This window comes from Flavobacterium sp. ov086, from assembly GCF_900187965.1.
In the GTDB taxonomy this organism is placed as follows: domain Bacteria; phylum Bacteroidota; class Bacteroidia; order Flavobacteriales; family Flavobacteriaceae; genus Flavobacterium.
On the sequence record NZ_FZNL01000027.1, the window covers coordinates 1 to 57,671 of the forward strand.

General features: G+C 31.1%; 62 protein-coding genes (1 of these 62 running past the window's edge). 13 read left to right on the plus strand and 49 right to left on the minus strand.

Annotated features, from left to right (window positions below):
• Positions 1-297, plus strand: a 297-nt coding sequence (locus CHB81_RS22590; RefSeq protein ID WP_141130446.1) for an integrase core domain-containing protein, incomplete at its 5' end; no start/stop codon positions are given.
• 332 nt (positions 298-629) lie between these two features.
• Here the strand turns inward: CHB81_RS22590 and CHB81_RS22595 are convergent.
• The 28 genes from CHB81_RS22595 to CHB81_RS22740 all read right to left on the minus strand — a co-directional run bounded on the left by CHB81_RS22595 (position 630) and on the right by CHB81_RS22740 (position 26,329).
• Positions 630-1,430: a DUF475 domain-containing protein gene (locus CHB81_RS22595; RefSeq protein ID WP_089354102.1), complete on the minus strand. Its 801-nt coding sequence runs from the start codon at positions 1,428-1,430 to the stop codon at positions 630-632.
• Positions 1,431-1,460: 30 nt separating this feature from the next.
• Positions 1,461-2,972 (minus strand): helix-hairpin-helix domain-containing protein, encoded by a 1,512-nt coding sequence (locus tag CHB81_RS22600; protein ID WP_089354103.1) that lies wholly within the window; start codon positions 2,970-2,972, stop codon positions 1,461-1,463.
• A gap of 2 nt (positions 2,973-2,974) precedes the next feature.
• Complete coding sequence (locus CHB81_RS22605; RefSeq protein ID WP_089354104.1) at positions 2,975-4,381, minus strand: PP2C family serine/threonine-protein phosphatase; 1,407 nt, start codon at positions 4,379-4,381, stop codon at positions 2,975-2,977.
• 4 nt (positions 4,382-4,385) lie between these two features.
• Complete coding sequence (locus tag CHB81_RS22610) at positions 4,386-5,438, minus strand: TerY-C metal binding domain-containing protein (RefSeq protein ID WP_089354105.1); 1,053 nt, start codon at positions 5,436-5,438, stop codon at positions 4,386-4,388.
• Between the two features lie 252 nt (positions 5,439-5,690).
• A complete protein-coding gene (locus tag CHB81_RS22620; protein ID WP_089354107.1) occupies positions 5,691-6,179 on the minus strand; it encodes a hypothetical protein in 489 nt (162 codons plus the stop codon).
• 2 nt (positions 6,180-6,181) lie between these two features.
• Positions 6,182-6,817: a VWA domain-containing protein gene (locus tag CHB81_RS22625; RefSeq protein WP_089354108.1), complete on the minus strand. Its 636-nt coding sequence runs from the start codon at positions 6,815-6,817 to the stop codon at positions 6,182-6,184.
• Positions 6,818-6,979: 162 nt separating this feature from the next.
• Positions 6,980-7,618 carry a VWA domain-containing protein gene (locus tag CHB81_RS22630; RefSeq protein WP_089354109.1) on the minus strand — a complete coding sequence of 213 codons (639 nt, stop codon included), beginning with the start codon at positions 7,616-7,618 and terminating at the stop codon, positions 6,980-6,982.
• 13 nt (positions 7,619-7,631) lie between these two features.
• A complete protein-coding gene (locus CHB81_RS22635) occupies positions 7,632-8,045 on the minus strand; it encodes a hypothetical protein (RefSeq protein WP_089354110.1) in 414 nt (137 codons plus the stop codon).
• Positions 8,045-8,704, minus strand: coding sequence for a TerD family protein (locus CHB81_RS22640; protein ID WP_089354111.1), 660 nt, complete (start codon positions 8,702-8,704; stop codon positions 8,045-8,047). The genes CHB81_RS22635 and CHB81_RS22640 overlap by 1 nt, the downstream gene beginning before the upstream one ends.
• 20 nt (positions 8,705-8,724) lie before the next feature.
• The gene (locus CHB81_RS22645; RefSeq protein WP_089354112.1) at positions 8,725-9,276 is read right to left on the minus strand and encodes a TerD family protein; all 552 of its coding nucleotides are present in this window, start codon (positions 9,274-9,276) and stop codon (positions 8,725-8,727) included.
• Between the two features lie 12 nt (positions 9,277-9,288).
• Complete coding sequence (locus tag CHB81_RS22650) at positions 9,289-10,257, minus strand: hypothetical protein (RefSeq protein ID WP_089354113.1); 969 nt, start codon at positions 10,255-10,257, stop codon at positions 9,289-9,291.
• A gap of 21 nt (positions 10,258-10,278) precedes the next feature.
• Positions 10,279-11,367 carry a toxic anion resistance protein gene (locus tag CHB81_RS22655; protein ID WP_089354114.1) on the minus strand — a complete coding sequence of 363 codons (1,089 nt, stop codon included), beginning with the start codon at positions 11,365-11,367 and terminating at the stop codon, positions 10,279-10,281.
• Between the two features lie 6 nt (positions 11,368-11,373).
• A complete protein-coding gene (locus CHB81_RS22660) occupies positions 11,374-11,982 on the minus strand; it encodes a TerD family protein (RefSeq protein ID WP_089354115.1) in 609 nt (202 codons plus the stop codon).
• Between the two features lie 4 nt (positions 11,983-11,986).
• Positions 11,987-12,541 (minus strand): TerD family protein, encoded by a 555-nt coding sequence (locus CHB81_RS22665; RefSeq protein WP_089354116.1) that lies wholly within the window; start codon positions 12,539-12,541, stop codon positions 11,987-11,989.
• A 4-nt stretch (positions 12,542-12,545) separates the two neighbouring features.
• The gene (locus CHB81_RS22670; protein WP_089354117.1) at positions 12,546-13,352 is read right to left on the minus strand and encodes a phosphoribosyltransferase family protein; all 807 of its coding nucleotides are present in this window, start codon (positions 13,350-13,352) and stop codon (positions 12,546-12,548) included.
• Positions 13,353-13,354: 2 nt separating this feature from the next.
• Positions 13,355-14,020 (minus strand): HAD family hydrolase, encoded by a 666-nt coding sequence (locus CHB81_RS22675; protein WP_089354118.1) that lies wholly within the window; start codon positions 14,018-14,020, stop codon positions 13,355-13,357.
• Positions 14,021-14,089: 69 nt separating this feature from the next.
• On the minus strand, positions 14,090-14,665 hold the full coding sequence (locus tag CHB81_RS22680; protein ID WP_089354119.1) for a TerD family protein: 576 nt from the start codon (positions 14,663-14,665) through the stop codon (positions 14,090-14,092).
• Positions 14,666-15,145: 480 nt separating this feature from the next.
• Positions 15,146-16,006, minus strand: a complete 861-nt coding sequence (atpG, locus tag CHB81_RS22685; RefSeq protein ID WP_089354120.1) for an ATP synthase F1 subunit gamma — start codon at positions 16,004-16,006, stop codon at positions 15,146-15,148.
• A gap of 91 nt (positions 16,007-16,097) precedes the next feature.
• The gene (gene atpA, locus CHB81_RS22690) at positions 16,098-17,675 is read right to left on the minus strand and encodes a F0F1 ATP synthase subunit alpha (protein ID WP_089354121.1); all 1,578 of its coding nucleotides are present in this window, start codon (positions 17,673-17,675) and stop codon (positions 16,098-16,100) included.
• 39 nt (positions 17,676-17,714) lie between these two features.
• Positions 17,715-18,245, minus strand: coding sequence for an ATP synthase F1 subunit delta (atpH, locus tag CHB81_RS22695; protein WP_089354122.1), 531 nt, complete (start codon positions 18,243-18,245; stop codon positions 17,715-17,717).
• A gap of 4 nt (positions 18,246-18,249) precedes the next feature.
• On the minus strand, positions 18,250-18,741 hold the full coding sequence (locus CHB81_RS22700; RefSeq protein ID WP_089354123.1) for a F0F1 ATP synthase subunit B: 492 nt from the start codon (positions 18,739-18,741) through the stop codon (positions 18,250-18,252).
• A gap of 84 nt (positions 18,742-18,825) precedes the next feature.
• Positions 18,826-19,029, minus strand: a complete 204-nt coding sequence (gene atpE, locus CHB81_RS22705) for an ATP synthase F0 subunit C (RefSeq protein ID WP_039113322.1) — start codon at positions 19,027-19,029, stop codon at positions 18,826-18,828.
• Positions 19,030-19,069: 40 nt separating this feature from the next.
• Positions 19,070-20,245 carry a F0F1 ATP synthase subunit A gene (gene atpB / locus CHB81_RS22710; RefSeq protein ID WP_089354177.1) on the minus strand — a complete coding sequence of 392 codons (1,176 nt, stop codon included), beginning with the start codon at positions 20,243-20,245 and terminating at the stop codon, positions 19,070-19,072.
• 517 nt (positions 20,246-20,762) lie between these two features.
• Positions 20,763-20,984: an AtpZ/AtpI family protein gene (locus tag CHB81_RS22720; RefSeq protein ID WP_089354125.1), complete on the minus strand. Its 222-nt coding sequence runs from the start codon at positions 20,982-20,984 to the stop codon at positions 20,763-20,765.
• Positions 20,950-21,363, minus strand: a complete 414-nt coding sequence (locus CHB81_RS22725; protein ID WP_089354126.1) for a polymer-forming cytoskeletal protein — start codon at positions 21,361-21,363, stop codon at positions 20,950-20,952. The genes CHB81_RS22720 and CHB81_RS22725 overlap by 35 nt, the downstream gene beginning before the upstream one ends.
• Before the next feature lie 2 nt (positions 21,364-21,365).
• Positions 21,366-23,972 (minus strand): tetratricopeptide repeat protein, encoded by a 2,607-nt coding sequence (locus tag CHB81_RS22730; RefSeq protein WP_089354127.1) that lies wholly within the window; start codon positions 23,970-23,972, stop codon positions 21,366-21,368.
• Between the two features lie 89 nt (positions 23,973-24,061).
• Entirely contained in the window at positions 24,062-24,757 is a 696-nt protein-coding gene (locus CHB81_RS22735) for an ABC transporter ATP-binding protein (protein ID WP_089354128.1), read from the minus strand.
• 111 nt (positions 24,758-24,868) lie between these two features.
• Positions 24,869-26,329 carry a DUF5687 family protein gene (locus CHB81_RS22740; protein WP_089354129.1) on the minus strand — a complete coding sequence of 487 codons (1,461 nt, stop codon included), beginning with the start codon at positions 26,327-26,329 and terminating at the stop codon, positions 24,869-24,871.
• 128 nt (positions 26,330-26,457) lie between these two features.
• Here CHB81_RS22740 and CHB81_RS27255 point away from each other — a divergent pair, with 128 nt between their 5' ends.
• From CHB81_RS27255 to CHB81_RS27225, 3 genes are all read left to right on the plus strand, one after another.
• Positions 26,458-27,510 carry a ferredoxin--NADP reductase gene (locus tag CHB81_RS27255; protein WP_089354130.1) on the plus strand — a complete coding sequence of 351 codons (1,053 nt, stop codon included), beginning with the start codon at positions 26,458-26,460 and terminating at the stop codon, positions 27,508-27,510.
• 159 nt (positions 27,511-27,669) lie between these two features.
• The gene (locus tag CHB81_RS22750; protein WP_089354131.1) at positions 27,670-27,981 is read left to right on the plus strand and encodes a hypothetical protein; all 312 of its coding nucleotides are present in this window, start codon (positions 27,670-27,672) and stop codon (positions 27,979-27,981) included.
• A gap of 407 nt (positions 27,982-28,388) precedes the next feature.
• Positions 28,389-28,634, plus strand: coding sequence for a hypothetical protein (locus CHB81_RS27225; protein ID WP_254921251.1), 246 nt, complete (start codon positions 28,389-28,391; stop codon positions 28,632-28,634).
• An 89-nt stretch (positions 28,635-28,723) separates the two neighbouring features.
• On the opposite strand, the gene CHB81_RS22760 is transcribed toward CHB81_RS27225, so the two are convergent.
• Together CHB81_RS22760 and CHB81_RS22765 are read right to left on the minus strand one after the other, a co-directional pair.
• Positions 28,724-29,746: a glycosyltransferase family 9 protein gene (locus CHB81_RS22760; protein ID WP_089354133.1), complete on the minus strand. Its 1,023-nt coding sequence runs from the start codon at positions 29,744-29,746 to the stop codon at positions 28,724-28,726.
• Between the two features lie 39 nt (positions 29,747-29,785).
• Positions 29,786-30,391 (minus strand): DUF4254 domain-containing protein, encoded by a 606-nt coding sequence (locus tag CHB81_RS22765; protein WP_089354134.1) that lies wholly within the window; start codon positions 30,389-30,391, stop codon positions 29,786-29,788.
• Positions 30,392-30,501: 110 nt separating this feature from the next.
• On the opposite strand from CHB81_RS22765, the gene upp reads away from it, so the two are divergent.
• Entirely contained in the window at positions 30,502-31,155 is a 654-nt protein-coding gene (gene upp / locus CHB81_RS22770; RefSeq protein ID WP_089354135.1) for a uracil phosphoribosyltransferase, read from the plus strand.
• Here upp and CHB81_RS22775 read toward each other — a convergent pair.
• A complete protein-coding gene (locus tag CHB81_RS22775; RefSeq protein ID WP_089354136.1) occupies positions 31,150-32,079 on the minus strand; it encodes a DUF6427 family protein in 930 nt (309 codons plus the stop codon). The two genes, upp and CHB81_RS22775, sit on opposite strands and share 6 nt — an antisense overlap.
• 140 nt (positions 32,080-32,219) lie before the next feature.
• Here CHB81_RS22775 and CHB81_RS27230 point away from each other — a divergent pair, with 140 nt between their 5' ends.
• Complete coding sequence (locus CHB81_RS27230) at positions 32,220-32,450, plus strand: uracil phosphoribosyltransferase (RefSeq protein WP_089354137.1); 231 nt, start codon at positions 32,220-32,222, stop codon at positions 32,448-32,450.
• On the opposite strand, the gene purD is transcribed toward CHB81_RS27230, so the two are convergent.
• The gene (gene purD / locus CHB81_RS22785; protein ID WP_089354138.1) at positions 32,442-33,716 is read right to left on the minus strand and encodes a phosphoribosylamine--glycine ligase; all 1,275 of its coding nucleotides are present in this window, start codon (positions 33,714-33,716) and stop codon (positions 32,442-32,444) included. The two genes, CHB81_RS27230 and purD, sit on opposite strands and share 9 nt — an antisense overlap.
• A 96-nt stretch (positions 33,717-33,812) precedes the next feature.
• On the opposite strand from purD, the gene CHB81_RS22790 reads away from it, so the two are divergent.
• From CHB81_RS22790 to CHB81_RS22805, 4 genes are read left to right on the plus strand one after another with little or no spacing between them, the layout of a single operon-like run.
• Complete coding sequence (locus CHB81_RS22790) at positions 33,813-34,094, plus strand: type II toxin-antitoxin system RelE/ParE family toxin (protein ID WP_089354139.1); 282 nt, start codon at positions 33,813-33,815, stop codon at positions 34,092-34,094.
• Between the two features lie 9 nt (positions 34,095-34,103).
• Entirely contained in the window at positions 34,104-34,406 is a 303-nt protein-coding gene (locus tag CHB81_RS22795; RefSeq protein WP_089354140.1) for a HigA family addiction module antitoxin, read from the plus strand.
• Positions 34,407-35,717, plus strand: coding sequence for a phenylacetate--CoA ligase family protein (locus CHB81_RS22800; protein WP_089354141.1), 1,311 nt, complete (start codon positions 34,407-34,409; stop codon positions 35,715-35,717).
• A gap of 41 nt (positions 35,718-35,758) precedes the next feature.
• The gene (locus tag CHB81_RS22805; protein WP_089354142.1) at positions 35,759-36,280 is read left to right on the plus strand and encodes an ORF6N domain-containing protein; all 522 of its coding nucleotides are present in this window, start codon (positions 35,759-35,761) and stop codon (positions 36,278-36,280) included.
• A gap of 176 nt (positions 36,281-36,456) precedes the next feature.
• On the opposite strand, the gene CHB81_RS22810 is transcribed toward CHB81_RS22805, so the two are convergent.
• From CHB81_RS22810 to CHB81_RS22830, 5 genes are all read right to left on the minus strand, one after another.
• Complete coding sequence (locus CHB81_RS22810) at positions 36,457-37,224, minus strand: glycosyltransferase family 2 protein (protein WP_089354143.1); 768 nt, start codon at positions 37,222-37,224, stop codon at positions 36,457-36,459.
• A 33-nt stretch (positions 37,225-37,257) separates the two neighbouring features.
• Positions 37,258-38,241, minus strand: coding sequence for a UDP-glucuronic acid decarboxylase family protein (locus CHB81_RS22815; protein ID WP_089354144.1), 984 nt, complete (start codon positions 38,239-38,241; stop codon positions 37,258-37,260).
• Between the two features lie 108 nt (positions 38,242-38,349).
• Positions 38,350-41,274, minus strand: coding sequence for a zinc-dependent metalloprotease (locus tag CHB81_RS22820; RefSeq protein ID WP_089354145.1), 2,925 nt, complete (start codon positions 41,272-41,274; stop codon positions 38,350-38,352).
• A gap of 7 nt (positions 41,275-41,281) precedes the next feature.
• Positions 41,282-41,674, minus strand: a complete 393-nt coding sequence (locus tag CHB81_RS22825) for a hypothetical protein (protein WP_089354146.1) — start codon at positions 41,672-41,674, stop codon at positions 41,282-41,284.
• Positions 41,675-41,694: 20 nt separating this feature from the next.
• Complete coding sequence (locus tag CHB81_RS22830; protein ID WP_089354147.1) at positions 41,695-42,408, minus strand: hypothetical protein; 714 nt, start codon at positions 42,406-42,408, stop codon at positions 41,695-41,697.
• Between the two features lie 233 nt (positions 42,409-42,641).
• On the opposite strand from CHB81_RS22830, the gene CHB81_RS22835 reads away from it, so the two are divergent.
• Complete coding sequence (locus tag CHB81_RS22835; protein ID WP_176427573.1) at positions 42,642-43,073, plus strand: glycosyltransferase; 432 nt, start codon at positions 42,642-42,644, stop codon at positions 43,071-43,073.
• A 110-nt stretch (positions 43,074-43,183) separates the two neighbouring features.
• Here the strand turns inward: CHB81_RS22835 and CHB81_RS22840 are convergent, their stop codons facing one another.
• The 11 genes from CHB81_RS22840 to CHB81_RS22890 form a co-directional block, all read right to left on the minus strand.
• Positions 43,184-44,290 carry a glycosyltransferase gene (locus CHB81_RS22840; RefSeq protein WP_089354149.1) on the minus strand — a complete coding sequence of 369 codons (1,107 nt, stop codon included), beginning with the start codon at positions 44,288-44,290 and terminating at the stop codon, positions 43,184-43,186.
• A complete protein-coding gene (locus CHB81_RS22845; protein ID WP_089354150.1) occupies positions 44,271-45,533 on the minus strand; it encodes an O-antigen ligase in 1,263 nt (420 codons plus the stop codon). Before CHB81_RS22845 ends, CHB81_RS22840 begins: the two co-directional genes overlap by 20 nt.
• Positions 45,530-46,615, minus strand: a complete 1,086-nt coding sequence (locus CHB81_RS22850; RefSeq protein WP_089354151.1) for a glycosyltransferase family 1 protein — start codon at positions 46,613-46,615, stop codon at positions 45,530-45,532. The genes CHB81_RS22845 and CHB81_RS22850 overlap by 4 nt, the downstream gene beginning before the upstream one ends.
• On the minus strand, positions 46,599-47,642 hold the full coding sequence (locus CHB81_RS22855; RefSeq protein ID WP_176427574.1) for an O-antigen ligase: 1,044 nt from the start codon (positions 47,640-47,642) through the stop codon (positions 46,599-46,601). Before CHB81_RS22855 ends, CHB81_RS22850 begins: the two co-directional genes overlap by 17 nt.
• A gap of 234 nt (positions 47,643-47,876) precedes the next feature.
• Complete coding sequence (locus tag CHB81_RS22860; protein WP_089354153.1) at positions 47,877-48,410, minus strand: methyltransferase domain-containing protein; 534 nt, start codon at positions 48,408-48,410, stop codon at positions 47,877-47,879.
• Positions 48,400-49,686 (minus strand): oligosaccharide flippase family protein, encoded by a 1,287-nt coding sequence (locus CHB81_RS22865; RefSeq protein WP_089354154.1) that lies wholly within the window; start codon positions 49,684-49,686, stop codon positions 48,400-48,402. The genes CHB81_RS22860 and CHB81_RS22865 overlap by 11 nt, the downstream gene beginning before the upstream one ends.
• Positions 49,687-49,702: 16 nt before the next feature.
• The gene (locus tag CHB81_RS22870; protein WP_089354155.1) at positions 49,703-50,683 is read right to left on the minus strand and encodes a hypothetical protein; all 981 of its coding nucleotides are present in this window, start codon (positions 50,681-50,683) and stop codon (positions 49,703-49,705) included.
• Positions 50,684-50,693: 10 nt separating this feature from the next.
• A complete protein-coding gene (locus CHB81_RS22875; protein ID WP_089354156.1) occupies positions 50,694-52,373 on the minus strand; it encodes a hypothetical protein in 1,680 nt (559 codons plus the stop codon).
• A gap of 120 nt (positions 52,374-52,493) precedes the next feature.
• Complete coding sequence (locus tag CHB81_RS22880) at positions 52,494-52,880, minus strand: hypothetical protein (protein WP_089354157.1); 387 nt, start codon at positions 52,878-52,880, stop codon at positions 52,494-52,496.
• Positions 52,881-52,886: 6 nt separating this feature from the next.
• Entirely contained in the window at positions 52,887-54,371 is a 1,485-nt protein-coding gene (locus CHB81_RS22885; RefSeq protein WP_089354158.1) for a GH3 auxin-responsive promoter family protein, read from the minus strand.
• An 11-nt stretch (positions 54,372-54,382) separates the two neighbouring features.
• Positions 54,383-54,883 carry a peptidase gene (locus CHB81_RS22890; RefSeq protein WP_089354159.1) on the minus strand — a complete coding sequence of 167 codons (501 nt, stop codon included), beginning with the start codon at positions 54,881-54,883 and terminating at the stop codon, positions 54,383-54,385.
• A gap of 210 nt (positions 54,884-55,093) precedes the next feature.
• On the opposite strand from CHB81_RS22890, the gene CHB81_RS22895 reads away from it, so the two are divergent.
• The gene (locus CHB81_RS22895) at positions 55,094-55,273 is read left to right on the plus strand and encodes a twin-arginine translocase TatA/TatE family subunit (protein WP_089354160.1); all 180 of its coding nucleotides are present in this window, start codon (positions 55,094-55,096) and stop codon (positions 55,271-55,273) included.
• A 58-nt stretch (positions 55,274-55,331) separates the two neighbouring features.
• Here CHB81_RS22895 and CHB81_RS22900 read toward each other — a convergent pair whose 3' ends face one another.
• Positions 55,332-57,455 carry a Tex family protein gene (locus tag CHB81_RS22900; protein WP_089354161.1) on the minus strand — a complete coding sequence of 708 codons (2,124 nt, stop codon included), beginning with the start codon at positions 57,453-57,455 and terminating at the stop codon, positions 55,332-55,334.
• A 116-nt stretch (positions 57,456-57,571) separates the two neighbouring features.
• Here CHB81_RS22900 and CHB81_RS22905 point away from each other — a divergent pair, with 116 nt between their 5' ends.
• A protein-coding gene (locus tag CHB81_RS22905) for a DUF1294 domain-containing protein (protein ID WP_089354162.1) crosses the window boundary here: on the plus strand, positions 57,572-57,671 show its start. 203 nt of this gene lie beyond the right edge of the window; only the first 100 of its 303 coding nucleotides appear in the window; it begins with the start codon at positions 57,572-57,574; its stop codon lies off the right edge, out of view.

A 57,671-nucleotide genomic window follows, 5' to 3' on the forward strand; every position in this document is an offset into this window, starting at 1 on the left:
GAACTAATCAAAAATAAAGTCTTATGCAGTATGACCCAAAACTCAGACCCGTATGAAAATGCCGTAGCAGAAAGAATTAATGGAATTTTAAAACAAGAATTTATGATCGATAAATATCATCAAAAAATAAAAATTACAAAACAAATTATAAAAGAATCGATCAATATTTACAATGAACAAAGACCACATTATTCTAATCATATGCTAACACCAAATCAAATGCATTGTCAAAATCAAATCCAAATAAGAACCTATAAAAACAAAAACAGTTGCAAGAACGTTCTTGCAACTGTTTAATTAATTATTTTTATCTAATAATCAGTGTCGTTTTTTTAGGACGAGACATTAAAATTAAAAACTTATCTAAATTATCTAACCTTTTATTGTAATTTAAAAATTGAATCTACTCCTTACTGAATACAAAAATCAAAAGTTTCTTTTCTAAATCACACTTTGGATATCTGTTAATTTTGTTAGATTTTAAAATATTATGACTTAAGAAATAAAAAGGATAAGTACATTTTCATTCCATTTTTTAACTAAAAAGGTATCTTATAAATAATAATTTTAAACTTTTTAGTTTAAAAAACATATACAATATATAAGGTATATTTTAACAACACCACAAGTTAATCATTAGAAGAAACTAAATTCTTTTTTGGAAAATTAAAAAATGTTGAAGTTAAAATAGGTATAAAGAAAATTGCTACAGTCAAAACAGAAATACCAATATCAGCAGTATGACTACCTAAGAAAACACTAAATGCGCTTTCAGGATAAAAATGCTCCACTAGAGATAAAGTTAATTTAATACCTAAAATTGCAATTACTACGAAAGCCGCAGTTTCAAGAAAATTATATTTCTCCATTAGTTTTACAAACCATTGCGCAATAAAACGCATTGCCAAAATACCTATGAAAACACCGATACAAACTAAAATAATATTGGGTGTAAAAGCTACAGCTGCAAAAACATTATCAATAGAGAATGCCATATCCATTAATTCAACAAGACATACTGTTGCCCAAAAAGTACCTAACGATCCAACTGTGAGTTTATATAGCCAATTACTTTCTTTGTCTATTGTATCATCATCTTCATTTTCAGTTTGTTTACTTTTCCAGTAATCATACACTAAGTACAATAAATACAATCCTCCTAATGGTTTAAGCCACCAAATTTTTATTAGAAAAGCAGCAAAAATCATCGCCAATCCTCTAAAGAAATAAGCGCCCCAAATACCATACTTTAGTGCTTTATCCCTTTGATTTTGTGGCAAGTCCATTACCATTGTAGCCAAAACAGCCGCGTTATCAACTGAAAGTAAACTTTCAATAATTATTAGATTTCCAATAATCGCTAATGATGCTCCTGGATGGCTGATTATATCTTGCCATAGTGTGCTAATGTGAAGAATTAATTCGTTCATTTTTAAATATTAATTAGGTTAGATTTTAAATTATTTATTGGCCATTGTAACTACTATAACTCTTCCGCCTTCTTCTTTTGAAAGTAGTATTTTTTTACCATCTGTAAGCTCAAGCATTGTGCCGATAGGAATTTCTTTGTCTTCGGTAACGTCTTTTAATGATCTCAGTTTTTGATTGACAAATACCCATTTATCATTATAGAAAGTAAAGTAACCTACGGGCACTTTTTGTTCTGCCGTCAATTTTTCATTTCGGGCAATATTACGATTAACATGCCATTGACACAAATATTGATCGTTATAAACCATTACTCTATGATTCTCGGGCTTCCAGACGGTTTCCTGAAACTGATAATAGAGATCTAAAATCGGAAGCGTGCCTTTGTGAGCCGTCTTACAAAACGGACATCTTGGTGTATTTGTGTTGTCAAAAACATACCATTTTTGTTCACATAAAGCGTTATGGCATTTCTGCATTAAATCAGTTGTTTTCAATAATGCAATTTCCCATTCTTCGGCAGTTGGTCTTTGCATAGGGTTGTGTAATCCGTCTATAAAAACTTTATCGAATAAGGTTTTTAAATACGGACCTGTAATGGCATACGGCAATTTGGTTATATCGGCCCAAGGTAAATCCCATTTAGAAACCTGATTGAGTTTTGGTCTGTTTGTGGGATCAGTTGGATGTTCTATAAACATTGCTTTTGCGCCCATCGATAACAAATCGTCTTTTTCGGTATCTAGATCATGTACCTTTCCTCCTTTTAAGGGATGTCTGTGCAATAAAAACATATAAATCAAAACCGGCAGTGCGTGCAAATCGGTCAATCTGCTTGGTAATTTTCTATCTGGATCTGTTTTATTTAAATGTTTGGTCGAAAGAACTTCTGGAGCTATAAACTCAGCTGTTCCAATTACTTCGGCCGGAAATAAACCCGGAACTACAAGTCCATCCAAATCAATCATACAAGCCGATTTGTTGATTGGATCTATTAGAACATTATTATATGACAAATCAGAATGGGCCAATCCCATTGCATGCATTTTTTTTACACCGCGGGTTAAATTAACACAAACCTGGAAATAACTCAACCAATCGCCTAACTCTGCATTGGCTACTCTAAGCGGAAAATGCAGATTTCTAAATTTTGGACCTGCAAACCATTTTCCGTTTTTTTCTTTTCCTTGAATTAAATCGCTAGTTTCATATCCTTTTTTGAAGAAAAATTTAGAATCATAAATAGGTACAATGATCCCCGTTAATCCGTTATGTTCAATAACATCAGTTGGCCATCTGTACACTTCGTTTAGATAATAATCGCCTGCATCTCCGTTTTGAATTTGAACTAAATATTTATTTGTTATTCTTTGAAGTCTTTCTTTTTGATTAAAATCTAGTTTTTCTCTGAAAATTGCTACTACATATTTTCTATCGGGACTAAAATAAACATCCTTTACACCACCGCGCATAGGTTCGCCATTATCTACAAACTGATATGATTTTGCGTTGTCATTAATAGATTTTACTGTAATCGTACTCATACTTAATAAATTATAGCAAGGGTTCTGTCGTCATGATTTCCCGGACTCCAAAAATCCATCCAGGTCGAAAGCTGGTTTGCAATTTCAGGGTTTTCCGGATCAAAATCAACTTTAATTCCATCTTCATTTTTTCCTTTTAAGTCTTCCAGAAATTCGTTCCATTTTTCGACTTTTTCCAAATTGGCTTCAACTACAAATTTAGGATCGTAAATTCCGTCTGTCATTAGCATTAAATAAGAAAAATCATCAACCAATTTAAAACCAAATCGCGTCGAAAATTTATCATTTTGAAAAATTTCAGGCATGGTAATAAAACGCGTTCCGCCGCCAAAATCGCCAACATCAAGCCAGTTCATTAATTTTATTTCCGTTAGGTCTTTATTTAATAATCCAATTGGACAGTCACCAATTCCGAATGTTAGAACGGCATATCCAAAATCATATTTTTTAACCAAAGCAAAAATTAAAGTAGCGTGAAAATTCTTTAAATCAGTTTTGTTTTCTATCGCAAATTCTTCTATTTTTTGATGCGCAAAATGAGCTGCTTTTGAAAGGTTTTGATAAACAAAATGACTGATTTTTTTTGATGTTTCCTCACTTACCTTATTATGATGATCAACCAAAACCTGATCAAATTCTTTTAGATTTTCTGCTTTCAAATTTTCTTCAAAATATTGAATAACTGAATTACAGGCTAAATTCGATCCTTTTCTTGATAATTTTGCCGAACCTGCTCCATCAGAAACTGCTAGAACACTCCAACCTATTTCTTTAAAGTTTTTAAATGCAAAATCGTCTTCTCTAAATGAGCCGACATTTGCATGGCTTCTTCCTCGTTTTGATGCTATTACAATATTTTTATCTAAAAATTTAGCCGCAACGGCTTCATTATCCGGTTTCGAGAAAGGATCATTTTTATCGTTTTCAAGATTCTTCCACAATGATTTTGGATCTGGATTTACAATAAGTGTTATTATTTTTTCATTTAAAACTGAATCTTCTGCTTCGTCTTGAACTCTAAATAATAGTTTTATTTTTAAATCTCCACTTATTTCTGGAACTCCAATTAATTCATCATTCTTATTAAATTCAAGACCAGTATTTTCTAAACCTTTAATTTCAAAAGAAATAATATCATTCCAACCCAAAGTATTGAAATCAATCTTTGCCAAATATTTTTTGTTTACTGTGCCATTTGGTATCGAGACAGTCTGGGTCAAAATATCATCGATTCTGTTTTTCAATATCCAATTCTGCATAATCATTTTTTGGTTTTCCCGAATTATTTTTACTGCATTGACATTTTTTTCATTAGATGCAAAGTCCTCAAATAAGGCCACTTTATCTAAAGAAATATCAATTTTCTTTTGTGATAAAAAAGACTGAATATATCTTTTAGTCTCTTCCATGAAATTATCCTTGAGTTCTGTTTACATCAAATCCGCCTTCACCACAGCCGTAACTTCCCTGATTGTTGCACCAAGGACAAGTGCTTATATCTTCATCGCCAATACAATGTATACTGCCGCATACACAAACGGCAAAAGCAATTTGATTACCACAGCATGGACAGGTTGGTCCGCCAATAAGTTCATCTGTATTGACTTTATTGCTGAAATTTCCGGAATCGGCTAATTCAAAATAAGAATTATCAACTTGATAAGCACCCACTAATTTGTAATTTTTAGACGATAATTCGATACCTGCATAGATAGATTCTGCAATGGTTTTTCGGTATTTCATTAAATAAGGCCTTTTTGTATTTTGGCATTTTCCGTTTAAAACCACAAAATTATCATCAACATATTGTCGGTTTGGAGTTTCTTTGGTTAAATCTATTTTCGAAAGTGTTTCTCCATCCAATTTTGCCAATTCAAAACCACTTGAATTGTTTTCTACGCTTATACTGCTTGTTTTAATTGAATCTGTTACCCACTTAAAAAACTCTTTGTACGATTGTACATTGGTATTTTTAAAATGAAGTACATTTTCTGTAAGCTCGCCTAATAATTTTGTATCTGTTTCGCTACCAAAAGATATCGCAATTAAGTTGGCTGTTCGCTGCCAGTTTTGTTTCCATTCATTTATAGCTGCCTGACTGTCATCAGTAGGAACTCCATCTGTAAATAAGAAAACAATTGGTTTCCAGTCGCCTTTTACCTCATAAGTTGTTTTAACGATATTGGTTCTTAATTCATGCATTAAATGTCCCAGGCCTTTGCTTAATGATGTACCGCTTCCTATTGGAAATTTTGGCGGATAAAAGCTCACGATTTCTTGCAAGGGAACTAATGTTTTTGGCTGTCCAGCAAATACTATAATCGAAACAAAAACGGTTTCAAGTGCATGCGGATCTGTTTTTAAAGCCTGAATTATGGTAGCTAATCCTTCTTCAACCTGCTGGATTGGTTCTCCAACCATTGACTCCGAAATATCGATTAAAAAATATATAGGTAATCTTCTCATTTTAAAGGAAATTTAATAACATTAAAAAAATAACTAAGAGCAATATCTGGGTCATATCGACCGCTAAACCTACTCCAACCTGAAAAGGTTTTATCATTGTTTTTAGAGAATTGAATATGGGCGAAAAAATACTATTGAAAAAATCAAAAATACTTCTGTACTGTGGATTCAATTTGTCTTTGTAAGGCAATAGTTTGGAGTACAAAAACAACCCGACAATTAGTATTTGAATAAATATCTTTAAAAAATACATTATGAAACTGCGTTTATTAATTCGTTAGCGATTTCTTTAAAAACTAGTTCTTCATCGGTATTGATTTTTTTTGATCCATAAACAGCTACGCCATTGTTTACAGTCATAAAATTCATGGAAAAAGAAGCGCCGTAACATTTATTTCTACCATTATACGGAATTGCATGCATTACTTTTATATATATACAATTTTGACGTACAATAACATCATCTATATAAAAATCATTCTGCGCGTAACTATTAAGCAGAGTCCGTTTTGCGTTTTCAGTAGAAAAGCCACTTATCCCGGCAGTTTTATAACAAATATTTAAACTGTCAATATTCATGTTTTCTAATTTTTCCTGCGGTGTAAATTCATGAACAACTTCATAAGTTACATCTCTATAAGAACTTCTGCCATTATCGTTGCCATACGACGATTGATTTACTTTTTGAACTATATGCACAATTATACTAATAATCGTGATCAGGGTTCCTAGCAGTTCCATAACTAGATTACTACTGTTATTTCGCTCGGCGGTGGTGGCAATGTTACGCTTTCGCCAGTTCTCTGACTTTTATTTCCTTGTTCTATGGTTTCTGAAACCCATTTGAAAAATTGTTTCAGTGTAGAACTATCAGCTGATGCTAAATGCACTACATTATCTGTCAACTCTTTTAGAATATCATCGTTGGCCATGTGTCCGGCGGCACATCCTACAACAGCTCCAAAACTCATGTTTCGTATTTCGGCTGTTTTTTCTCTGTAAAACTGTATATCAGAAGGTTTTCCGTCAGTAAAAACAAAAAGCAATGGTTTCCAATCGCCCTTTTGATCTGCAGATCCTTTTATAACTTCTTTATTTACTTTTTGAATAACAAAATCAAGTCCGGCTCCTGTATTTGTAGGGCCACTTTGCGGACAAGTAATTTCCGGAAGCTGAAACTGAACCAGCTCTGTAAGCGGCACTATTTCTTTTACTTCTCTATCATAAGTTATTATACTGATCCAAAGAGAATCTAACGCCTGAGCATCAGAACGTAATGTATTTATCATTCCGCTTAAAGCATTATTTAAAGCTTGAATTGGCTCGCCATACATCGAACCTGATGTATCTAATAAAAAATAAACTGGTAGTCTTCTCATATACTTTAAAGAAAATGATTTAATAAACGAAATTACCTAATACTCAAAACTATTTGGCAGAAACTTATAAGCATAGTTAATGCGTATAACTTCTATCAAAAAGACGTAATATAAAAAAATTAATTAAAAAAGCGGTATTATAAAACTCCGCCTTTCTGAAATTTAAACTACGATGTTTAATTCAGACGGTGGCGGAGGTAATTCTTTAAAATTTGTAAATTCTTTACCAAAATCTTCAACTTTTGTTGAAGTTACTCCAATTGAAGCGGTTACCCATTGAAAAAACTTGCCAATACTAGCACTATCCGCAGTATCCAGGCTGACTACATTATCTGTAATTTGTTTTAAAATTGCAGTATCGGCACCTCCGCCTGCACCACAGGCAACTGTAAACGCTACTTTTGCTTTTTTAAACTCATTAAGTCCATTTTCCCAATTATCAGTAGGAATTCCATCAGTCATAATAAACACTAATGGTTTCCAATCTCCTTTTTGTTCTGTTGTTGTTTTAGCAACTTCAGTTTCTATTTTTTGTGCTGTTAATCTTAATGCTTCTCCAAGCGCGGTTACACCTGTCGCTTTAAGATCAACCATTTGAAAAGAGGCTAAATCTGTTAACGGAATAATTTGCTGCGCTGTAGTATCGAAGGTTATCACGCTTAAAAAAGCAGTTTCAATAGCTTGCGGATTTTGTCTTAACGAACTAATCATCATTTGAACGCCATTTTTAACAGCTTCAATAGGCTCGCCGGTCATTGATCCGGATGTGTCTAATACTAAATATACAGGCAGTCTTCTCATGGTAAAAATTTATTTATACAGGAATATTGTAGATTGGTGTTTCGTTACTATCGCCTGCCTGATTAGAGCTTTCGATACCATTGATATTATATGTATTGGTATTGGCTTCGGGATCATGGTGCGTTAAGTGACTCATAACTGCCTGGGTCAAATCTTTGCCTCCAACTGCATGATGATATGCTGAACCAATTGTGTAAATTGGTCCCCAAGGAATTCCCCACCATCCAATAATTAAATTTAGAAATACATATCCGTAAGAATACTTAAAAGTATTTTCGTCAGGTCTGATAAAATAAATATCAGAACTTCTTTTCAGAGTCATTAATATAAATGAAACCGTGTATGGAAATACTACAAATTTCCCACCTTGATGAACCAGATCTCTAACTTGCGAAACTCTTAGTCCTTCTATGTTTTTGATTTGCATTACAGGTAAGACTGAACAATTTTATGAATAGTCTGTCCTAAAAAAGTATCATCTGTTGGGTCTCCAATTGCGCTAAATTTCCATTCTCCATTACGTTTGTAAAGTTTACCCATAATGATTGAACGTTTGTTTACATATTGTGAATCGGCAGAAACATTATACGAAGCGAATTCTGAAATTACTCGCGTTGGAGTACCTTCGTACATTCTGATTTTTGCATAAGGAATTTGAGAGAAATCTTCTTTTCCTGCATTGTTTAAAAAGAAAAATATCTGATTAACTTTTGCATCAACTTTAGAAAGGTCAACTGTAATAATTTCATTATCTAAACCATCATCACCGCCTGTATCTCCTGCAAGATCATCACCGGTATGTTTTAAAGCTCCATCAACACTAAGCAATTTACCTTTTGGAAGTCCAAATTGCTGTAATACTTCTACTCTGTATAACGGAGAATATAAATGATCACAAAGTTTATTTTGATCGTCAATTAGCACACAGCTCAAATCTAAGTCGATTTCTACTACGTTTTTTGATAATCCTAAGAATCCTTTGGTTTCGATTGCTCCCCAGTTTACACCAACGCAGAAATTTGTCAATGTTTCGCCGCTTGTTTTTCTTAAATCAATTTTTTGTCCTTTGGTTAAGTTAATTGCCATAGTTTTTAATAGGGTTTAAATTAATTATATTTATTTAAATAATCTTGTAAGCCGCCTTTCATTCCAATACCAACTGCTTCAAATTTCCACTCATTATTTCTTTTATAAATTCTTCCAAACTCTACTGCGGTTTCTATAGAAAAATCTTCATCAAGCTCATATTTAACTAATTCTGTATTGGTTTGATCCAGAATTCTGATATATGAATTTCTAATCTGTCCAAAGTTTTGTCTTTTTGTCTCGGCGTGGTGAATTGTTACAACAAATGAAATTTCGTGAACATCCGGAGATATTGTAGATAAATCGATTTGTATTTTTTCATCATCTCCATCTCCCGCTCCTGTTAAGTTATCTCCAGTATGAGTTACGGCTCCATCAGGAGATTTTAGATTGTTGTAATAAACGAAATGGTTGTCATTTGGAATTTTGCCATTTGCACCAACCAAAAAAACTGAAGCATCTAAGTCAAAATCTGAACCTGTATTACTTGAGTTACTGTCCCAGCCAAGTCCTACAATAAATTTTGGTGCGTCAATACTTTGTCTTTGACCTTTTTCTAAGTTAATTGCCATTTTATTTATTCTTTAATTAATATTAATATTCAACATTGTTTTTAAAATATTCGTTTGCTCGTCGACGTTTTGTAAATCTTCTAAAAAGTCGACAGACGATATTTTATTTAAATAATCTTTTAAAACCTCTTGCACACTTTCCGGAAGAGTGGTTTTAATTGTACTTAATTCTAATTCCAGCAAAGTATTTTTATCTTTCAACTGCGCAATAATTTCTTCTTTGGCCGAATTATTTTTTGAAAGATTTACTACTTTTTCCATATCATTTTCGATGAGAGAAAAAGATTTTTCGTTTCCAACAAAAATAAATTTGTCGTTAGAATCTCTAAATTCATACACCTCAATAATCTCATTATTACAAACTAAGCCGCATAAAAATTTAATCTTAAAATTGAGTATATTAAGCCGGCCTAAGAGTTTCTTTTCAAACTTAACGTACTTGTTTTCATAATTTTTCTTATTGGCAGCAGTCAGTTTTTCATATTGGTCGATATTAATTTCTCTGTAATATTCTGATTTAATTCCATCAGAAAAAGACATTATATCATTCCAGTCAAAAAAACTATTACTATCTGTTGCAAAAATCTGATACAGCTGCTCAATTTTTTTAGACATTTTTTGGGCATGCTCTTTTGTTTGATCAGAGAATTTTTCTTCTCCTATTTCAAAATTCATTTTCGAAATTATATCTCCGTTGATATATATTTCATCTGAAATGAGAGTATACTGCTGTTCTTTAGATTTTTTTATCTTTTGAAACAAATCAATCAGACTATTTGTATACTGAATATGAAACAATTCCAGTTTATTAATGTCTAATGATTGGTTCTTTTGAAAAAGGGAATGGATTACTTTTGTCCTTACCAAAACGCCAACAAAATCCTTGTGGTTAAAAAAATTGGATAACAATTTTAAAACCACAAGCTTTCTGTTACTATCTTTTATTATCTGAACGTACCTTTCCTCTTCCTCTTGCTGCATTCCGTTAATACCTTATTCTTTTTAACTTATAACCCCTTTTTTCAATTCTAATTCAAGGCTTTGTAATCCTTCGTCAAGCTGTCTGCGGGTTGCTGTACCTTGTTCGTGAATTTGTTTTACTTCAGTTAAAGTATCTATTAATGATTTAGTCGTCATTTTTAATGTCTCTAATGAAACGACTGTATTTTCATTTTCTTTGGCTACTTCAATACTATTTTGTTTTAGCATTTCTGCATTTTTCTGTAAAATGGTATTAGTAGTTTCAGACACTCTTCGCTGTACTTCAATATTTTGTTTTTGTCTTTGAAGTGCTACAGCAAGAGTAAGTTGGTTTTTCCAAACTGGCATTGTTGTAGTCAGGATAGACTGTGCTTTTTCGGCAATTGATGTGTTGTTGTTTTGAACCACACGTATTTGCGCTAAAGATTGCAACATAATGAAACGAACAATTTTCATATCGGCCAAACGTTTGTCAAGACGATTGATAAAATTTCTTTTATCTGAAATTTGATAATCCTGATGTTGAGCTGGATTTCCTTCCATTACAGCAAGTTCTTCGTTTAATTCTTTAAAACGAATCTGACCTGCAATGATATGTTTTTCCATTTCTTTTATAAGGCCAACATTTCCGTCAAACATGGTTTGAAGTGCACTGTTGTCTTTTACAGAATTGATCATTCCGGCTTTTACCTTATTACTGATTTTGTCAATATTAACGGTAATCTTATCATATTGCTGGAATAATTTTTTTACATCTATTACTAATTTATTCAGTAACGGAATTTTAGAAAGAAATCTTTTAAACGGTCCCTGATCAAGCTGATCTACATCAACATAATTTAATTCTGTCAATAAATCATTGATCAAAGTTCCTACTTCCCCAGAGTTATATGTTCTAACATTTGTTAAGAAAGTATCACTTTGTTTAGCTATCGAATTTTGAATTTCGGCTCCATAGTTTAAAATCGAATTCGCATCATTTTCGTTTAACTGGTTCGAAATTGATTTGAAATTATTTACTTCAGCTTCTGAGATTGAAGTTAAATTCACATTACCATCTTTGTCAATCAAAGCGGTATTTTCCTGAGTAATTAATTGATTTTCTTCCATTTTAAATTATAGGTGATTTTGTTGAATTGTAACGATAGTCTGTTCTAACTTTTTATCACTGGTTGGAACTCCAACTGCACTAAATTTCCATTCTTCATTTCTTTTATAAAATACACCTAAAACCATAGAAACGTTTCCGGCAAAAGTCGCATCGTTTGCCACATCAAAACGTGCAAATTCCTGGCTTACTTTTGTAGGTGTTCCTTCGTAGATACGGATAGAAGCAAAAGGTATATCTTTAAAATCCTGCCCTCTAAAACTATTGATAAAAAATGCAACATGGTTTGCTGCTGGTGATAATTGCGAAAAATCTAAAGTAATTACTTCGTTATCTAAACCGTCGTCTCCATTTAAATCTCCAGTTAAATCATCTCCGCTGTGTTTAATAGCACGATCGTTTGAAATTAATTTTCTGAAATTTACAGAATCGATATGATTTTTTTTGTCGTCATAAACGGCACAACTTGCATCTAAATCTACCGCTTCTTTTTTAGTTCCAAAAAAACCTTTTTTCTCAATTGCGCCCCAATTTACACCAACACAAATGTTTTGTAATTTAGAACCATTACTTTTTTCAAGATTTATACGTTGTCCTTTTTCTAAGTTAATTGCCATGTTTTTAGTTATATTTATTTAAATAATCTTCTAATCCGCCTTTCATTCCAACACCCATTGCTTCAAATTTCCATTGCCCGTCTTTATTGTAAATTCTTCCAAATTCAACAGCAGTTTCTATAGAGAAGTCTTCTTCTAATTCATATTTTACTATTTCGGCATTATTGCTTTCGTCTACAATTCGAATAAACGAGTTTCTAACTTGTCCAAAATTTTGTTTTCTACTTACAGCATCATGAATCGTTACAACAATACAAATTTCTTTTACAGCCGGGTTTATTTTGGTAAGGTCGATTTTTACCTGTTCATCATCTCCGTCACCATCTCCAGTTAAATTATCCCCTGTATGAATAACCGCCTCATCCGGAGATTTAAGGTTATTGTAAAAAATAAAATGAGAATCAGATAAAATTTTTCTGTTATCACCTAATATAAAAACAGATGCATCAAGGTCAAAACTTGATCCTGTGGTGCTATTATTTGTATCCCATCCTAAACCAATTGTAAATTTTGGAGCGTTTATATTTTCGCGCTGTCCTTTTTGTAAGTTGATAGCCATAGTTTTACTCTATTTTTATTACATTAATGTTTGTTTTATATTCTAAAATCTGGTGGTAATTATTACTTATCGCCAAATGAAATAATTCATCACTTTTTTTGGAAGAAATGCTATTTATTAAAAACCCAAACTCATCTTCGTTTAAACTTAAAATGAATTTTACTATTCTGGTATTATATTGAAAATGTTCACTATTAATAACCGAAATGATATCTTCAACATTTTTAATATCAAAATAATTATAGTGATTTTCAATTTTTGGATGAATATCTTTATTTGCCAGTTCTGCGAAATAAATAAAAATGAAATCTCCGTTTACCTCATACTGGTTCAATATTTTGTTTACGGTATGTTCGTGACTTCCGGTTATTTTAATATCATCTACAAAAATGCAGAGCTTATTATTAATGAAATTTCGATCAATATAATAGGTGTCATTAGATATTAAATTTACCCTTTCGTTAAAGTCTAAATTTCCATAATCTGTAACGTAAGTTTGATTTCTATAAATTTTTGATTCTATACTAGCTTTCTTACCATTTCTAAATAAAAAGCTGTTTAATTCTTTTTTGAAGTAGTAACACAAAAAGTTTGAAGCTGTTGGTATTGACAAATATGGACTTGGCAAAATAACAATTTCCTCACCTGAAAGAAGTAATTCTCTAAACTGATCTACAAATCCGGCAAACAAATCTTTGGCAAATTTTTCTGCATAGAATTTGTCACCAAATTTAAATCGGCTGTATTCCTTTTCTTTAAATGGACAATTATCTTTATCGATAATTTTGTGTAGGCTGTAACTTTTATTCACTTTTAAATTTTTAATAAATGCGCTTCAAATCCAAAATTGATTGCGCCATTATAATCTGCAATACTATTATCTCCAATATGCAGTACTTCGCTTTTTTCTATTTTTTTTGATTCTTTTACCTGATCAAAAACCAACTGAAAAATTTCTTTGTTTGGTTTTGAAAATCCTACTTCATCGGAATAAATCTGAAAAGAAATAAAATCAGCCAATTCATAATACGAGATCAGCTTTCTTAAACTCTTTCCTTTTATGAATCCAGTATTACTCAATATGTTAATTGATTTTCCTTCGGCTACTATTTCTTCAAACTGAAGTTTAATATCCGGAAAAATCAATTCTGGTTTATTATTAAAAAACAAAGCTTCTGTTTCATCATAAAATGCTGCTAATCGTTCTAAACCATTTGAAGCTAAATCTACCTCGAGTGCACCTAAAATTAGATAATAAATCTCGTATGTACTTAAATTTAACCCTGTTTTTTCGTTAATATTATTGCATAAAACATCATAATATCTTACTACCTCAGATACTTTTTCGATAGATGCATTTATTTCAAAAAAGTCTTTAAATAATAAATTTCTCTTCCTTTTAAATTCAGGGTTAGATCTTATTAATGTTAACCATAAATCAAAAGAAAAATGGTCGTAATTTTTATAATTTAGTTTCAAAATATACTTTTAAATCATGAAATATAATAGCTTAAAATGTGTGCACTATATACTTCGTTGTTAACTGATCTATTTTATTATCTCTCCCGAATAATATTTTTCAAGGAAAAAGCCTAGATCTGCTTTATATCCAATTCCGGAAGCTTCAAATCTCCATTGATCGTTTCGTTTATACAGTCTTCCAAATTCAACTCCAGTCTCAACTGAAAAATCTTCATCTAATTCATATTTAGCAATTTCCTGCCCATTTGCATCATCCACAATTCTTATATAAGAGTTTCTTACCTGTCCAAAATTTTGTCTTCTTCTTTCAAAATCTTCAATGGTAACTACAAAAAGGATTTCTTGCACATTTGTGTCGATTTTACTTAAATCAACTTTAATAGCCTCATCATCATCACCATCACTATTACCACCTGTAGGATCATCTCCTGTATGCTCTAACGCCCCATCAGGAGAGGTTAGATTATTATAAAATATAAAGTATTTTTCGCCTAAAAGTTTACGATCAGAGTTAATCATTATAGCAGAAGCATCTAAATCAAATTCATGCCCTGTACCTTCATTAGGATCCCACCCTAATCCTACAGAAATTCTAGACAAACCAATATCAATCTTTTGTCCTTTTTGTAAATTTATTGCCATTATACTATTCTTATTTAAATTTTAAACATACAATGATACAAAAAGCAAATTGAGTAAAAATGTGGGTTCCCGTAAAAGCCCAAAAATTTATCAACAAATTCAATAAAATTCAATAAAATTCAATAAAATTTGATCAAAAATCATCAAAGCGATAAAAACTCAAATAGATCTTTTGAATAAATGATACAATAAAAAAGAAGAATATTTACTTACAATCTTCTTTTTGAGCACTGCTTATATCAATCTTTAAAATCTAACTATTTCTATTCATTAAAGAAAGAAGAAATACTCTTTACCATCGCAATAAATAATAAAAATAACTACTCTAATATTATTAAAAAGACGATCAAAACGAAATGGTCTTTTAACAGTAAATGGTCCAAAATTTCAAAATAAAAGGATGTAATTTGATAAATAACAGAAACAAAAAAGAGCTAACAAATTAATGTTAGCTCTTTTTAAGTTTTATAGAAAATTATCTTATCCTTTCAAAGCTTCTGCTCCACCAACGATCTCAAGGATTTCGTTTGTAATAGCTGCCTGACGGGCTTTATTATAAGTCAATTTCAATTGGTTTCTCAAGTCAGTTGCGTTGTCAGTTGCTTTGTGCATTGCTGTCATACGCGCTCCATGTTCTGAAGCAAATGAATCACGAATACCTTTGTATAATTGAGTTTTTAATGATTTTGGAATCAAAGTCAACACAATTTCTTCTTTTGACGGTTCGAAAATATAATCTCCAGCAGAAACTGGTGCATCAGATTTAATTGGTGCTAACGGTAAAAATTGCTCTGTTTGAACGATTTGTGTAGCAGCATTTTTAAACTGATTGTAGATCAATTCGATTCTGTCATATTCTCCTGATAAAAATTTCTCAGTCAAATTATCAGCAATTCCGGCAACATTATCAAAAGTCAAATGATCGAAAATTGCATTATGGTGACCGTGTACTGTAAAAGATTTACTTAGTACATCATTTCCTTTTTTACCAATAGGAAAAATATCAACTTGTTTTCCTGCATAAAAAGCAGCACGGTTTTTAGCTTCTTTAATAACATTTGAATTGAATGCTCCACATAAACCTCTGTTTGAAGTTATAGCAACAAGCAATACTTTTTTTACTTCACGTTGTGTTGTATAATCTCCTCCAACTTCACCATCAAGTGTAGCAGATAGATTTTGCAACAATTCCGTTAATTTCTCGGCATAAGGGCGCATCGCAGTGATTGCATCTTGTGCTTTCTTAAGCTTTGCTGCAGAAACCATTTTCATAGCCGATGTAATTTGCATCGTCGATGAAACGGAAGTAATTCTATTACGGATTTCCTTTAAATTTGCCATTTGTCGATTAAAAAATGTGACAATTTGAAAATTAGATAATTAGAAAGTCTCCTGAGATATTTTCTAATTATCTAATTAACGAATCATCTAATTAGATATATTTTGCTGAAATTTCTTTTGCTGCTTTTTCGATAACATCAGTAATGTTGTCATCTAACTTACCAGCTTTCAACGCATTAAGCGTATCTTTATGTTTACTGTTTAAGTAAGCTAAGAAATCAGCTTCAAATTCTTTTACTTTATTTACAGGAACACTTTTCAATAAGTTTTTAGAACCTGCATAAATAATAGCTACTTGATTTTCTACTGGATAAGGATCGTTTAAACCTTGTTTCAAAATCTCAACGTTTCTTTTTCCTTTTTCAATTACGTTTAAAGTAACTGAATCTAAGTCAGAACCAAATTTAGCGAAAGCTTCTAATTCACGGAATTGAGCTTGGTCTAATTTTAAAGTTCCAGAAACTTTTTTCATAGATTTAATCTGAGCATTACCTCCAACACGAGATACAGAAATACCTACGTTGATCGCAGGACGAACTCCAGAGTTGAATAAATCTCCATCAAGGAAAATCTGACCATCTGTAATCGAAATTACGTTTGTTGGGATGTATGCAGAAACGTCACCAGCCTGAGTCTCAATAATTGGTAAAGCAGTTAATGAACCACCACCTTTTACGATAGACTTAATAGAATCTGGTAAATCATTCATGTTTTTAGCAATTCCATTATCTGCAATTACTTTACAAGCACGCTCTAATAAACGAGAGTGTAAGTAGAAAACGTCTCCAGGATATGCCTCACGTCCCGGTGGTCTTCTTAATAAAAGAGAAACCTCACGGTAAGCAACAGCTTGTTTAGATAAATCATCATAAACAATTAAAGCCGGACGACCTGAATCTCTAAAATATTCTCCAATTGCAGCACCTGCGAAAGGAGCATAAACTTGCATTGGAGCTGGATCAGAAGCATTAGCTGCAACAATAACGGTATAAGCCATTGCACCTTTTTCTTCTAACATTTTAGCAATTCCTGCTACAGTTGAAGCTTTTTGCCCAATTGCAACATATATACAGAATACAGGTTTTCCTGCATCGTAAAATTCTTTTTGATTTAAGATTGTATCGATACAAACAGTTGATTTACCTGTTTGACGGTCACCAATAACAAGCTCACGTTGTCCACGACCAACTGGGATCATAGCATCAACAGCTTTAATACCTGTTTGTAATGGCTCAGTTACCGGCTGACGGAAAATAACTCCAGGAGCTTTTCTCTCTAAAGGCATCTCGTATAAATCTCCACCAATTGGTCCTTTTCCATCAATTGGAAAACCAAGAGTGTTAACTACACGTCCTACCATTTGCTCACCTACTTTAAGAGAAGCAATACGTTGTGTTCTTTTTGCTGTTGATCCTTCTTTGATTCCTGTTGATGGTCCTAAAAGTACCACACCAACATTGTCTTCTTCAAGGTTCAATACAATAGCTTCAAGTCCGTTGTCAAATTCAACTAACTCACCATATTGTACATTAGATAGCCCGTAAATACGAGCAATACCGTCTCCAACTTGAAGTACCGTTCCTACTTCCTCTAGCGTAGCACCAGATTCAAAACCTTCTACTTGCTTTCTTAATATTGCTGAAATTTCAGCAGGTTTGATTTCCGCCATCTTAAATTTATAATTTAGACACTTTTATGTGTAATAAAACTAATTACTTAACTCTCTTTTTAATACCTGCAATCTGTTTGCAACAGAAGCATTGTATTGTTGATCACCTATTCTTAAAATAAATCCTCCAATAATTGACGGATCTACTATATTTTCTATTGTTATTTTTTTATCTGACAATGTTGCAATTTTAGCCAAAACTTTAGCTTCTAAAGCAGCATCCATAGGAATTGCAGTTGTAACTTTCGCTACTTCAACACCATTACTTTGATCAAATAATTTATTGTATTCAAGAGCTATTGCCTCAAGAATTTCAAATCTTTTATTTTCGAACAATAAATGAAATAACCCTTTAGTTACACCATTTACATTTGCGAAAACTTCTAAAAGAGCACTCTCTTTAACTTCAACTTTAGTTGGGCTTTGGATAAAGGTACTCAATTCTATATTGGAACCAATTGTTGAAGCAATTGATTTCATATCGTTACTGACAGCTTCGGCAACACCTTTAGAGTTTGCTAAGTCCAGAATTGCTTGTGCATAACGAATTGCTGCTCTTGTACTTGCCATAATCTTAGTTTAACTTTACGTCACCTAACAATTTCTCTACTAATTTAGTTTGAGATTCTTTGTTAGATAATTCTTCTTTCAATAATTTTTCAGCAATGCTTAATGATAAAGTTGAAACTTGTGATTTCAATTCAGCCATAGCAGCATTTTTTTCATTTTCTATTGCCAATTTAGCTTGAGCAATCAATTTTTGACCTTGCTCTTGTGCTTCATTTTTAGAATCAGCTATCATTTGCTCTTTCATTTCACGAGCTTCTTTTAACATTGCATCGCGTTCTGCACGAGCTTCTTTCAAGATACGCTCATTGTCTGCAGTTAAATTCTGCATTTCTAAACGTGCTGCTTCTGCAGATGCTAAAGCATTGTTGATAGATTCCTCACGGCTTTTTACAGCTCCCAATATCGGTTTCCAAGCAAATTTTGCCAAAAGAATGAAGAAAACAATAAAGATAATTGTTGTCCAAAAAATTAAACTTTCTGGTGAAGTTAATTGCATAACAGTATATATTTAAAATTTGTTTGTCGTTTTTTTGAAAAAACTTCCTGAAGCCAACCGCTACAGGAAGTTTAATTTTTTTAATTATGCGTTTGTGATTAACGCAACAACTACTGCGAAAAGAGCAACACCTTCAATAAGTGCAGCAGCAATAATCATAGCAGTCTGAATTTTTCCAGCAGCTTCTGGTTGACGAGCGATAGCGTCCATTGCAGAACCACCAATTTTTCCAATACCAAGACCTGCACCAATTACAGCTAATCCAGCTCCGATTCCAGCTAATACCATAATAATAAATTTATATAGTTAATAATTAATAAAACTCTAATTAATGATGATCGTGCTCTTCAACAGCCTGACCAATAAATAATGCTGAAAGCAAAGTAAATACATACGCTTGCAAAGCAGCAACTAACATTTCTAAAACACTCATGAACAATACGAATGCTCCGGCAACTGGTCCTACAGCAATACTTTTGAAAATGAAGATTAAAGAAACTAAACTCAAAATGATAATGTGACCAGCAGTAATGTTTGCGAATAAACGAATCATTAATGCAAATGGTTTAGTAAGCATTCCGATAATTTCTACAGGAATCATGATTGGAGCCAACCACACAGGAACTCCTGGTGTGTTGAAAATATGTCCCCAGTAAGATTTATTTCCGCTTAAAGTTGTAACGATGAAAGTGATAAATGCCATTACAAATGTAAAGTAGATATTACCTGTTAAGTTAGAACTGAATGGGAAGAAAGGAATTAATCCAATAAGGTTGTTAATCCAAATGAAGAAAAAGATTGTCAAAAGGTATGGCATATATTTTCCAGCCTTTTTTGTACCAATATTTGGAACAGCAATTTCGTCTCTAACATAAGTAACCAACGGTTCTAAGAATCCAGCTAATCCTGTTGGTGCATTTGGGTTTTTCTTATAAGATCTTGCAACTGCAAAAAATAAGAAGAACAAAATAATTGCAGACATCAACATAGAAAAAACATTCTTTGTGATAGAAAAATCTAAAGGTCTTGCATCAAAAGCAAAAGCACCTGTATTTTTCTGATCAGCTGTCATTGTTTCGAATTTATCCGCATAAAAAATTATTTCTTTATAACGAACTAATTTCTCACCGTTAATATCAACTACATGCTCACCTGAATTATCGTGGTGAAATTTTGCAGATGAAAAAATCTCCAATCCGTTATTCGTCCATAAAATAACTGGAAGACTAAAAGAAATTGGATGCCCATCCCAATCAGCGATATGAAAATCATGAGAATCTCCAATGTGTGAATTGATTAATTCACTAGCATTAAATTCTTCTTCGATCTTGTGACCAACATTTTCCCCATGAGCGCTTGTTTCTCCATGATTTCCTTCTACTGTCTCAACTGTTTCATGTTTCACAGAAACACTATCAACAGGAGTTGAAGCAAAATTTGTCGACGAAGTAAGTGCTAATAAGGTAACTAATAAGTACTGGACTGGTTTATTTGAAATTATCATTATTAAATCTGTATCTAATTTTAGGTTCCAAAAATTTTTTGCAAAGGTACATTTAAAATTGAAAATTGAAAATTTATATATGTAATTTTTAATATTTAAGTTTTTAAGAGGCAATCTTATTGTTAATAAAGCAATTAACCTCTGTTTATTAAGCGAATTGTGAAATATGTTTCGAAAAGTAAAAATAAAAAATAAGGGATAAAAAATGTACTAATATCAACAATCGGATTTTTAACATGTGCTTTTATCAAAGGAATTAAAAAAACGATAGCAGCCATCATTCTAATAAAGCTCGCGCCAAGAAAAGCAAATCCTGTATAATTTGCGAAATTCTTATGTACAAAAATCAAAAAGAGATATACCAAAAAAGTTGCTACAATATTAAATAAATAGATACTCCATGCTGAGTACAGGAAGACGAATTTATCTGATAGGAATTGCATGGCAAAATATTGCGCAACAAATAATACAATAGAGAAAGGAAGGAAATACTTTAGAAAATCGGTAGTCTTGTTCATTATTTATTCAAATTTTTTACTTGTCTTAAAACATTATAAAGTGCTAAAAAGACCGAAAATAGTGAAAAAATAATTGTCCACAATGAACCACCGTTTGAATACTTCTCATCTAGCTTCACTCCCAGATAGGAAAATATAAAAATAATAATTCCCATTTGAATGGGAATATTAACAAAAACTAACCATTTATTGTTTGAGTTCTTCTTTGGTTCCTTTTCCATCTTTTAATGTAACTTCTTTAGTGTTATTTGTTAACATTGCGCAAGTTGCTGTAAACTCTGCTCCAGGTTCGATAGATAATTTTCCAACAATAACTTCTCCGTGAATACGGGCTGTTGCTTTTATATTAAGGACTTCTAAAACTTTAATTTTTCCTTGAAACTCTCCTTCAATATCAGCGTTATTACAAACAATTTCTCCTTTAATAATTCCCGATGCTCCGATAACTAATTTTCCTTGCGAAGTAAAATTTCCAATCAATTCTCCGTCCAATCTAAAATCAGCTTTTGAAACGATATCACCAATTATAGAAGTACCTTCTACTATTCTATTTGTTTTTCCTAAGAGTTCTGTTCCGTTTTTTTTGACTTTATCAAACATGATTATGGGGTTTTTGGGGCTAAATAAGTTTCGAGATTTTTTTTAATTTGAATCACTTTATAATTATCACTCGATATGATAATTGCAGGTTGTGTGATTTTATACTTATTATCATCTCTAAAAACTTCTGAAACATCTTTGGCATAAGCCTCCGATTTTAAACCATGTATAACTACAAAACTTTGTGTTCTATTGTATTTATCAAAAGAAGTTGTTAACCTTTCATAATTTTCAACTAACAAAAATACTCTGATTGCCTCTTCAATTTTTTTGAGTGCTTTAGTATCTTCTTTTGAAATCACATATATAATTTTCCAGTTTTTATTGTCAACGGTAGTAAAATCAAGCTTTTCTAAACTTGGAACTTGCTTCTCTAAAATTTCTCTGGCATTTTTACCTTCTTCACTATTCGGATAATTATCTGCAACTGATTCTAATCCTTTTTTATAAGCTGCCAAACCATTTACTTTTCCTAAAGTATTTGCTTTCAACAATTCATATTTAGAAACAATTTCGTCACCGGAATATTGATTAATCAGATTGTCTATGTTATCCAAAACAGTTTCAAATTGTTCTTCTTGAAACAGTTTGTACCATTTTTGATATTCCTTATCGGCTGATGCCAAATCATCTGGATTCGCATTATTTAAAATCTGCGCATATCTCGAATTTGGATAATTGGTAATAATATCAGACTTAACTCTTTCGGCTTTAGCAGGATTTGTAATCTGATAGATTTTATACAAATTATACATCGATGGCAAAATCAATTTTTCCTCCGGATTGTTTTTTAATAATTGTTCGAGTTTGTCGCTCGCCAAATTGTATTCTTTAAACTTTTCTTTATAAATAAGTCCTAATTGATAGTATGAAAAATTACGTTCTTTATTTATACTATCCATCGCAACTTGTGTTGTTGGAAGTTGTTTTTCGTAAAAGTCAGTAGTATATTTTTCGATCACAATAGTATCTTTCAGAGCATTTGCCGCATCTTTACTGTTTATTGTATCGTTCATTGCTGCATTATTCGCAGATCTTAATCCGGCTAATCTCCAGTTTCCTCCTAAAGTTCTATTCCCCCACATTTTCTTGAATTGCAGTTTTCCATAAGCAACCGTTGTTGGATTATAAAAATAGAACGTACTTGCGGTTTCGTTTCCACCGGGGAGCGTTGGTGTTCCAGGATCTGTTGGCATTCCTGTAGAGTTTGGATTAATAGCTGTTGGCGAATTACCAGTACTATTATTCCGATCGATATTTGCTAATTTTTCTTTCTCTTTTTCTTGTAAAATACGTTTTGCTTCATCTTTCTTTTTAAGCTCAGCAATATATCCTTCAAAATAAATTTTTCGATCCGGATCAGACAAACCTTTAACCTTTATAATACTATCATCGCGTTTTGCAATACCTTCATATTTAATTACGTTGTCAAGATTTTTTCTGTTTTTTTCAATAAAAGCATATTCTCTGGTTTTCTTATCCAATTTTGTTAATGTACTGTCATAATATTTGGCAGCCATTGTATAATCGGTATTTTTGAAATACATGTTTCCAATATTTCTGTAAGTCGAAGCCACTAAATAAGAATCTTTAGATCTTCTTGCCAATGATTTATTGTAAAATATTAGAGCTGTATCCTGTACCTTATACTTATCAAAAAAGACACCCATTTCATAAAAAAGGATATCATAATAAGGTCGGTTTTCACGATCGCTAACCAGTTTATTATACATCTCAATAAACAAATCCTGATTGCCGTTTTGATAATCGAACATTTCTGCTTTTTTAGCATAAGCATGCATCATGTATTTTCGATCTGCTTTTCGATTCATATCAATTACGCCATCATAAAAATAATTCGCACTATCTTTTTTTCCGGCTTCCTGATACATCTGTCCTAAAATAAAACGATATCTCGCTCTGTCTTCTTTTATCTTGGTAAATTTCTCGGCAACCTTAAGTTTCGTTATAGCACTATCTTTTTCTTCTAAGTTTAAAAATGCTTCTGCCAATAAAGCATTTGCATCCGAAAAAGTTTGTTTATCTAAATCTGTTTTCTTTAATAGAAGATTAATGTTTTTTATCACAATAGCGTCATTTCCTAAACGCATATTGGTTTTTTCTCGCCAAATTTTTGCTGTATAAATATTACTGCTATTTGGGTATTTGTATAAAATATAATTAAATGCTTCAAGTGCCGGAATAAATCGTTGATCGTAATATCTGGCTTTACCAAGCATTAAATAAGCTTCATCTATTTGATAGTTTTTTTCTCTTCCTCCAATATTCATTGAATGCTTCTGAATAGCTTTTGTTGCTTTTGTTTCGGCTTTTTCAAAATCAGCATTTTTAGACTTTTCCCCTTCAGAAAAATTCTCGTCAATTTGCATTTTTTCAATAGGCAATATCTGCCAGAAATTATCCTGATTATTAGCCTGAATAGATTTCAACCCTTTATCAAGACCAATCCCGCCATTATACAAAATATTATACTTTGTACTTAAAGCGTGCGAATTTCTAGATAGAAAAGTATTCTTTTTGGTAGAACAAGCTATCAAAAAGAGCAAAATCACGAGAACAAAACTATATTTTAGAGTATTCTTTTTCAATAGAAAAGAGTTTATCAAGTTAACTTCTAAAAAGGATTTTTAGTATAATAACTTGTAAAAATACACTTCTTTTTTCAAACTTTAGAAACTTATACCGCAAAAAACGATTCTAATTCTTGTAAGGTTTCTCTTGATGTTTGAATGTCTTTTACAATTTCTCCTTTATTAAGAGCAACAATTCGATCGCAAACCTCTACTGTATGCTGTAAATCATGGCTTGAAACCAAAACAGTAACGTTTGGATCTTCTGCTAATTCTTTAATAATTTTTTTTAATCGGCTAACCGTGGTTGGATCTAAATTTGCAAAAGGTTCATCTAAAATGACAACCTCAGGATTACCTATAAGTGTGGCAATTATCCCCACTTTCTTCTGATTTCCCTTAGATAAATCTCTCAAATATTTTTTATTATTGAGAATTTCTCCATTAAAAAACTCATCGTATTTCACCAATAAAGCATCAATATCAGCTTTGTTTTGATGGCGTAAATCTCCAATAAAATAAAAATATTCCTCAGGAGTTAAGTATCCAATCAGGAAACTTTCATCCAAGAATGATCCTGTAAAAGATTTCCATTTTTCGTTTGTATTTACCTGAATATCATTGTTTTTAATAAATCCCGTCGAAGGTTGGATCAAATCTAATAACAAACTGAAGAAAGTCGTTTTTCCTGCTCCGTTATTGCCAACCAATCCAAAGCTTTGCCCTTTTGGAATTTCAAGATTACTAATGTTTAAAACTGTTGTACCGTTATATTGTTTTGAAAGTTGATTTACTTGTATCATTTTTAACTGTTTAATTGTTGATTTGGTTAATCGTTAATTTGATGTTTTTTTAATTTTTGATTTAGCCAATTGAAGCTAATTATCTAATTGACACATTTTCAAATTGACTAATTAATTCTTTTGTTTATAAGCACTTATTGTACTGTATTTTTCAATTTTATATCTTTTTTCGATCAAAGAAAAAACCTTGTCTTTAAATATAAAACCTAAAACTCCCGCTCCGGCAACTAATGCCAATCCTACTGTTTTATCAGCAAAATGAAGCCCAAGCCAATAGAGTAATAATGGCAAAAATATCTTTGGTAACGAAAGCAGCATTGAATTCACATTAAATGCTTTTTTGTCTCCAAAAGCTCCGCCGGCATTACTTAAATCGATTGGTGTTTTTGTAAATGCACCGCCCAAAAGAACCATATGAGAGTTTACTCCGATGTTATAAATTGCGCCAACTACTATAATTAAATACGTTTCCCATCCATAAAAAAGATAAAAAGAAGCTAAAATTGTCGAAACAAAAGTTACAATAACAATCAGCCACCATTTTGAAGTAATATAACCGCGATACGGAATATTCTGTGTCATCATTAATTGATAATATGAACTGTCCCAACTTGGTACAAACTGACCAAAAACAAATAGAAATCCGCCCGAGACAAATATTCCCGCAAAAATTTTCATCACTTCTGGTTGATGAGAATTTCCGAAAAAGATAAGTCCGTAAAATAAAAAGATTACACTCATTACAATAGTCGTTTTTGACCTTTTGTTTCTCTTAATCAATTTGATATCATTTTTAAGAAAAGTTCCTAAAGTTCCAAATTGATTTAACCATGAAAGATCTTCAGTAGTAGCTATATCTTCTTTTTTAGAAAGACCGGCGTCTAAAAACAAATTATTTTTAAAGTACTTAAAAGTAAGTTGATACAATCCAATTAAAACTAAAACAGGAATCAAAAATAATCCCATTTGTGCATAGAAGCCTTGAAAAACAGGTGTTGTAAAAGTCGTTATATCAAATAATTTATAATATTGCGCTCCGGCTAAACAAACAACTACAGCAAGAAAAACAACAAACAATTTGTCGATATTGCTTAAAATAATGTTCAGAAAATTATTGATGTAAATTAAAGCGATAATAGCCAAATTCCAGAAAATGACTCCCATCAGACTGTAACCTTCTATGACTAACACAATCGAAAACGGAACGAAAAAAAGTGCATGAAGCCAATTAAAAAAAGACAAAGCTGTTTTTCCTAAAGAGAAATGTACAATTGTGTTTTTTTGAAACGGCAGCACCAATAATGGTTTGATATTAAGAACCGGAATCGCCTGCAATAACAATCGAATAATTAAATCGAATAAGAAGTAATAAATCAAAAATTTATTAATGGTTTCAAAAGGCTCCAGATTCATTTTTTTAAGTACGTAAAATATTCCTATTCCTCCGCCAATAAAAAGCAGCGAAAAATAAATCATAAAGAAACCTATTATTATTTTCATCGCTACACTTTTACCAAACGATGCCGATCTGGTGAAGGCTTTCCATTCGAGGTAAATAAACTTTTTAATCATGGTTAATTGGTTTTGAGTTTTGTAGTAAGAGACCAAATGTAAGAAAACGTTACAAAAAAAGTTAAAAAAAATAATTTCGTGCCCGTCATTTAATAGTCGTTTGCTACTTTTGCATAAAATATACAATCATGCCTTCATTTTTAAAACTCATAATTAAAGAGGTAAAACGCGAAACGACCGACGCAGTTTCTGTACTTTTTAATGTTCCGGAAGAACTAAAACCAGACTATAAATTCATAGCTGGACAATACATAAATCTTAAGTTAACACTTGATAATCAAGAAATTCGTCGTGCTTACTCGATTTGCTCTGCACCAGAAAGCGGCGAATTAAGAATTGCTGTAAAAGCAGTTAAAAATGGTTTGTTTTCACAATTTGCAAATACCAGATTAAAGGCTGGAGATGTTCTTGAAGTTGGTCATCCGGAAGGGAAATTTACTTTTGAACCTGATGCCGAAAGACAAAAAAACTACGCAGCTTTTGTTGCCGGAAGCGGAATTACTCCTGTTCTTTCTATTATTAAATCCGTTTTGAAAAGTGAGCCAAAAAGTTCATTTGTATTAGTTTACGGAAATAAAACTCCTGAAGGAACTATTTTTCATCAAGAATTACATGATTTACAATTGCAATATGTAGGTCGTTTTTTCGTGCATTATGTTTTTAGTCAGGCTAAAGCCGAAAATGCATTGTTTGGACGAATCGAGAAATCGGCAGTAAATTTTGTACTAAACAACAAACATAAAGAACTTCAGTTTGATAAATTTTTCTTGTGCGGTCCTGAAGAAATGATCAATACAGTTTCTGATGTTTTGAAAGAGAAAAATGTAAAAGAATCAGCTATTAAATTTGAGCTTTTTACATCTTCTACTCAAGAACATAAAATCAATACTTCATTAGAAGGTCATACAAAAATTACTGTTTTAGTCGATGATGACGAAGTTTCGTTCGAAATGTCTCAAAAGCAAACCATCTTAGATGCTGCTCTAAAACAAGGAATTGACGCTCCATATTCTTGCCAGGGCGGAATTTGCAGCAGCTGTTTAGCTCGTGTAACTTCTGGAACTGCAGAAATGACTAAAAACTCAATTTTGACAGATAAAGAAATCGCTTCTGGTTTAATTTTAACCTGTCAGGCGCATCCAACATCAGAATCTATTTATATAGATTATGATGATGTTTAGAGGTTAAAATTCCAAAAACAAGGAGAAATTCCAATAAAAAAATTCCAAATTCCAACTTTAAAATTGGGATTTGGAATTTTTTCTTTTAATGATTATTAGCAATCTTTGTCAAATTGGAATATTGGAATATTGGAATTTAAAAATTGAAATTTATTTTTTATGAGATCTGTACGAGAAATTTTTAAAAGCAAAGAATATCTTTTAGACGAACCTGAAGTAGAGAAACTTATTAAATATTGCGAAGAACTTCAAGACGAAATTGTTGAGTTTAAATTTCAGAAAACAAACAATAAAGAGCTGGCAATGTTGGATATGCTCAAAGAAGTTATAAAAGGCTGTAATGAAATCGAAAAAGAACTAATAGAACATGAAAGATTTGGTTATGAAGCACCAGATTATGAAGCTACTATTTCGAATCTTAAAAATTATATTTACAGCAGATGTCGTGATGAGAAGATATGGTTAGAATAGGAATAAATTCTAATAAAAAATCCAAATCCCAACTTTACAATTGAGATTTGGATTTTTTTATGAACTATTTTTTTGTCAGAATTTTACAATATTGTCTTTTTGATTTTGAAAGTATAGTGTTCGATTTGAAAACGTTTCTGTATAATAAACAAAAAAGCATGTGACATTTTAAATATTTTTTAAAAAACATGCTAAAAATTTATTATATTAGTATTATAATTTTCTGATTGTCAACTTTTAAAACATTAAATACTATGGCAATGCATCACTACCTTCGTTTATCTTTTATATTACTTTTTGTAGTAACCTCTTTTTTTTGCATCTATTTTATAATTATAAAAAGACGAAACAGAAAAGGCCCTAAACTAATTTCGAAAGAAAAGTATAACTCATCAATGATTCATGGAATGAGAGAAATATCAGTCACTAATGATAGTTTTTTTAATATTTGGCCTTATGTAAATGAATTAAAAGCAGCCAAAATTTTATCAAAAAAAGTTAAAGAATCTGAATTGATACATAAAGTTTATAGAAATTCAACAGAAGATTTTGAACATATTTTACTAGCTACTGAAAAAGAAAATCATTTTGTTAAAGTTGTAGTCGATAGAAACAAAAAGAAACCAATGGGATATCTTCTTTTTGATTTATAATAGTTTGAAAATTCCAATAAAAAAAATCCAAATTCCAATTGTCAAGTTGGAATTTGGATTTTTTTTATTGGAGCTTTTTATTGAATTTTCTACAATAACTGCGACTGAATAATGTGAACTACTTTCTCCGGAGAGATAGATCTCATTGCATCTTCATAACCTTCAACAATTTTATTTCCGTAAACAGAGGTTGGCAGTTTTGGATATTGATTTCTATCTGAAGTTAAAGCGTTTTCAAGGCTTTGATTAAAAGGCAAAAATCCTGCATAAGGATGTGTTGCACCCCAAAGCGTTATTACTTTTATGCCTAACATTGCGGCAATATGTGCGTTTCCAGAATCCATAGAAAGCATCACATCAAGATTACTTATCAATTGTAACTCCTGCTGAAATTTTATTTTTCCAGCCATATTTATTACATTTTCAAATGGTTTTGAAAGTGAATCCAAGATCTCGATTTCTTTCTTTCCTCCTCCAAAAAGTAAAATTTTATATGCTTTATTTTCAGCCAGTTTTTCAATAACTTCCTGCATTAAATCCTGTGGGTAGACCTTAGAATCATACTGCGCAAAAGGAGCAATTCCGATTAATTTTTGATTTTGATCTCCAATGATTTCCAGAATATCTACACTTAAATTTGCTTTTTCAGGGAAAGTTGTCCCGACGCTTCGAGATGATAAATCTAAAGGAAAACCAAGTTCTTCAAACACTTTTGAATGTCTTTCGAACATTGTTGGCAATTGCTTGAATATTTTATTTTCGGCACGGGTTAATTCCTTTTTTCCTTCTCTTCCCTTATCAACCGTGGCTCTTTTTTTTCCGCTTAAAGCGAAAAGTAAACTCACAATTTTAGATCTTAAAACATTATGAAGGTCTGCAAAAGCATCAATTTTCAGTTTTTTTACATCACTAAATAATTTCAAAAGTCCCGTAAAACCTTTGTGACGCTCTTTTTCATCAAAAGCAAAAAATTCCAAATTCGGAATTCCGTCAAAAAAAGGTTTAAAAAATGGGCGTGAAATTACGGTGATTTTTACCGTTGGATACTGTTTTACAAAAGCGCGTAAAACAGGAACCGTCATGGCGACATCTCCCATTGCGGATAGTCTCATGACGGCTATATGCTTAATTTTATTGGACAATTCTGCCAATTATTTTTTATTTTGGTATAAAACAGGATTCAATTCATCGTCATTGTACATTTTCATTTGTTTGTACACTTTCATGAATTTATCTCCATTTTCAATGTCTGTCAACAAATCATCAATTGCAGTAGACAAATCACTTCTTTGCTCTAAAAGCACGTTTAATTTTTCCTGACATTTATCTCTATGTTCTTGTGAAGCCTCAGCACGTGTAGCTTCTTCATGCATGTGATAAATTTTTAATGCCAAGATAGACAATCTGTCAAATGCCCAAGCTGGACTTTCAGAGTTAATCTTTGCTCCATCTTTTACTTTTACATCACTGTATTTTTGCAAAAAGTAACTATCAATATACTCAACCATATCGGTACGCTCTTGATTTGAAGCGTCGATTCTTCTTTTTAATGTCAAAGCTGCTACAGGATCAATTTGCGGATCACGAATAATATCTTCAAAATGCCATTGAACAGTATCAATCCAGTTTTTTAAGTATAATAAATGCTCAAATTTATCTTTTGGGAAAGGATTGTTTATTGGCTGATCAACATTATCAAATTGATGATAGTCTTTGATGCTTTGTTCGAAAACAGAATATGCTAATTTTGAAAACATGTCTTTATTTTTTAGAGACACAAAGATACTTTTTATACTTTTATAGTGCGAATAAAACCTTTAGTTTTTCGTTTACATCGCATAAACAATTGATAATATTAAAAATCATTATGAAAATTCATTATATATCTGAGAATAATAGCGTATTAAACCATTTTTTGGGGCAAATTAGAAATGTAAATGTTCAAAACGACAGCATGCGTTTTAGAAGAAACATAGAGCGAATTGGCGAAATTATGGCATATGAATTAAGCAAAGATTTGTCCTATAAAAATGTCGAAATTCAAACTCCGCTTGGTATTAAAAAAACAACCGAAATTGAAAGTGATTTGGTTTTATGTTCTATTTTAAGAGCTGGTTTACCATTACACAATGGCTTTTTAAACTACTTTGATCATGCTGAAAATAGCTTTGTTTCTGCTTGTAGACATCATCCAAATAATGATGATGAATTCGAAATTCTGGTTGAATATCAAGCACTTTCAAACATAAACAATAAAACAGTTTTGCTTCTTGATCCAATGTTGGCAACAGGACAATCGATAGTTGCTGTTCATGAAAAATTAGTTCAAAATGCAACTCCCAAAGAAATTCATATTGTTGTTGTCATTGCTGCTCCGGAGGGAATTGCTTTTCTGGAAAGAAGTCTTCCAGAAAACTGTCATCTATGGGTTGCTTCTCTGGATGAGAAACTAAATGAAAAAAATTACATTGTTCCCGGACTTGGTGACGCCGGAGATCTTGCTTACGGAAGTAAACTATAATTGAGAAAAATAAGTAAATAAACTGCAGCAAATCAACACATAAAAAACAATTTCGTTATTGAGTTTTTGCTGCATATACTCTACATGACTTGCCGCCATAATAGTTAATGGTGCAATGCTAAACAATAATAAATCATTACTTTTATTAGGCGAAATGATGTAAACAGCGATTGCAATAAAAAAACAGGCAACCACTTTTTTATAAGAAGTATGAACTATTTGAGGTCTATTTGATAATGTCATTAACATTGAAGCCACAAAAAACAACGCTACTGCAACATAAATTGAGAGTGCTCCGTTTTCGTAATTATTCTTAAAGTAATCAATGTTAAAATCAAGTATAGCTCTTTTCTCAAAAAATTCAACTATATCAATATGAAAGATTAAGGATATCATCAAAAAAACAATCGAAACGGCTAAAAGTGCTACAAAAGGTAAAACCCAGTTTCTATAATCTCTTGAAACGTGAAAAACAATTGATATAAATACTAAAATAATAAAAAGCACACACCAAAATTGAAATAAAGAAGCTACAAAAATCCAAAAAGAAGCATCAAATATTTTTTCTTTAGAAGCTTTTAAGGATTGTAAAGAAATCAATCGTCGCAGCGCCAATAAAAGAAAAAAGTTGGCATATATTACATTTGGATTATTAAATATTGTAGGGAAAAATAATATAAACAATAAGTAGAAAAGTATTGCGTAACCATTGTCTTTACTGAGTCCATTCTTTTTTACGATGAAATTAATCATAAAAAAAGAAGCCAATATAAAGCACAATAAACTCACTTTTTGAAATCCCAAAAAATAAGAATTAATCCAGGAAGGTTCTTGGATTTGAAACAGAAAAAAGAAAACCAGTATTAAAATTACGGCCAATGAATAATTTAATGGCGTAGATTTTTTAAAAACACTTGTTATCATAAGGATATTTTATACTTTTGTGATTGTAAATATAATACTTGTTTAAAAGGAAAAACCAACAAGTTGAAAAAAGATTCTATTAATTGAATTTTAACTTCAATGCGTTACAAAACAATAAATAACATATAATTTTATAAATTATGACAGCTTTTTTTGAAGGAATACAATACTTATTCGTTAACATTTTATTTGCTCCGCTTGACTTTTTACGTCATTTAGAACTAATTACTTGGTTTGGTGCAAACACAATTAACTGGATTTTTATGACCATCTGCGCATGCGCAATCGTTTATTGGATTAAACAATTACGCATATTTGATGATGCTGGAACAGAAAACCAAGATACTACAGCTCACTCTTTCTTAAAGTAAGTCGAAGCCGATATCTTTTCTAAAATACATCTTATCAAAATTTAGTTTATCTATATTTTGGTAAGATTTTTTTATAGCCTGTTGGAAATCGTCTCCATAAGAGGTTACAGTCAATACACGTCCTCCATTACTAACGACATTTTTGTCATCTAATTTTGTTCCGGCGTGAAAAACAATAGAATCTGTAATATTTTCTAATCCGGTAATTACTTTTCCTTTTTCAAAATCTTCAGGATATCCGCCAGAAACTACCATAATTGTAGTCGCACTTCTAGGATCAACTTCTAATGTAAATTCATCCAGTTTCTGATTTGCAACAGACAAGAACAATTCTACTAAATCAGATTTTAATCTTGGCACCACAACTTCAGTTTCCGGATCACCCATTCTTACATTGTATTCAATAACAATTGGCTCATTTTTTACATTAATCAAACCAATAAATACAAAACCTTTATATTCGATTCCGTCTTTTTGGAAACCTTCAATTGTTGGTTTTACGATACGAGTTTCAATTTTTTCCATCAAAACAGCGTCAACATAAGGAACTGGAGAAACTGCTCCCATTCCGCCTGTATTTAATCCTGTGTCACCTTCACCAATTCTTTTGTAATCTTTTGCTGTTGGAAGAATCTTATAGCTTTTTCCGTCAGTCAAAACAAAACAGCTCAATTCGATTCCGTCCAGAAATTCTTCGATAACAACTTTAGAACTTGCTGCACCAAATTTTTCATGAACCAACATGTTTCTTAACTCTGTTTTAGCTTCTTCAAGATCCTGAATAATCAAAACACCTTTTCCAGCTGCTAAACCATCTGCTTTTAAAACGTATGGAGGTTGTAAAGTTTCTAAAAAAGCACATCCGTTTTCAACAGTTTCAGCAGTAAAACTATCATAAGCCGCTGTTGGAATGTTATGTTTCATCAAGAATTCTTTTGCAAATTCTTTACTTCCTTCTAATTGAGCACCTAATTTAGATGGTCCAATAACCGGAATATGCTTTAAACTTTCGTCATTTTTAAAATAATCGTAAATTCCTTTTACCAAAGGATCTTCTGGTCCTACAACAACCATTTTTACGTTTTCCTGCAGTACAAATGTTTTAATAGCATCAAAATCGGTTGGAGACATTGCAACGTTTGTAGCAATTGCAGCCGTTCCTGCATTTCCTGGTGCAACAAAAAGTTTTTCGCAAAGCGGACTCTGAATCATTTTCCACGCAAAAGCATGCTCTCTTCCGCCTGATCCCAATAGTAAAATTGTCATGTTATAGTTGTATTTAGTTGTGGTGCAAAAATAGTGGGTTTTAACCTTAAATAATAATTTTTTTTACTTACTTTTGACGTTAGCAACGCGAAAGGTATGATAATTTCATTTGGATCTAAAGAAACTGAAAAAATTTGGAATGGAATCATTGTAAAAAAACCTTCTCAAGAAATACAACAAATTGCCCGCAGAAAACTTAGAATGTTACACAACTCCCAGAATTTAACAGATTTAAGAATTCCTCCATCTAATCGTCTGGAAAAACTTTCCGGCAATTTAAAAGAGTTTTACAGTATTCGAATTAATAATCAATGGCGCATTATTTTTTCTTGGGAAAATGGAAATGCTTCAAATGTTGAAATTGTAGATTATCATTAAAAAAGTAAAATGGAAAAATTAAAAAATATACATCCGGGAGAAATTTTAATGGAAGAATTTTTAATTCCTTTAAAAATAACTTCTTATCGTTTATCAAAAGATTTAAAAATTCCGCAAACAAGAATTTCTGAAATCATTAAAGGAAATCGCAGAATAACTGCTGATACTGCTTTGCGCTTAAGTCAATATTTTGGAAATTCGGCTAAATTTTGGCTGGGTCTTCAAGACGATTTTGATATTGAAGAAGAACAAACAAACAAAGGTCAGGAATTAAGGTCTATTAAACGTTACGATTTAAAAGAAGCTATTTAAATGATCTCACTTTTTGACATTTCGCTTCAATTAAATGGTTTTCCGATAAAGAAAGCTAAAGCCGAATTGAATGAAATCGTAAATTTATCTGAAAAAGATTATGCTATTTTTCTTCAGAATAAAAAGAAAGAAATTGTCGATTTTCATTTAAAAAACAATTCTTTTTATCAGGAATTAGTCGGTAATACAACGGATTGGAAATGGGAAGATTTACCGATTCTGAACAAACAAAATTTACAAAAACCGCTGGAAGAAAGACTTTCAAAAGGTTATACTTTAAAAAACGTTTACCTCAACAAAACATCAGGATCTAGCGGAACTCCATTTGTTTTTGCAAAGGACAAATATTCTCATGCTTTAACCTGGGCATCTAATATTATGCGTTTTGGCTGGTTTGATATTGATTTTAATCATTCGTATCAAGCCCGTTTTTATGGTATTCCAATGGATTTTATTGGATATCATAAAGAACGTTTTAAAGATTTTTTAAGCGGTCGTTTTCGATTTCCGGTTTTCGATTTATCTGATGAAGTTTTGGAAAAATTTCTACGAAAATTCAAAACGAAAAAATTCGATTATCTCAATGGTTACACGAGTTCGATTGTTTTATTTGCTAAGTATTTAGGAAAAAAAAATATCGTATTAAAAGAAATCTGTCCAACTTTAAAAGCTTGTTTTGTTACTTCGGAAATGCTTTTTGAATCGGATAAAAAGCTTTTAGAAAAGCAATTCGGTATTCCGATAATCAATGAATACGGAGCTTCAGAACTTGATTTAATTGCATTTGAGAACACAAAAGGCGAATGGCAAATTAATGCCGAAACATTGTTTGTAGAAATTCTTGATGACGATAATAATGTTCTCCCTTACGGGGAAGAAGGCAAGATTGTGATTACTTCTCTATTTAATAAAGCAAACCCATTTATAAGATATGATATTGGAGATATTGGAATTTTGGACGAAAAAAGTACGCTACAAAAACCAATCTTAAAGAAATTAATTGGCAGAACAAATGATGTTGCAATCTTACCAAGCGGGAAAAAATCACCTGGATTAACGTTTTACTATGTAACCAAAAGCATTATTGAAGATGATGGAAATGTCAAAGAATTTATCATCAAACAGACAAAATTAGATTCTTTTGAAATTGAATATGTTTCTGAAAATGAACTAGATTCATATCAAATTCAGAAAATAAAAGAAGCTATTGCATTGTATCTTGAACCCAATTTAAACTTTACTTTTACCCGAAAAACAGTTCTGGAAAGAACAAATCGCGGAAAATTAAAGCAATTTAAATCTTATTTATAATATAAATAAAATCCTACATTTGTTTTACTAATAAAAAACTTATGGACGATCATTCTCTGCTTTCTGAAGAAACTATTTCAAACAAAATATATTTTATCCGTAATCAAAAAGTGATGCTTGATTTTGATCTGGCTCATCTCTATGGAGTAGAAACAAGAAGACTTAATGAACAAGTAAAAAGAAATATATTACGATTTCCAACAGATTTTATGTTTCAACTTACGGAAATTGAATTAGAAAACTTGATGTCGCAAATTGCGACATCAAGTTGGGGAGGAATTAGAAAATTACCTTTTGCCTTCACAGAACATGGTGTCTTAATGTTATCAGGCGTTCTAAAAAGCGATAAAGCAATTCAAACCAATATCCAAATCATGCGTATTTTCACGAAAGTGAGACAAATGCTTCTAGATACAACGGAAATTAAGGTTGATATTCTTCAGATTCAAAAGAAATTAGAGAATCATGATAAAAATATTGAATTGGTTTTCTCCTATTTGGATGAATTGACGGATAAAAAAGACAACGAAAGTGAAAGAATAAAAATTGGATATAAAAAATAATTGGAGGTCACAAATTGTGATCTCCAATTCTGACCGAGATTTTCTAAGGTAGCAAATTGCGACCTTAGAAATGTAAACTGCAAACTTGAAGTCGCAATTTGCGACTTCAAGATTTAATAAGTGAAATAAACTAAACATGATTTCTTCAAGGTCACAAATTGTGACCTTGAAGAATGCTAAATCTTCTTAATATATCGAGGTTTTATAATCAATTGTGTGAATAAAAATCGGATCATTAATAAAACCGAAAACACAAAATTAAATCTGTGAAAATTTCTATAAACTCCAAAGTTGTGTTTTATCAATTTGAATTTAGAAGATGAAATTGAATCTTTTCTTATTCTATAAAATGCCAAAGGCTCTGGAACTGGTTTGGTAAATTGAATTTGTTTTAAAATAGTAAGCCACAATCGCCAATCTTGCCTTTTTTGAGTGGCTTCAATTACAATTTTTCCAAAATAATCAGCATCATAAATAGCGGTTAAATTGCCAACGTAATTGCAAAAAAACAATTGATAATAAGTTAATTCTAATGGTGCCTCAACTCGCCTGTTTAGATTATTTCCTTCTTCATCAATAGAATCATAAAAACTAAAGGTAAAAGGTAAATTGTTTGCTTTTAAAAACTGAATCTGTTTTTCTAATTTCGACGGATACCATAAATCATCAGCATCTAAATAAGCTATATATTTTCCGGTTGCTTTTTCTAAAGCTACATTTCGGGCGACTCCGTTTCCGGAATTTTTGGCTAATTGAAAGAGTTTTATCCGATTGTCTTTTCCAGCAAAACTGTTTATGATTTCTACAGTTTTATCCGTAGATGCATCATCAACCAAAATTATTTCCCAATTTTTATAACTTTGATTTTGAACTGATTGCAAAGTCAACCCAATGAACTTTTCAGTATTATATGTTGGGATTATAATAGATACTAATTCGCTCATTAGATTGGAATGTCTTCGGGATTTAAGCTTTTATTACTTGATGTAACTTGAAAAATCTTTGTGTTCTTCTTTTGAAAGTTCTTCTTTAGAAAGTGATTTAAAATAATCGTAGGTAATTTTCATTCCCTCGGCACGATTTACTTTTGCTTCCCAACCCAATAATTCTTTTGCCTTTGTAGTGTCTGGCTGACGCTGTAAAGGATCGTTTATTGGTAATGGATGGTAAACTACTTTCTGATTCGTTCCTGTTAGCTTGATGATTTCTTCAGCAAAATCTTTAATTGTGATTTCGTCCGGATTTCCAATATTTACCGGATATACATAATCAGAATGTAATAATCTAAAGATACCTTCAACCTGATCATCTACGTAACAAAAAGAACGGGTTTGCATTCCATCTCCAAAAATGGTTAAATCTTCTCCACGCAAAGCTTGCCCAATAAACGCCGGAATTACACGACCATCATTTAAGCGCATTCTTGGACCATAAGTATTAAAAATACGAACGATTCTAGTTTCTACGCCATGAAATGTATGGTATGCCATTGTAATTGATTCCTGAAAACGTTTGGCTTCGTCATAAACACCACGAGGTCCGATTGTGTTTACGTTTCCGTAGTATTCTTCAGTTTGAGGATGAACTAACGGATCCCCATAAACTTCAGAAGTTGAAGCGATCAAAATTCTGGCTTTTTTGACTCTCGCTAATCCTAATAAATTATGAGTTCCTAATGAACCAACTTTTAAAGTCTGTATCGGAATTTTTAAATAATCTATAGGGCTAGCTGGTGAGGCAAAATGCAGTATATAATCTAATTCACCAGGAACATGAACAAACTTTGTGATGTCATGATGGTAGAATTCGAAATTTTCTAATTTGAATAAATGTTCAATGTTTCTAAGATCTCCGGTAATCAGATTATCCATTCCAATAACAAAATAGCCTTCTTTAATGAATCGATCACACAAATGTGATCCTAAAAATCCTGCTGCACCGGTAATAAGTATTCTTTTCATAATTGGTTTATTATTCGTCACAAATGTAAGTGATTTGAAAATTATAGAAACTATTATAAAAAACAAAACTGCCTAAAATTAGGCAGTTTTAAAAATATCTCAATTCATTTATTGTTTTATGAATTTAATTGCTTCATTGTAATTATCTCCTTTGAGCTTTATTATATAATTACCTGTAGGTAGATTTGGCAAACTTATTTCAATAGTTGATTTATCTGTAATTGATTGATATAGTAGCTGACCCACATTATTATAAATATCACAACTAACTGGTTTATTATTTTCTTTACCTAAATATACTGTAAAAATACCTGTATTGGGATTTGGATAAAGTATCGTTTTTCCCTCTAATGTAAAGAAGCTTTCATCCTCTTTTTCGCTTAAAAAATCATTCATTATATCTGATTCAACATTACTTTTCTTAGAAGTTAAAAGTGAATTACAGAGATCGTAATTATCTGAGATCTTTAATTTAACTTTTGAACCTCTGGATATTCTTGATCCAGGTTTTAAAATAACTCTTGTACTAGCTACAAACTCTTTTTCTACATAATTAAATTCTACCGGAGTAGATTCACTTATTGTTATTTTTTGAGCTGAAGTAGTATAATTATCCGGTACCAGATTTATCTTTTTATTGTAAAAATCTGAATTATTAATAAATGTTTGATCGTAGCCTTCTCTTGTTAGAATATCTGACATGTTATAAATATGAATCATAGATTCTCCATAACCGTAAAACAATAAATTACCAAACACTTCAAAATCATCCGGGTCTCCTGCTGGATTTGAACATGTTATTTTTTTAGTTCCCTTTCTTTGCCAATTAGGTAAATTAGTTGAACCAAAATTTGCATTATAAAACAAAGCCAAAGGTTGAGATTTTATGTTATCAAGAAATAGAAATTGATCATTAAACACTTGTAATTTAGTATCTGAATATATTCTATCTGTATTACTTATTATTGTTTGTTTATTGTAAGAACTTTGAAAAGGAAAATTAGTACCTGATCTATCAGTAATTTTATACGAGTATAAATACAATACATCATCATTTGGCGCTCCTGTTGTGTTCGCACTTGTTAATATATGAATGTAATCCTTAGAGAGCTCAATATCGTATGTTCTTTCTGTAGTTGGCATTCCTACTGGCTGTATTGTGCCTGTATGAATCCACATATTATTACTATTTAATTCAAGTAAAACAAGACCAGTGCCATCAGATTTTGAAACTAAAATTTCTGGTGGGTCATAAGATCCTATAAAAGTACTGGAATTAAAGTTTACAACTGTTTTTCTAAAGTTGCCAGATTGTATGTATTTTCCATATCGAGGTAAATTAAATCCTGGTACTCCAATATTTTGATGAAAAACATACGTTCCATTATTATTTTTATAATATACTCTAAATATATTATTTGCTTTAGCATTGTTTTCTAAAATGAATAAAAATTTTCCGATTGTATAAGTACTACTTCCTACCGCACTTTCTGATGTAATATTTCTAATTTTCTGGACTAGATCCCATTTATCCTTAGATTCGTTTAAACGGCATACATTCACTTCATCATTTATAGCAGAACTAACTATTATTTCATTTCCATTTAATAATAAACCGAAATCTGTCATTTTTTGAGAATTATTAAATTCTATATCAATCATTTGATGCAAAGCATATTTACAACCTTCTCGTTTATAAATTACCAAAGAATTTTCGATAGGTGCGGTTGGTTTGGGAGTTCCTGTTACATACATTGCATTTGTATTGAATATTGTCACTAACCACTTATCATTCACTTCAAGTCTTTGACCAAATTTTACAGATGTTGCAGAAAATTGCGACAGATCTTGATAAACATATGGTTTCATTATTTTTTGTGCTGGTAATGTCGGATCCTCACTACATCCGCCACCGCCACCGCCACTCATAGTAATGGATTTACAAGAAATAAGATCCATTACCATTCCTTGATTATAAATTGATGGTCTATAATACGATAATATACTCTTCATTCTTTTTTTCTGCCCTAATGTAAATTTTGTTCTACAGTATGATCTTTCTGATCTTTGATAATCCATAAAGTTTTGAACTACATTTGTTGTTTGTCCATTACAGTTATATCCTAAGCAATTTCCTGGTGCAACATTATAATCCCCGGAACGTGGTACTAAGTCTGTATCACAAATCATGTCACCTTCAATATCGCACGGATAATAAATTCTCTCATTGCAGTTGTCTTCATATAGATCTGGGGGACTACCTGCAAAAACATGAAAAAGTCCCAACCAGTGACCTGCTTCATGTACTAGTGTACCTCCATTAGAGAATTTAGGATCCTTTGGATTTGAAGTAGCATTAACCCCTACTTTCAAATAATCGACCACAATGCCATCTAGTAAAACATCTAAATTATCAACTCCTGTAACAAATGGAAAGTTAGAATACCCATTCACATAATTATCATTCCCGCACATTAACAAATTTGTCGTCCAAATATTTAAATATAAATTACTTGGAAAACCTGGAGAAGTCATTCTTTTTAATTCCGCATCATCTGGAAAATTAGAAAGCTCACAATAAGGATATGCAACATCATAAGAGGCCTTCCCAAAAAAACGGTTAACCCCTGTTGATGCTTGTCCTACAATATTTTGTTTTGCCAAACAAAATCTAATTCTAGTATCGACTCCGCCATACTTTCCGCTATAGGCTTCATTCATTATAGTAATTTGTTCCTCAATCTTACTCATTGATATATTTTTGCCTGTTCCTAATGGTTCACCACTATGAACTATATTAAAAACCACAGGAACAACAACTATTTCTTCCCCAATTATTTCATTTGTCGCTGACAATTTTTTTGTCACATTTGTTTCATTATTTTTAAAACTGCTTATAACATTCTTAATTCTGTTCTCTAATTGAGGATCTTTTTTTTTGCTTTTTTGAAAATACTCGTCTGTTAAACACTGTTGTGGATAACATAAAGTGCTTATAAAAAGAAAAACGATCATACTTACCTGTTTTTTCATTTTTATTTTATTTTTTTAGGCTGATACTACCTGACACTGCTCTTGACCCCAGACAAATCTCCATTTTATATAAATACAATACGTCTTTAGTCTGCGTTATTCTATAAAAATTAGAATCGCTCCCAATAATTAATTTTGAGCAATCATCTTCTATTTTAAAAACCCTTATTTCATTGTCTATTAAAAGTGTTCCGTCTTCATTAAAAATCCATGTTTTAGGTTTATGCTCTTGTTCCTCATTTTCAGCACCGCGATATTTATTAAATTCTTCCCATTTTCCATAAATTTCTTTACAGTTTTGAACACTATACGTTTGACTTTGTCTTCGTGCTGAATATTGAAATTCGGCACAATTTGAAAGGCATATTAAAATCAGAAATAGCAATGCAAAATTTCTCATAATCAATTTATTTTCGATTACTACTGATACACTTTGGCTTCTAAGGCTTCAATTTTTTTATTTTGCTCAATAATATATAGTGTTAGCTCTTCTATTTTCTGTAACAAAATATTACTCATTTCTCCTAATTGCAATCCTTTATCTTTAATTTCCTGAGCAGACGGTACGTTAGGTAAATGATTATTCTCTTTAGCAAATTGTTCAATCTCTGCTAACGTTAGCATAACATAATCTGATTTTAGAGAAGATTTTCCTGTGTAATATTTTTCAAAAACATAATCAGCTGGTATAGCAAGATCAACTATAACTTCTTCAGCATGGATTTTACCTTTTACAGTAAGCTTTTCATCTGGGTTTGTTGATCCTATTCCAACATTTCCATCGACATCAATTTTAACTCTTGATTTTCCCAGAGTTAAAAATTCCATTCCAAAATACCCTGAATGAGATACAATAGGTTGTTTTGCTGTATTATTCGTAAGAGACATCCCATAATTTGCAATTGTACCTGTCGCATTAGTAAAATTATCTTTTGTGTCAAAACCAATTCTTTGATTTATCCAATTACTCGAAATATCACCAATGACCTCAAGTTTAGCAATAGGATTATCTTGACCTATACCGATATTTCCACTTGCTACTTTTGTTGCGTTAGTAATTCCCCACTGTGTATAAATTTGTCCAAAACACATAGTATTAACAAATAATGTTAATACAAAAAATAATTTTTTCATCTTTTTTATAGTTTAAATAGTTATTAGGATAAATGTATTAATTATAAGTATTATCTTATTTTTTAAATAGTGTTAAATAATTTATTGTAAGTTTTTTAACCATTTAAAAGAATTTAATGTTTTTTTATTATAATAAAATCCAGTAATATTTGTGTAATTCTGTTAAATATTATTTCTACAATATTTTAATTGAAAATCTTTACAATATTTTTACCTGATAAAATTTGCTTATTTTGAAAGTTGTACACATTATAGAAGCTCTTGGTGGTGGAGTTTATACTTATTTTAGAGATCTATCGACTTTCTTTGGAGATGATCAAATAACTAAAAGCACCGACACTACTATCATATACAGTGACAATCGAAAAGAAATTGACCCTAAAAAAATAAAATTTGAGTTTTCAAATGGAGTTAACCTGATTCAGGTTAATATGGTTAGGGAGTTTTCTCCAATTCAGGATTTAAAATCAGTTTATAAATTAGTAAAAGAGCTTAAAAGAATTGATCCCGATGTTATTCACCTTCATTCTTCAAAAGCTGGAGTTTTAGGCAGGATTATTGCTTACTTTTTCATATTCAAAAAAAGAAACTTTTTTACACCAAATGGCTATTCTTCGCTTAGAAGTAATACTTTAAAATTTGAAAGAAATTTATTAGGCAATTGAAAAGGGTTTTCAATTCTTCTTTAGTCCAAAAATTATCTTTTGTGGTGATACCAAATATGAAATTTCAAAAGAAATAGAAACTTCAAAAATTAGTTAGAAATGGTATTGATTTAACAGCTTTTTCTAAATTTGTCTTCAACAAATTCTTTGATTTCATTTTCAAAGCGTTGCTTCGAAAATTTCATGGCATGATACCGAATTATTTGTGGATCGAATTTTATCTGTTCGAAATTAACTATAGCTTCTTTAATCTTTTGAGGGTTTTGTTCCTGAAAAAAAACTCCCGTTTTATTTTCAATAACCGTTTCTAGTGTTCCTCCTTTTCTAAAAGCAATTACAGGTGTTCCGCAAGCTTGTGCTTCGACTGGGATAATTCCGAAATCTTCTTCGGCAGCAAAAACAAATGCTTTAGCTTTTTGCATATATCTTTTTAATTTTGACGCATCTACAAAACCAACAAATTCTATGTTGCTTTTAGCTATTTTCTGAAGTTTTTCAAACTCAGGTCCATCACCTGCAACAATCAGTTTCAAGTGGGGTAGTTCATTAAACGCCTCAACAATTAACTGTGTTTTTTTATAAGAAACCAGTCTTGAAGCGGTAAAATAATAATCTTCTTTTAGTTTTTCTAAACTAAAAAAATCAACATCAACAGGAGGATAAATAACTGTTGATTCCCGATTATAAATCTTCTTTATTCTTTGCGCAATATGATTAGAATTGGCAATAAAAAAATCAACATTTTCTGAATTTCTAACATCCCATTTTCTAATTTTATTTAAAACAAACTTCGCATAAAACCCTTTTAATCCTTTGTCTAAACCTGAATCTTTTAGATATTGATCCTGCAAATCCCACGCATATCGCATTGGCGAATGGCAATAACAAATATGTAATTGATCTTTTCTGGTTTTAACACCTTTTGCTACTGCAGATGAAGAACTGATAATTAGTTCATAATCCTTCAGATCAAATTGTTCAATTGCAATGGGAAATAATTGTAGAAACTTTCTATGATTTTGCTTTACAGTTGGAAGCTTTTGAATAAAACTAGTTTTGGCTCTTTTACCGTTTAAAATATAAGCCCGGTCACTTTCATTCAAAAAGTCGATTAAGGCAAAATGATCAAAGTCATTCCATATTGAGTTTATCGAATGAATCACTTTTTCAGCACCGCCGTTTACATAATACCAATCGCTAATTAGTGCTTTTTTCATTTAAATTTCTATTTTGAAAAAATAGTAAAGAATTAAAAAATCCAAAAAAGATAACACCATCATGTCTGCTTAAAATATTCTCAAAACAAAAATTTAAAAAAATGAATAACAAAAATGAAATGTAAATTCCAATTTTGCGATTAAGTGCCTTTTTTAGAAAATAGTATTGTGAAAATAAAAACAAAACAAGTCCAAGAATTCCTGAAGACAAAATTATATTTAAATACTCATTATGCGAATTATAACTAATAATTTTATAAGTATCTGTATTTGTGAATTTTTCATCATAGCACGATTGTAATTTGGCATCAGCATCTCCAATTCCATAGCCTAATATTGGTTCAAGCTTTAATGTTTCATAACTGCAATAGTAAATTCCGTTTCTAATTTGTTCGTTACTGATATTAGGATAATTATCTTCATATTTTCCTTCTGGAAAAGAGAAATTGTATGTTTTTAGTTTTTCGAATCTTTCCCCTAATCTATCCACTTTAGAAACTAAGATAATGGTAAGAACAATGACAAAAAAAGTGGCAATTATCATTTGTTTTGGATTTTTAAATAGACAAAAAAAGCAAACAATAATTGTCGCAACAAAAGGCATTCTGGATCCAATAATATATTGCCAATAGAAAAAATAACTGATCATAAATATCATTAAAAAAACGATCGGATATTTTTTTGATGATGTTTTACTTTTAATCTTATAAACTAAAACAATAATGGCAAAACCTACCCACATTGCTAAATAAGTTCCGTGTACTTTTATTTTACTTTCAATATGCTGTCTAAAATCCCAAAATCTTAAATCTGAATTGTATAATTCGTGAAATAACGCTAGATGCAGGAAAATCAAAATTAATACAACTGCTAAACAATAAATACTTGTAACATTGCTAAATCGGGTAGCGTTTAAAAAATTTTTATCATTAAATAAAAAAATTACGGGGAATAAAACAGTCGGCAAAAGCCGGACTACAAATTTAATTCCTGTATTAATATCATCGGAATACAACAATGAAAATGCAAAAATTATAAAGAGTGTGGAGAAAAGTAAAAGTTGTGTTGTTTTTTCTTTACTCCAAAAATTTTTTCCTTCGAAAATAAAATATAATAATGAAAATAAAAATCCAGTAAACATCAAAACACTTTCAACTCCCGTTGGTAAAACAGGGAAAAAAGCTATCATAATGAGAAAAAAATAAACAACTGAATTATTATAATGTAAAATAAATTGTTTCATTCTAATTTTTTAAAAGCTATTAGGTGTTTTTCTATAGACTTCTCCCAAGTAAATTTTTCTAATTGTAGTTCTCCCTGAGCAAATAAATATTCATTATTTGACGAGTCTTCAATATTACGCTTTATTATTTTTCCGAGTTGAATATAATCCTTCGGATCAAAATAAACAGCAGCATTTCCTCCAACTTCAGGTAAACTTGCAGCATTTGAACTGATAACTTTTGTTCGTGTTGCAAACGCTTCTAAAATGGGCAAACCAAAACCTTCATACAATGAAGGAAAAACAAATAATGTTGCCTTTTTGTAAATTTCTGGAATTTCAGAATCGTTAACATAACCTGTAAATGTAATATGTTTTTGCAGATGATTAAGATCTATAAAATTTTGAATTGTATTATCCTGTGTAATAAATCCATCTCTTTTTCCTATAAAAACTAATGGATGTTTTGCTTTAAATTCTTCAGAAAAAGTAGCATATGCCTGCAACAGTACAATCAAATTTTTATGCGGTTTTATATTTCCAACATATAAAATATAATTTTCAGGAAGTTTTAAATTGTTTCCGGATTTTGGGTTTTCGAAGAAAGATCTTTTTACACCACAATAAACAAGTGCTATATTTTGTGAATCTGCTTTAGTGAATTTTAAAATTTCTTTTTTTGAAAATTCTGAAATGGTTAAAATTAAACTCGATTTCTTTACAGCATTATTAAATAGTAATTTAGCATATTTTTTCTTTAAAAAAGAAATGGATGCACCATCAGTTAAATGATACACATCATGAATTGTTGTAACAATTTTATTTGCCCGAACAGAAAAAAGGGGAACATTAAAAAAAGGACACCACAAAATATCACATTTCGGAATTATAAAAGGATATTGTATTTGTTCTTTTATTGAATAAATTTTAGTATTAAATTCTATAATTTCTACACTTTTGCTCCAATCAAAAAGTTGAATCTCCTGAATGTTTCCCAAAACAGAAACCTCATCAAAAGCCTGCAAAATTCCAGGAATTACATTCTTTAAATAAGTTCCAATTCCAGATGCATTTATTAACCGAATATCAATTATTAATTTCATCTATATAATTGTTTTTATAGGCCAAAACAACAGCCAGTAATACCCATGGATATAAAAAGTAAATTTGTACTCCAAAGCAATAAATTAAGAGAAAACCAAGTGTTAATATTATTCCTTTATTTAAGCTCTTTATTTCATAATAAACGCCATATATAATATACATAAAAGAGAAAAAACCAACAATTCCCATTTCAACAATAATATCTACAATACCACCAAATCCGTGAGCATCAATATCTATTGCTTCTTTTGGCGGTTTAGGAAAAAAAGTTCGATACTCAGCATTGTTTCTTAATAGTGGATAATTACCAAGACCAATTCCTAAAATTGGATTTTCTTCTATCATATTAGGAACAATATAAACTCCGGAAACTCTACCTAAAATTAAATTAATATCTCTAGGACGTTCTTTAATTGATTGTTTTACCCTGTTTAGTTCTGTTACATACATCGAGCTAACATTTATAAACAAGAAATAAAATCCCGTTAAGAAACCAAGTATTATAGGGAAAATCAAGATTCGTAATTTGTTTTTTAAAATTTCAAAATTGAATAACGCAATCCAAACTACAGTAAATAAAATTCCTGCTTTAGATCTGGCAAAAAAAGCAATCACTATGAATAAAAACAATTGCTTAAAAAACCTTTCCTTGGTGTTTTGCTGAAAAAACGTAAGTATAAAAATAAAAGAGAGCATTAATCCAAAAGGTCCCCCTTCATTATAAAGTCCCCGCAATCTGTTGTTATCATAAATAACAATACTATTGTGTATCGATAGTAAACCTATTTTGACCAATATGTAAATCAAAAAGAACAATGCAGTAATTAGGATATTCCAATTCACTACATAATCAATTATTTTTTTTGATTGATCTGTATTACTTTTAAACAATCGAAAAGTAATAATACATAAACTAATACATGCTACTAGTTCAAAATAACGAGCAATTGTAATAAAATAGGGTACCTTAAATTTAGATGGACCAAGAATGTCAAAGTGATGTGTCGAAGTAATAATGAGTCCCAAAATAGCTTCAATTGAAAAGAAAATAAAAAAATAAAAAATAAATTTATTAATTGATTTTTTTAAAAGAAATGGAGACATTAACAACAATATGAGTTCCGAAATTTTTACAAATCCTAACTTAACATCTGGCGTTTGAATACAAAATGTAATCAGGCAAACTGTCAAAATCAATTTAAGATTATTTGTATTTATTTTCACTTTTATTAAATCAATTTGTGAATTGAGCTTTGTTTTTTACTTTTTAAGTTGAACCTCAACATTATATGCTGGTGCAAAATTGCGAAAAAATGTTTCTTCGTATATTTTTCTAGTCGTATCATTTATATTCACCCAAATAAGAAATGGCCAATTTAAAGGGTTTTTACTCATGAACGTTATTTTTGAATATGAGATTTCGCTAAACTGAAAATCAAAATAATAATTACGCTTATATCGAATATTATTAACAAAAAAACCAAAGGTTCGAAACGAAAACATTTTTTTATGCGTTGGATCAATAAAATTATTACTTGATGTAAAATGTGGAACTCTTATTTCTACAATTCCGCTAGGTTTCAAGACCCTATGAATTTCTTTTAATACCTTTATATATTCTACATGTTCTAAAACGTCATAACATAATATATACTCAAAAAAATTATCTTCAAAAGGTAGTTTATTGTTTTCAATATCACAAACCACATCAACACCAGGTAATTGCGCAATATCTAAATTTATAAACCCTACTTTAATATCATTTCCGCAACCAATATTAAGCTTATTTGTCATTTTTAAAAAAATTAAGTTTTGGAAATTTTAATATTAAAATAGTCCATAAAGATATCGAAATAAACAATTCTGTAATATAAATTCCAGTTGCCATACCATAGATGCCGAATTTTTTTGATAATATCACGTTTATAATACCATTTAATAACACTGAAAATATCATGATAAATGTTGTTCTTTTTTGCTTATTAAAAACCATAAATGTCATATAAGGAACCATATTTAATACAACAATAAAAGGAATCCAGGCATTGTAAATTAAAAATTTACTACACGATAATCGGTTGGTTTTTAAAAAATATGAAACAATAAAATCTGATAACCCTGTTAAAAATAATCCAGCAAAAATCATCGAGACTACTAAAAAAACAAATAGTTTTCGAGCAAATAATTTATAATCAATAATGCTTTTGGCCGCCAATTCACAAGCCTTTGGAAAAATACTTTGAATAATAAAAGAACCACAAAACTTAACTACCAAAATAATTTTTTCAACAACGCAATAAATTCCCAGAGCATATTCATTTACAAATAATCCCAATATCATAGGATTAAGATATGCATTTGCATTAATAGAAATTACTTGAACAAAAATGGAAAAGCCTGCTATAATTTCATTTTTAATAGCCAAAAAATTTGGTTTATAAAAATGCCATTTCATTCTAAAAATTAAAATAATAATGGAAAAAAAACAAGTTATAAAATCCGATAATCCAATGGTCAAATTCACTAGAAATAAATTTTCTATATCGTTAAGAAAAAAATAAATTATTAAAAAACTTACTCCTTTGCTCACTATAAATAAATAGAAAAAATATTTGATTTTATGCAATGCCCGTAATACCCACAAAGGATTAAAAGCCCTGCCAATTAAAATTGTTAAAGATGAAAAATATAAAACGGAATATTCATTTGCCTTTGGTAAAAAGATATATATAACTATTGAAAATAATAGAGCAATTATAAATAGAAATGCTTTCGTGTATCCAATTACAAAGAAATGTCTGTTTACAAATTGTTTGTCTTTTTCATTTAATGTAACATCTCTTGTTGCGTTAATATTAAAGCCATAATCTGTAATTGAGGCAATAAAAATAAAAAGGGATTGGAACAAGATCACTAATCCAAAACCCTCCAAACCACATTTTTTTATAATTATCGGAGAAATTAAGAGCGGATAAATAAAATTGACGAAATTGATTGAAAATAAAAAAAAAGACGAATTAATATGCCTTTTATTTGCAAGTAAGGTTTCCGTAAATTTATTTTTAAACATCTTTTGATAGCTAATTCTAAAAGTTTTTTTGAGATTGCTTTCTATAAAAAGCTTTAAAAAGATATATAAAACTAAAAATTAAAATAAACAAAACTGGAAGTACGAATTTTAACTTCCCATTGACAGATTGTGTGTTTTTTATATTTAAAGTAGAATTAATCTCTTTAATAGTTTTATCAAAACGTACTATTTTTAATCTGTTTTTTCCTTGTTCATTAACCAGATATTGTTTCGTCTTTATGATATCATTTAATTGTGTATTCTCATTATAATACACCAATTTATCATTTTTGCTTGTGTTTTTTACTGTACTCGAAAAACCATTTAAAACATTGTCTATTTGAGCAATGATCGTATCATTTTGAGCGATCTCTTGCTCGAGATTCTTGAAACCTATTTTTTGAATTGAATTAAAATATTCTGAATTATTCAAGTATTTTAATAATGGTTCAGTAAGTTCTTTTTCATCAGCCAACTCACTTGAAATAAAAGAAATGGTATGAAAAGTATAATTTTTACTTACAATGTTATCAACTAAGACTTTATTAATATCACCATCTTCGGCTATTAACTTTATAAGTTCAAAATTTTGTTCTTTATCTTCTACAAATTTAAAAGCATCAGAAATTGGTTTAATTTCAATTTTTTTTATGGTTTCCGGATGCGAAATTCCAACAACATTTTTTAAGAAAATGGTATCGCCGGCAATAATTTTTGAATTAATTAAATCTATTTTGGCATATAAATAATCAACACTTCCAAAATTTGGCGCTACAATAACCTTATTTTGAAATGATTTTCTGCTTGAGTCCAAATACCACCCCAATCCAAATCCGATAATAATTAATGTCAGGAAAATAATCCAGTTTCGAACAAAAAACTGAATCGAGCGAAATATAGATGCATTAACGCGATCGAAAAAACGGCCAATGCTTCGCGAAAGCTGAAAAATATCAATTTCCTGATCATTGGTGTCTTGGGGTAATTTTGCACTCATTTATTGTTTTTTATTTTACGTTGAAAATCTGCTCTAAAATTTTGATAGTAATCAAATACGTTGGTTTTACACCCGTTGTCCCTAATCCGCCTGAAGCTAATGTACTTCCGGTTTCAAGAGGATTATCTGAGGCATAATACGCATAACGTACTTTGATATCATGTGGAACACTTTTTCTAATTTTTGATGCCGATTGTATCGCTTTTTGATAATAAGAACCTTCCATTTCAAGACCAATTACTCCCCAGGTCGATTCGTGGAAGAATTTCAGTAAATCTCTGTTTTGTAATGATGTTCCAAGAACGGTAACCATTGCTCCTTCAAAAACAGCAATATCATTTCCTTCGAACATTGCGCCTGTTAATTCATTTTCGAAGAAATAATTATCCGCAGTTCCTTCGTTTATATGTGCCGTCGGGATCATGATATCACCTTTTCCTCCTTCAAGGATTCCGGCTTTACCCATTATAGAAACTGATTTTACTTCTAATTTTGTGTCTTTTTTATAAGGTTTCAAAAGCTCGTCGATCGTTTCATAAGCCTGCTCACCAAAAGCATAATCCATTACAATAATAACAGGTTGTGCTTCGTCAAGTTGTGCTTTTGGAAATCCGGTTTTTGCCCAATCAATTTTGGCCGTATCAAAAATCTGTACATCAATATTGGTTCCTGAAGTATCCGGTAACGAAATCATTCCGTTTTTCAAGGCTAATTCTTCAACGACACCTCTAATATCTTTCGCGCCGGATTTGCTTAATTCTTCATAAATAAAGAAATCTGATTTGTCTTTGAATTTCGTTTTCAACAACGGCGTTGCAAAAATAGAATTCATCACACTGTGCATATTTGCACTAATTACGTGAATTGGTCTTTTTAAAAGATTATTTGCCTTTAAAACTTCCTTGATATTGGTTGCCCAGATTTCACCGTGAATATGATGTCCTAAACGTTCTCTTAAAACTGGACTAAAAGTTATGGTTCTTTTATTATTATCGATAACTTCTTCGATCGCTAATTTTCCTAACCAATAAATAACGTGTAGAAAACGATCAGGAGCATTTTCAGACCCAAATGCGTCATAAATATCTAATACTTCTTCAAAAGTTCTTCCTAAGATATTAGCAACGTGCGATATTGCTTTTTCTTTTTCTATAAGAGGAAGTTTTTTAGTCTGCATCACGGCTTGTTCCAACTTCATCCAATCGCGTGAAACTTCGCCGCCATCATCTAATAAAACTCTGTTTTTAATTTTATGCGATTCGATAAAAATAAAAGTCAAATGCGTCAGAATATCATAAATATCTGAACGCCCACGAGTGATTTCGACATTCATTTGTTCCTCATCGATTCGGTAACAATTTCTTCTTCTTTTTGGAGGAACAATTGCCTGAAAATGCGATTTAGAATATCCTTCATCCGAAGTTAAATTGATGAATCGACATTGTTCTATTCCTATTGGTAAACGCTCTATAACGTATAAAAGCCCGTTAAGCTCTACTTTTTCTTCGCCTATATTTCCGTATATTTCCGGACGTAATGCTAATAATGATTCACGTAAACTATCACCTGAAACTCCCATTGGTTTATAAAACCCACGGTTGAATAAGTGACGCATTGTAATGTACATTTTTTCTATAGCCGCAGATGATTCCTGCGCTCTTGATCTTGATATATGTTTGGTTTCTTTCATTCTGTTTTTTATTTTAAATCTTCTGTTTGAGAAGATGTAATCTCTTTTTTTATTAAACGAAATTAGGAATTATAAATGTTATTTCAATTGAAATCTGTCAATGTCTGTATTTAGTAACATTTATTTCAAATTCAAATGTACAATCTGAATAACTTCGCATTCCGCTGTTTTTCTGGGTCCTTCTACAAAATAACCTTTTAGCCCAATTTTAATTCGTTCTGCGTGTATTTCGTGAAGTGATTCATTTAGTATCCACATTTTTGCCTTCCCAAATATTGGAACTGGTGTTGATTTGTCTAGAATTACATTATTTTCACTATCTAAAAATTCAGGCCAAATCATCCATAACTGTTTTATATTTTCATCACCAGAATACATAAAATCTGAACGATATCCCTGCGTAGGACTTGTTTCTCTTCCTCCTTCTTCTAATGAAAAAAAACGATAGCTAACTATGAAATCACATTCTCTATTTCTAATTTGTTTATATGATATATGATCTCCCAATTTTCTCTACTTCAAATTATCTGCAATCTTTCTATCATTGGACAATCTCGGCGTTTTGTTTTGTCCGCCCAGTTTTCCCTGAGATTTCATATAGTCCTGAAAACCGTTTTTAGAAACTTTGGTTACAACCACCTTTCGCAAAACACTTCCCGTAATTAAGTCGTCATAATAGATGTTTTGTTTTCTCATTGCATTGTCAATTGCTTCTGCAAAAACTTCCATGTTTTCAGGTTCGGTTTCAAATTCAACCAGCCATTCGTGATATGGTAATCCGCTTTGTGGATTAATTTGTGGTGCCACTGTAAATTCGTTAATTACAATTTTGGTTCCTTCTGTTGCTTCTTTCATCGCTTTTTCGACTTCATTGGCAATCACGTGCTCTCCAAAGGCAGAAATATAATGTTTGATTCTCCCCGAAACAATAACTCTGTGTGGAAACAAAGATGTAAACTGAACAGTATCACCAATATTATAACGCCAAAGTCCTGCATTTGTAGAAATAATCAAAACATAATTTACACCAAGTTCAACTTCTCCAATAGTATAGCTTTTTGGCTTTTCTGTAAAAAATTCGTCAGCTTTAATGAACTCGTAGAAAATTCCTGAGTCCAATAGCAGTAACATTCCCTTTGATTTTTGAGAATCCTGATAGGCAAAAAATCCTTCAGAAGCCGGAAACAATTCAATACTGTCTACCTTTCTGCCAATCATGTTTTCAAACTTTGCCCGATACGGTTCGTAATTTACTCCACCATAAATAAACAAATTGAAATTTTTGAATAAGTCACCTATTTTCTTTCCACCGCTTTTTTCCTGCAAACGCTCAAAATACATTTGAACCCAAGACGGAATTCCGGAAATAATGCTCATATCCTGCTCTATCGTTTCCTCGACAATAGCATCAATTTTAGTCTCCCAATCTTCTATACAATTGGTTTGTAGGGAAGGCAATCTATTTTTTTGAAGATATCTTGGAACAAAATGTGCTGCAATTCCAGATAATCTTCCAAATTTGATTCCGTATTTCTCCACTAAAATAGGACTTCCCTGCAAGAAAATCATTTTTCCGTCAACAAAATCGGCATTTCCAGTTTCATAGATATAATGCAAAATCGCATTTCTCGAAGCTTCAATATGATATGGCATCGACTCTTTGGTCAACGGAATATATTTTGCGCCGGAAGTTGTTCCTGAAGTTTTTGCAAAATATAATGGTTTCCCTTTCCAAAGAATATTTTTTTCGCCCATTCGAACTTTGTCGATATAAGGCTTTAGATCTTCATAATCCCGAATTGGAACACGTTTTTTGAAATCATGAACTGTTTTTATTTTATCAAAATGATGATCAGCTCCAAATTCGGTTTCCCTTGCACTATTAATTAAACTTTTAAATGTTTTTTGTTGCGTTTCTACCGGTTTATTGGCCCAAGCCAAAGTATCGTAATATATTTTGCTGGCAAACAGTTTTGCTGCTACTGATTTAATAGACATTTTCTTCGGTATTATTTCTTATCACTTTTGTTTTTACTTGGCGATTTTTCGCCCGACTGCTTCTCCTCTTTTGCGACTTCTTCCCGTAATTTAATTTCTTCTTCTGAGGCAGTCATATTCACTTCTGAAGGTTCATCAACTTCGGCTAAAATAGAATCTTTATTGAATTTTGCATATTCTAATTCGCCTCTTAATACTTTCTGAATTCCTTTTATATAAGCTTCATTCTTCTTCAAAGCCGTTTCTAACGAATCAGATTTTATAGCCAATTCTGTTGCATTCTTTTTTAATTGAGAAGAAGAGTATCCTGGAATAAATTCTCTTAAAGGTGTAAAAGCAATAATAAAAGTGGTAATTAAGATCAAAAATATTCCGCCTAAAGAGAAAATAACAAATACATTCATTAACGTTAATTTGAAAGAGAAAATCTCCTCAAAAGTATCTTCATTCAAAATGACCAATCGGTTTTTGATAAATAATTTTTTTCTAAAATCGAATTTCTTCTTAGCCATTGCGGTTCTTTATGTAAGCAAATATAATAATTAATAGTCTTGTTGATGCTGGCAAAATTTGAACGAATCCGCTTAATTTACGATTTTATAAAATATTTAACGCTGCGGGAAGCAAATATTTTAATCTAAAAACACTTTTTGTTCGTATATTTCTATATACCTTTGCGGTATAATTAGAAAACAATTTGCTTCGGCATTAAATATACAATCATGGGAAGATTAGGTCTTACAGAAATCCTTGTAATAGTAGGTATTGTGATTTTACTTTTTGGAGGTAAAAAAATTCCAGAATTAATGAAAGGTTTAGGAAGCGGAATCAAAGAATTCAAAAACGCTGCTAAAGACGATCAACCTGCTGCTACCAAAAAAGAAGAGGAAGAAACAAAATAAGTATTTATATATCTTATTAAGACCCCAAATTACAAATGTAGTTTGGGGTTTATTTTTTTTACAAAACCATCGTTAACTGAATTCGTTTTCTATCCTCATCAACTTCCGTAACCTTAACATCAACATGTTGATGTAATTTTACAACCTCATTTACATCGCTCACAAAACCAGCTTTTAACTGAGAAATGTGAACCAATCCACTTTCTTTGATTCCGATATCAACAAAGCATCCAAAATTGGTGATGTTATTAACAATTCCAGGTAAAATCATTCCGGTTCTCAAATCTTTGATAGATTTTACATTTGCATCAAATTCAAAAACCTTCGCTGACTTTCTTGGGTCTAATCCAGGTTTTTCAAGCTCTTTTATGATATCTTTTAGCGTAAGCAAACCAATTTCAGAAGTGATATATTTTTCGGGCTTAATTAAGGCTGTTTTGTCTTTGTTAGCAATTAAGTCGTTTACCGAAAGATTTAAATCTTTTGCCATCTTTTCAACAACCGGATATGCTTCCGGATGTACTGCCGAATTATCCAACGGATTTTTAGCATTCGAAATTCTAATAAAAGCCGCACCTTGCTGATATGCTTTCTCGCCTAAGCGAGGCACTTTTTTTAGCTGTTTTCTGTCCTCAAACGGGCCGTTTTCAGAGCGATATTGTACAATATTTTCGGCCAGTTTCTCTCCTATTCCACTCACATAACTTAGTAAATGTTTACTTGCCGTATTGATATTGATTCCGACCGAGTTCACGCAACGAATTACCGTATTATCTAATTCTTCTTTTAGTTTAGTTTGATCAACATCATGTTGATATTGTCCAACTCCAATTGCTTTTGGATCAATTTTAACCAATTCGGCCAAAGGATCTGAAAGTCGTCTTCCGATAGAAACTGATCCACGAACCGTAACATCATAATTAGGGAATTCTTCACGAGCAATTTTTGAAGCCGAATAAACCGAAGCTCCAGCCTCAGAAACGATGAAAACTTGCAGTGGTTTATCAAACGCAATTTTTTTTATGAAAAATTCGGTTTCTCTCGAAGCAGTTCCGTTTCCAATAGAAATTGCGTCTATCTGATAGGCATTTACCATCGAACGGATTTTCTTGATTGCCATTGTTTCCTCATTTTGAGGTGCATGCGGATAAATGGTTTCATTGTATAATAAATCACCTTTTTCATCCAGACAAACTACTTTACAACCGCTTCTAAATCCCGGATCGATTGCCAAGATACGCTTTTCGCCCAAAGGCGGCGCTAATAATAACTGTCCTAAATTGTTCGCAAAAACCTGAATCGAATTAGCATCTGCTTTTGCTTTTGCTTCCTGCAAACTTTCGTTTCCAATAGCAGGATTCAATAATCTTTTATAACTATCTTCAATTGCTAATTGCAAATGTGCTGTAGTACTATTTTGTTTTTTTATGATTATTTCATCAATAATATCATAAGCTTCATCGATATCAACATCAACTTTCATTTTTACAAATCCTTCATTTTCGGCACGAAGCATTGCTAATAAACGGTGTGACGGTGCTTTTGTCAAAGGTTCTTCCCAATCAAAATACTGACTGAATTTTTGAGCTCCTTCTTCTTCGCTTTTCTTTTTTACAACTTTGGTTCCAATTGTTGCTTTACGCTGATATAACCTTCGTAATTGTTTACGAACAAAAATATTCTCATTAATCCATTCTGCGATAATATCTCTGGCACCTTGCATTGCAGCTTCTTCATTAATAACATTTTCATTAATGTATTGCGTCGAAATAAAATCAACATCAACATCATTTTCCGACATAATGATTTTTGCCAAAGGTTCTAAACCAAATTCGCGCGCAACATCGGCTTTTGTCTTTTTCTTCTTTTTAAAAGGCAAATAAAAATCTTCAATTTCTTGTAAATCAAAACTTTGCTCGATTTTATGTTTCAATTCCGGCGTAAGCGATTTTTGTTCTTCAATTGATTTTAGAACCGCTTCTTTACGTTTTACAATCGTTTCATATTCTTTTTGAAGTTTCGCAATGTTCTCAATCTGAACTTCATCAAGATTTCCGGTTGTATCTTTTCGATATCGGGAAATAAACGGAATTGTACAATCTTCCTCTAATAATTTTACCGTATTTTGAATGTTAATCGCTGCTGTTTGAACAGTCTTGGCAATGAATTGAATATTAGTCATACTTTTAATGAGATAATTTCTTGATTATAAAATGATATAATTTACTTGTTAAAACTAAATAGTAAATTGATCAATAATTCCGCTAAAATAATATCTTTGTTTTTAATTTTAAGCCAATGAAAGTTTTATTACTATATTTTTTTATTGTAAATAGTATTGAATTTATTTTAGCCGGATATGATAAATACTTAGCTACAAAACATAAACGCCGAATTC

Excerpts from the sequence above, each read along its gene's own strand:
- CHB81_RS22720 (WP_089354125.1), bottom strand. The coding sequence starts at position 20,984 with ATGGAAAAGGAACCAAAGAAGAACTCAAACAATAAATGGTTAGTTTTT.
- CHB81_RS22700 (WP_089354123.1), bottom strand. The coding sequence starts at position 18,741 with ATGCAATTAACTTCACCAGAAAGTTTAATTTTTTGGACAACAATTATC.
- CHB81_RS22845 (WP_089354150.1), bottom strand. The coding sequence starts at position 45,533 with ATGAAACAATTTATTTTACATTATAATAATTCAGTTGTTTATTTTTTT.
- CHB81_RS22750 (WP_089354131.1), top strand. The coding sequence starts at position 27,670 with ATGAGATCTGTACGAGAAATTTTTAAAAGCAAAGAATATCTTTTAGAC.
- CHB81_RS22775 (WP_089354136.1), bottom strand. The coding sequence starts at position 32,079 with ATGATAACAAGTGTTTTTAAAAAATCTACGCCATTAAATTATTCATTG.
- CHB81_RS22850 (WP_089354151.1), bottom strand. The coding sequence starts at position 46,615 with ATGAAATTAATAATTGATATTCGGTTAATAAATGCATCTGGAATTGGA.
- CHB81_RS22840 (WP_089354149.1), bottom strand. The coding sequence starts at position 44,290 with ATGAAAAAAGCACTAATTAGCGATTGGTATTATGTAAACGGCGGTGCT.
- atpA (WP_089354121.1), bottom strand. The coding sequence starts at position 17,675 with ATGGCGGAAATCAAACCTGCTGAAATTTCAGCAATATTAAGAAAGCAA.
- atpB (WP_089354177.1), bottom strand. The coding sequence starts at position 20,245 with ATGATAATTTCAAATAAACCAGTCCAGTACTTATTAGTTACCTTATTA.
- CHB81_RS22795 (WP_089354140.1), top strand. The coding sequence starts at position 34,104 with ATGGAAAAATTAAAAAATATACATCCGGGAGAAATTTTAATGGAAGAA.
- CHB81_RS27230 (WP_089354137.1), top strand. The coding sequence starts at position 32,220 with ATGACAGCTTTTTTTGAAGGAATACAATACTTATTCGTTAACATTTTA.
- CHB81_RS22655 (WP_089354114.1), bottom strand. The coding sequence starts at position 11,367 with ATGGAAGAAAATCAATTAATTACTCAGGAAAATACCGCTTTGATTGAC.
- CHB81_RS22890 (WP_089354159.1), bottom strand. The coding sequence starts at position 54,883 with ATGGCTAAGAAGAAATTCGATTTTAGAAAAAAATTATTTATCAAAAAC.
- CHB81_RS22800 (WP_089354141.1), top strand. The coding sequence starts at position 34,407 with ATGATCTCACTTTTTGACATTTCGCTTCAATTAAATGGTTTTCCGATA.
- CHB81_RS22900 (WP_089354161.1), bottom strand. The coding sequence starts at position 57,455 with ATGACTAATATTCAATTCATTGCCAAGACTGTTCAAACAGCAGCGATT.
- CHB81_RS22760 (WP_089354133.1), bottom strand. The coding sequence starts at position 29,746 with ATGAGACTATCCGCAATGGGAGATGTCGCCATGACGGTTCCTGTTTTA.
- upp (WP_089354135.1), top strand. The coding sequence starts at position 30,502 with ATGAAAATTCATTATATATCTGAGAATAATAGCGTATTAAACCATTTT.
- CHB81_RS22645 (WP_089354112.1), bottom strand. The coding sequence starts at position 9,276 with ATGGCAATTAACTTAGAAAAAGGTCAAAGACAAAGTATTGACGCACCA.
- CHB81_RS22620 (WP_089354107.1), bottom strand. The coding sequence starts at position 6,179 with ATGGAACTGCTAGGAACCCTGATCACGATTATTAGTATAATTGTGCAT.
- CHB81_RS22830 (WP_089354147.1), bottom strand. The coding sequence starts at position 42,408 with ATGAAAAAATTATTTTTTGTATTAACATTATTTGTTAATACTATGTGT.
- CHB81_RS22805 (WP_089354142.1), top strand. The coding sequence starts at position 35,759 with ATGGACGATCATTCTCTGCTTTCTGAAGAAACTATTTCAAACAAAATA.
- CHB81_RS22860 (WP_089354153.1), bottom strand. The coding sequence starts at position 48,410 with ATGACAAATAAGCTTAATATTGGTTGCGGAAATGATATTAAAGTAGGG.
- CHB81_RS22875 (WP_089354156.1), bottom strand. The coding sequence starts at position 52,373 with ATGAAAGAAACCAAACATATATCAAGATCAAGAGCGCAGGAATCATCT.
- CHB81_RS22605 (WP_089354104.1), bottom strand. The coding sequence starts at position 4,381 with ATGGAAGAGACTAAAAGATATATTCAGTCTTTTTTATCACAAAAGAAA.
- atpE (WP_039113322.1), bottom strand. The coding sequence starts at position 19,029 with ATGGTATTAGCTGGAATCGGAGCTGGATTAGCTGTAATTGGTGCAGGT.
- CHB81_RS22635 (WP_089354110.1), bottom strand. The coding sequence starts at position 8,045 with ATGCAAATCAAAAACATAGAAGGACTAAGAGTTTCGCAAGTTAGAGAT.
- CHB81_RS22735 (WP_089354128.1), bottom strand. The coding sequence starts at position 24,757 with ATGATACAAGTAAATCAACTTTCAAAACAATATAACGGTACAACAGTT.
- CHB81_RS22885 (WP_089354158.1), bottom strand. The coding sequence starts at position 54,371 with ATGTCTATTAAATCAGTAGCAGCAAAACTGTTTGCCAGCAAAATATAT.
- CHB81_RS22595 (WP_089354102.1), bottom strand. The coding sequence starts at position 1,430 with ATGAACGAATTAATTCTTCACATTAGCACACTATGGCAAGATATAATC.
- CHB81_RS22790 (WP_089354139.1), top strand. The coding sequence starts at position 33,813 with ATGATAATTTCATTTGGATCTAAAGAAACTGAAAAAATTTGGAATGGA.
- CHB81_RS22660 (WP_089354115.1), bottom strand. The coding sequence starts at position 11,982 with ATGGCAATTAACTTAGAAAAAGGACAACGTATAAATCTTGAAAAAAGT.
- purD (WP_089354138.1), bottom strand. The coding sequence starts at position 33,716 with ATGACAATTTTACTATTGGGATCAGGCGGAAGAGAGCATGCTTTTGCG.
- CHB81_RS22630 (WP_089354109.1), bottom strand. The coding sequence starts at position 7,618 with ATGAGAAGACTGCCTGTATATTTAGTATTAGACACATCCGGATCAATG.
- CHB81_RS27255 (WP_089354130.1), top strand. The coding sequence starts at position 26,458 with ATGCCTTCATTTTTAAAACTCATAATTAAAGAGGTAAAACGCGAAACG.
- CHB81_RS22740 (WP_089354129.1), bottom strand. The coding sequence starts at position 26,329 with ATGATTAAAAAGTTTATTTACCTCGAATGGAAAGCCTTCACCAGATCG.
- CHB81_RS22865 (WP_089354154.1), bottom strand. The coding sequence starts at position 49,686 with ATGTTTAAAAATAAATTTACGGAAACCTTACTTGCAAATAAAAGGCAT.
- CHB81_RS22725 (WP_089354126.1), bottom strand. The coding sequence starts at position 21,363 with ATGTTTGATAAAGTCAAAAAAAACGGAACAGAACTCTTAGGAAAAACA.
- atpG (WP_089354120.1), bottom strand. The coding sequence starts at position 16,006 with ATGGCAAATTTAAAGGAAATCCGTAATAGAATTACTTCCGTTTCATCG.
- atpH (WP_089354122.1), bottom strand. The coding sequence starts at position 18,245 with ATGGCAAGTACAAGAGCAGCAATTCGTTATGCACAAGCAATTCTGGAC.
- CHB81_RS22680 (WP_089354119.1), bottom strand. The coding sequence starts at position 14,665 with ATGGCAATAAATTTACAAAAAGGACAAAAGATTGATATTGGTTTGTCT.
- CHB81_RS22765 (WP_089354134.1), bottom strand. The coding sequence starts at position 30,391 with ATGTTTTCAAAATTAGCATATTCTGTTTTCGAACAAAGCATCAAAGAC.
- CHB81_RS22610 (WP_089354105.1), bottom strand. The coding sequence starts at position 5,438 with ATGAGAAGATTACCTATATATTTTTTAATCGATATTTCGGAGTCAATG.
- CHB81_RS22640 (WP_089354111.1), bottom strand. The coding sequence starts at position 8,704 with ATGGCAATTAACTTAACCAAAGGACAAAAAATTGATTTAAGAAAAACA.
- CHB81_RS22650 (WP_089354113.1), bottom strand. The coding sequence starts at position 10,257 with ATGCAGCAAGAGGAAGAGGAAAGGTACGTTCAGATAATAAAAGATAGT.
- CHB81_RS22600 (WP_089354103.1), bottom strand. The coding sequence starts at position 2,972 with ATGAGTACGATTACAGTAAAATCTATTAATGACAACGCAAAATCATAT.
- CHB81_RS22815 (WP_089354144.1), bottom strand. The coding sequence starts at position 38,241 with ATGAAAAGAATACTTATTACCGGTGCAGCAGGATTTTTAGGATCACAT.
- CHB81_RS22895 (WP_089354160.1), top strand. The coding sequence starts at position 55,094 with ATGGGAAGATTAGGTCTTACAGAAATCCTTGTAATAGTAGGTATTGTG.
- CHB81_RS22820 (WP_089354145.1), bottom strand. The coding sequence starts at position 41,274 with ATGAAAAAACAGGTAAGTATGATCGTTTTTCTTTTTATAAGCACTTTA.
- CHB81_RS27225 (WP_254921251.1), top strand. The coding sequence starts at position 28,389 with ATGAGAGAAATATCAGTCACTAATGATAGTTTTTTTAATATTTGGCCT.
- CHB81_RS22825 (WP_089354146.1), bottom strand. The coding sequence starts at position 41,674 with ATGAGAAATTTTGCATTGCTATTTCTGATTTTAATATGCCTTTCAAAT.
- CHB81_RS22810 (WP_089354143.1), bottom strand. The coding sequence starts at position 37,224 with ATGAGCGAATTAGTATCTATTATAATCCCAACATATAATACTGAAAAG.
- CHB81_RS22665 (WP_089354116.1), bottom strand. The coding sequence starts at position 12,541 with ATGGCTATCAACTTACAAAAAGGACAGCGCGAAAATATAAACGCTCCA.
- CHB81_RS22625 (WP_089354108.1), bottom strand. The coding sequence starts at position 6,817 with ATGAGAAGACTACCAGTTTATTTTTTATTAGATACATCAGGTTCGATG.
- CHB81_RS22870 (WP_089354155.1), bottom strand. The coding sequence starts at position 50,683 with ATGAGTGCAAAATTACCCCAAGACACCAATGATCAGGAAATTGATATT.